General features: G+C 66.1%; 62 protein-coding genes (2 of these 62 running past the window's edge). 23 read left to right on the top strand and 39 right to left on the bottom strand.

The genetic code is table 11. The features are described from left to right. Positions 1 to 94 precede the first annotated feature (94 nt). Together VEA80_RS19550 and VEA80_RS19545 are read left to right on the top strand one after the other, a co-directional pair. The gene (locus VEA80_RS19550; protein ID WP_325062477.1) at positions 95 to 1,804 is read left to right on the top strand and encodes an MFS transporter; all 1,710 of its coding nucleotides are present in this window, start codon (positions 95 to 97) and stop codon (positions 1,802 to 1,804) included. Between the two features lie 46 nt (positions 1,805 to 1,850). Further along, entirely contained in the window at positions 1,851 to 2,192 is a 342-nt protein-coding gene (locus VEA80_RS19545) for a hypothetical protein (RefSeq protein WP_325062476.1), read from the top strand. On the opposite strand, the gene VEA80_RS19540 is transcribed toward VEA80_RS19545, so the two are convergent. After that, a complete protein-coding gene (locus tag VEA80_RS19540; RefSeq protein ID WP_325062475.1) occupies positions 2,180 to 2,989 on the bottom strand; it encodes a hypothetical protein in 810 nt (269 codons plus the stop codon). The two genes, VEA80_RS19545 and VEA80_RS19540, sit on opposite strands and share 13 nt — an antisense overlap. 158 nt (positions 2,990 to 3,147) lie before the next feature. On the opposite strand from VEA80_RS19540, the gene VEA80_RS19535 reads away from it, so the two are divergent. Genes VEA80_RS19535 through VEA80_RS19515 form a run of 5 tightly spaced genes read left to right on the top strand, consistent with a single transcriptional unit; the run spans position 3,148 to position 7,645 of the window. After that, entirely contained in the window at positions 3,148 to 3,957 is an 810-nt protein-coding gene (locus VEA80_RS19535; protein ID WP_325062474.1) for a TerC family protein, read from the top strand. 11 nt (positions 3,958 to 3,968) lie between these two features. Next, positions 3,969 to 4,508, top strand: a complete 540-nt coding sequence (locus VEA80_RS19530; RefSeq protein WP_325062473.1) for a hypothetical protein — start codon at positions 3,969 to 3,971, stop codon at positions 4,506 to 4,508. Between the two features lie 5 nt (positions 4,509 to 4,513). Next, entirely contained in the window at positions 4,514 to 4,813 is a 300-nt protein-coding gene (locus VEA80_RS19525) for a DUF1330 domain-containing protein (protein WP_325062472.1), read from the top strand. After that, positions 4,806 to 6,185 (top strand): MATE family efflux transporter, encoded by a 1,380-nt coding sequence (locus VEA80_RS19520; protein ID WP_325062471.1) that lies wholly within the window; start codon positions 4,806 to 4,808, stop codon positions 6,183 to 6,185. Before VEA80_RS19525 ends, VEA80_RS19520 begins: the two co-directional genes overlap by 8 nt. A gap of 47 nt (positions 6,186 to 6,232) precedes the next feature. Then, positions 6,233 to 7,645, top strand: coding sequence for a hypothetical protein (locus VEA80_RS19515; RefSeq protein WP_325062470.1), 1,413 nt, complete (start codon positions 6,233 to 6,235; stop codon positions 7,643 to 7,645). 16 nt (positions 7,646 to 7,661) lie between these two features. Here VEA80_RS19515 and VEA80_RS19510 read toward each other — a convergent pair whose 3' ends face one another. Both VEA80_RS19510 and VEA80_RS19505 read right to left on the bottom strand, forming a co-directional pair. Beyond that, positions 7,662 to 8,225 (bottom strand): hypothetical protein, encoded by a 564-nt coding sequence (locus tag VEA80_RS19510; RefSeq protein ID WP_325062469.1) that lies wholly within the window; start codon positions 8,223 to 8,225, stop codon positions 7,662 to 7,664. Next, positions 8,225 to 9,007 carry an SDR family NAD(P)-dependent oxidoreductase gene (locus VEA80_RS19505; RefSeq protein WP_325062468.1) on the bottom strand — a complete coding sequence of 261 codons (783 nt, stop codon included), beginning with the start codon at positions 9,005 to 9,007 and terminating at the stop codon, positions 8,225 to 8,227. Before VEA80_RS19505 ends, VEA80_RS19510 begins: the two co-directional genes overlap by 1 nt. Positions 9,008 to 9,071: 64 nt before the next feature. Here VEA80_RS19505 and VEA80_RS19500 point away from each other — a divergent pair, with 64 nt between their 5' ends. The 3 genes from VEA80_RS19500 to VEA80_RS19490 all read left to right on the top strand — a co-directional run bounded on the left by VEA80_RS19500 (position 9,072) and on the right by VEA80_RS19490 (position 10,448). After that, positions 9,072 to 9,701 (top strand): NAD(P)-dependent oxidoreductase, encoded by a 630-nt coding sequence (locus tag VEA80_RS19500; RefSeq protein ID WP_325062467.1) that lies wholly within the window; start codon positions 9,072 to 9,074, stop codon positions 9,699 to 9,701. Positions 9,702 to 9,865: 164 nt separating this feature from the next. Further along, positions 9,866 to 10,159, top strand: a complete 294-nt coding sequence (locus tag VEA80_RS19495) for a nucleotidyltransferase family protein (RefSeq protein WP_325062466.1) — start codon at positions 9,866 to 9,868, stop codon at positions 10,157 to 10,159. 28 nt (positions 10,160 to 10,187) lie between these two features. Continuing rightward, the gene (locus VEA80_RS19490; RefSeq protein ID WP_325062465.1) at positions 10,188 to 10,448 is read left to right on the top strand and encodes a DUF86 domain-containing protein; all 261 of its coding nucleotides are present in this window, start codon (positions 10,188 to 10,190) and stop codon (positions 10,446 to 10,448) included. Positions 10,449 to 10,670: 222 nt separating this feature from the next. On the opposite strand, the gene priA is transcribed toward VEA80_RS19490, so the two are convergent. Then, positions 10,671 to 13,082, bottom strand: a complete 2,412-nt coding sequence (gene priA, locus VEA80_RS19485; protein WP_325062464.1) for a replication restart helicase PriA — start codon at positions 13,080 to 13,082, stop codon at positions 10,671 to 10,673. A gap of 220 nt (positions 13,083 to 13,302) precedes the next feature. Here priA and VEA80_RS19480 point away from each other — a divergent pair, with 220 nt between their 5' ends. The 6 genes from VEA80_RS19480 to VEA80_RS19455 all read left to right on the top strand — a co-directional run bounded on the left by VEA80_RS19480 (position 13,303) and on the right by VEA80_RS19455 (position 16,865). After that, positions 13,303 to 14,217 carry a tyrosine recombinase XerC gene (locus VEA80_RS19480; protein ID WP_325062463.1) on the top strand — a complete coding sequence of 305 codons (915 nt, stop codon included), beginning with the start codon at positions 13,303 to 13,305 and terminating at the stop codon, positions 14,215 to 14,217. A gap of 221 nt (positions 14,218 to 14,438) precedes the next feature. After that, positions 14,439 to 14,696, top strand: coding sequence for a hypothetical protein (locus tag VEA80_RS19475; protein WP_325062462.1), 258 nt, complete (start codon positions 14,439 to 14,441; stop codon positions 14,694 to 14,696). Positions 14,697 to 15,082: 386 nt separating this feature from the next. After that, entirely contained in the window at positions 15,083 to 15,235 is a 153-nt protein-coding gene (locus tag VEA80_RS19470; RefSeq protein WP_325062461.1) for a hypothetical protein, read from the top strand. 82 nt (positions 15,236 to 15,317) lie between these two features. Next, the gene (locus tag VEA80_RS19465; protein ID WP_325062460.1) at positions 15,318 to 15,938 is read left to right on the top strand and encodes a hypothetical protein; all 621 of its coding nucleotides are present in this window, start codon (positions 15,318 to 15,320) and stop codon (positions 15,936 to 15,938) included. Further along, positions 15,935 to 16,237 (top strand): transcriptional regulator, encoded by a 303-nt coding sequence (locus tag VEA80_RS19460; protein ID WP_325062459.1) that lies wholly within the window; start codon positions 15,935 to 15,937, stop codon positions 16,235 to 16,237. Before VEA80_RS19465 ends, VEA80_RS19460 begins: the two co-directional genes overlap by 4 nt. A 319-nt stretch (positions 16,238 to 16,556) precedes the next feature. Then, complete coding sequence (locus VEA80_RS19455; protein WP_325062458.1) at positions 16,557 to 16,865, top strand: hypothetical protein; 309 nt, start codon at positions 16,557 to 16,559, stop codon at positions 16,863 to 16,865. Here VEA80_RS19455 and VEA80_RS19450 read toward each other — a convergent pair. The 7 genes from VEA80_RS19450 to VEA80_RS19420 form a co-directional block, all read right to left on the bottom strand. Next, positions 16,862 to 17,389, bottom strand: a complete 528-nt coding sequence (locus VEA80_RS19450) for a GNAT family N-acetyltransferase (RefSeq protein ID WP_325062457.1) — start codon at positions 17,387 to 17,389, stop codon at positions 16,862 to 16,864. The genes VEA80_RS19455 and VEA80_RS19450 overlap by 4 nt on opposite strands. 101 nt (positions 17,390 to 17,490) lie before the next feature. Further along, positions 17,491 to 18,117: a class I SAM-dependent methyltransferase gene (locus VEA80_RS19445; RefSeq protein WP_325062456.1), complete on the bottom strand. Its 627-nt coding sequence runs from the start codon at positions 18,115 to 18,117 to the stop codon at positions 17,491 to 17,493. Between the two features lie 41 nt (positions 18,118 to 18,158). Further along, positions 18,159 to 19,373 (bottom strand): sterol desaturase family protein, encoded by a 1,215-nt coding sequence (locus VEA80_RS19440; RefSeq protein WP_325062455.1) that lies wholly within the window; start codon positions 19,371 to 19,373, stop codon positions 18,159 to 18,161. A gap of 85 nt (positions 19,374 to 19,458) precedes the next feature. Further along, entirely contained in the window at positions 19,459 to 20,523 is a 1,065-nt protein-coding gene (locus tag VEA80_RS19435) for a helix-turn-helix domain-containing protein (RefSeq protein ID WP_325062454.1), read from the bottom strand. A gap of 702 nt (positions 20,524 to 21,225) precedes the next feature. Beyond that, positions 21,226 to 21,639 carry a hypothetical protein gene (locus VEA80_RS19430; protein WP_325062453.1) on the bottom strand — a complete coding sequence of 138 codons (414 nt, stop codon included), beginning with the start codon at positions 21,637 to 21,639 and terminating at the stop codon, positions 21,226 to 21,228. Beyond that, positions 21,636 to 23,036 (bottom strand): dihydrolipoyl dehydrogenase, encoded by a 1,401-nt coding sequence (gene lpdA / locus VEA80_RS19425; protein ID WP_325062452.1) that lies wholly within the window; start codon positions 23,034 to 23,036, stop codon positions 21,636 to 21,638. Before lpdA ends, VEA80_RS19430 begins: the two co-directional genes overlap by 4 nt. A gap of 117 nt (positions 23,037 to 23,153) precedes the next feature. Next, positions 23,154 to 23,657 carry a hypothetical protein gene (locus VEA80_RS19420; protein WP_325062451.1) on the bottom strand — a complete coding sequence of 168 codons (504 nt, stop codon included), beginning with the start codon at positions 23,655 to 23,657 and terminating at the stop codon, positions 23,154 to 23,156. 259 nt (positions 23,658 to 23,916) lie between these two features. Between VEA80_RS19420 and VEA80_RS19415 the strand changes: the two genes are divergently transcribed. Continuing rightward, positions 23,917 to 24,135 (top strand): hypothetical protein, encoded by a 219-nt coding sequence (locus VEA80_RS19415; protein ID WP_325062450.1) that lies wholly within the window; start codon positions 23,917 to 23,919, stop codon positions 24,133 to 24,135. A gap of 69 nt (positions 24,136 to 24,204) precedes the next feature. Further along, complete coding sequence (locus tag VEA80_RS19410; protein ID WP_325062449.1) at positions 24,205 to 24,543, top strand: hypothetical protein; 339 nt, start codon at positions 24,205 to 24,207, stop codon at positions 24,541 to 24,543. On the opposite strand, the gene odhB is transcribed toward VEA80_RS19410, so the two are convergent. The 4 genes from odhB to sucD all read right to left on the bottom strand — a co-directional run bounded on the left by odhB (position 24,540) and on the right by sucD (position 30,523). Then, a complete protein-coding gene (gene odhB, locus VEA80_RS19405) occupies positions 24,540 to 25,763 on the bottom strand; it encodes a 2-oxoglutarate dehydrogenase complex dihydrolipoyllysine-residue succinyltransferase (protein WP_325062448.1) in 1,224 nt (407 codons plus the stop codon). The two genes, VEA80_RS19410 and odhB, sit on opposite strands and share 4 nt — an antisense overlap. Before the next feature lie 105 nt (positions 25,764 to 25,868). After that, the gene (locus VEA80_RS19400) at positions 25,869 to 28,841 is read right to left on the bottom strand and encodes a 2-oxoglutarate dehydrogenase E1 component (protein WP_325062447.1); all 2,973 of its coding nucleotides are present in this window, start codon (positions 28,839 to 28,841) and stop codon (positions 25,869 to 25,871) included. Between the two features lie 151 nt (positions 28,842 to 28,992). Continuing rightward, positions 28,993 to 29,646 carry a hypothetical protein gene (locus VEA80_RS19395; RefSeq protein ID WP_325062446.1) on the bottom strand — a complete coding sequence of 218 codons (654 nt, stop codon included), beginning with the start codon at positions 29,644 to 29,646 and terminating at the stop codon, positions 28,993 to 28,995. After that, positions 29,639 to 30,523 carry a succinate--CoA ligase subunit alpha gene (sucD, locus tag VEA80_RS19390; RefSeq protein WP_325062445.1) on the bottom strand — a complete coding sequence of 295 codons (885 nt, stop codon included), beginning with the start codon at positions 30,521 to 30,523 and terminating at the stop codon, positions 29,639 to 29,641. Before sucD ends, VEA80_RS19395 begins: the two co-directional genes overlap by 8 nt. A 162-nt stretch (positions 30,524 to 30,685) precedes the next feature. On the opposite strand from sucD, the gene VEA80_RS19385 reads away from it, so the two are divergent. Continuing rightward, positions 30,686 to 31,390 (top strand): BON domain-containing protein, encoded by a 705-nt coding sequence (locus VEA80_RS19385; RefSeq protein WP_325062444.1) that lies wholly within the window; start codon positions 30,686 to 30,688, stop codon positions 31,388 to 31,390. Positions 31,391 to 31,396: 6 nt separating this feature from the next. Here VEA80_RS19385 and VEA80_RS19380 read toward each other — a convergent pair whose 3' ends face one another. Continuing rightward, positions 31,397 to 31,774: a VOC family protein gene (locus tag VEA80_RS19380; RefSeq protein WP_325062443.1), complete on the bottom strand. Its 378-nt coding sequence runs from the start codon at positions 31,772 to 31,774 to the stop codon at positions 31,397 to 31,399. 178 nt (positions 31,775 to 31,952) lie between these two features. Here VEA80_RS19380 and VEA80_RS19375 point away from each other — a divergent pair, with 178 nt between their 5' ends. Continuing rightward, the gene (locus tag VEA80_RS19375; protein ID WP_325062442.1) at positions 31,953 to 32,639 is read left to right on the top strand and encodes a BON domain-containing protein; all 687 of its coding nucleotides are present in this window, start codon (positions 31,953 to 31,955) and stop codon (positions 32,637 to 32,639) included. Between the two features lie 102 nt (positions 32,640 to 32,741). Here VEA80_RS19375 and VEA80_RS19370 read toward each other — a convergent pair whose 3' ends face one another. The 6 genes from VEA80_RS19370 to VEA80_RS19345 form a co-directional block, all read right to left on the bottom strand. Next, positions 32,742 to 33,026: a hypothetical protein gene (locus VEA80_RS19370; protein ID WP_325062441.1), complete on the bottom strand. Its 285-nt coding sequence runs from the start codon at positions 33,024 to 33,026 to the stop codon at positions 32,742 to 32,744. 65 nt (positions 33,027 to 33,091) lie between these two features. Further along, positions 33,092 to 34,285 carry an ADP-forming succinate--CoA ligase subunit beta gene (gene sucC / locus VEA80_RS19365; protein WP_325062440.1) on the bottom strand — a complete coding sequence of 398 codons (1,194 nt, stop codon included), beginning with the start codon at positions 34,283 to 34,285 and terminating at the stop codon, positions 33,092 to 33,094. A 28-nt stretch (positions 34,286 to 34,313) separates the two neighbouring features. Further along, positions 34,314 to 35,615 (bottom strand): chromate efflux transporter, encoded by a 1,302-nt coding sequence (gene chrA, locus VEA80_RS19360; protein WP_325062439.1) that lies wholly within the window; start codon positions 35,613 to 35,615, stop codon positions 34,314 to 34,316. Beyond that, positions 35,612 to 36,313: a glutathione S-transferase family protein gene (locus tag VEA80_RS19355; RefSeq protein WP_325062438.1), complete on the bottom strand. Its 702-nt coding sequence runs from the start codon at positions 36,311 to 36,313 to the stop codon at positions 35,612 to 35,614. Before VEA80_RS19355 ends, chrA begins: the two co-directional genes overlap by 4 nt. A 125-nt stretch (positions 36,314 to 36,438) precedes the next feature. Further along, positions 36,439 to 37,704 carry an MFS transporter gene (locus tag VEA80_RS19350; RefSeq protein WP_325062437.1) on the bottom strand — a complete coding sequence of 422 codons (1,266 nt, stop codon included), beginning with the start codon at positions 37,702 to 37,704 and terminating at the stop codon, positions 36,439 to 36,441. 88 nt (positions 37,705 to 37,792) lie between these two features. Beyond that, positions 37,793 to 38,320 carry a DUF2306 domain-containing protein gene (locus VEA80_RS19345; protein WP_325062436.1) on the bottom strand — a complete coding sequence of 176 codons (528 nt, stop codon included), beginning with the start codon at positions 38,318 to 38,320 and terminating at the stop codon, positions 37,793 to 37,795. 61 nt (positions 38,321 to 38,381) lie between these two features. Here VEA80_RS19345 and VEA80_RS19340 point away from each other — a divergent pair, with 61 nt between their 5' ends. Continuing rightward, complete coding sequence (locus VEA80_RS19340) at positions 38,382 to 39,200, top strand: LytTR family DNA-binding domain-containing protein (protein ID WP_325062435.1); 819 nt, start codon at positions 38,382 to 38,384, stop codon at positions 39,198 to 39,200. Here the strand turns inward: VEA80_RS19340 and VEA80_RS19335 are convergent. The 4 genes from VEA80_RS19335 to VEA80_RS19320 all read right to left on the bottom strand — a co-directional run bounded on the left by VEA80_RS19335 (position 39,178) and on the right by VEA80_RS19320 (position 42,327). Beyond that, a complete protein-coding gene (locus VEA80_RS19335) occupies positions 39,178 to 39,735 on the bottom strand; it encodes a GNAT family N-acetyltransferase (protein WP_325062434.1) in 558 nt (185 codons plus the stop codon). The genes VEA80_RS19340 and VEA80_RS19335 overlap by 23 nt on opposite strands. Further along, positions 39,732 to 40,208 (bottom strand): DUF6265 family protein, encoded by a 477-nt coding sequence (locus tag VEA80_RS19330; RefSeq protein WP_325062433.1) that lies wholly within the window; start codon positions 40,206 to 40,208, stop codon positions 39,732 to 39,734. The genes VEA80_RS19335 and VEA80_RS19330 overlap by 4 nt, the downstream gene beginning before the upstream one ends. 51 nt (positions 40,209 to 40,259) lie before the next feature. Continuing rightward, the gene (locus VEA80_RS19325; protein ID WP_325062432.1) at positions 40,260 to 41,699 is read right to left on the bottom strand and encodes a M20/M25/M40 family metallo-hydrolase; all 1,440 of its coding nucleotides are present in this window, start codon (positions 41,697 to 41,699) and stop codon (positions 40,260 to 40,262) included. A gap of 67 nt (positions 41,700 to 41,766) precedes the next feature. Continuing rightward, a complete protein-coding gene (locus tag VEA80_RS19320; RefSeq protein WP_325062431.1) occupies positions 41,767 to 42,327 on the bottom strand; it encodes a GNAT family N-acetyltransferase in 561 nt (186 codons plus the stop codon). An 877-nt stretch (positions 42,328 to 43,204) separates the two neighbouring features. Between VEA80_RS19320 and VEA80_RS19315 the strand changes: the two genes are divergently transcribed. Further along, positions 43,205 to 43,447, top strand: a complete 243-nt coding sequence (locus VEA80_RS19315; RefSeq protein ID WP_325062430.1) for a hypothetical protein — start codon at positions 43,205 to 43,207, stop codon at positions 43,445 to 43,447. Beyond that, complete coding sequence (locus VEA80_RS19310) at positions 43,411 to 43,770, top strand: type II toxin-antitoxin system PemK/MazF family toxin (protein WP_325062429.1); 360 nt, start codon at positions 43,411 to 43,413, stop codon at positions 43,768 to 43,770. The genes VEA80_RS19315 and VEA80_RS19310 overlap by 37 nt, the downstream gene beginning before the upstream one ends. On the opposite strand, the gene mdh is transcribed toward VEA80_RS19310, so the two are convergent. After that, complete coding sequence (mdh, locus tag VEA80_RS19305; RefSeq protein WP_325062428.1) at positions 43,767 to 44,729, bottom strand: malate dehydrogenase; 963 nt, start codon at positions 44,727 to 44,729, stop codon at positions 43,767 to 43,769. The genes VEA80_RS19310 and mdh overlap by 4 nt on opposite strands. Before the next feature lie 137 nt (positions 44,730 to 44,866). Continuing rightward, positions 44,867 to 45,538 carry a class I SAM-dependent methyltransferase gene (locus VEA80_RS19300; RefSeq protein WP_325062427.1) on the bottom strand — a complete coding sequence of 224 codons (672 nt, stop codon included), beginning with the start codon at positions 45,536 to 45,538 and terminating at the stop codon, positions 44,867 to 44,869. Between the two features lie 11 nt (positions 45,539 to 45,549). Beyond that, positions 45,550 to 46,770, bottom strand: a complete 1,221-nt coding sequence (gene metK / locus VEA80_RS19295) for a methionine adenosyltransferase (protein ID WP_325062426.1) — start codon at positions 46,768 to 46,770, stop codon at positions 45,550 to 45,552. Positions 46,771 to 46,861: 91 nt separating this feature from the next. After that, positions 46,862 to 47,269 (bottom strand): helix-turn-helix domain-containing protein, encoded by a 408-nt coding sequence (locus VEA80_RS19290; protein WP_325062425.1) that lies wholly within the window; start codon positions 47,267 to 47,269, stop codon positions 46,862 to 46,864. Then, positions 47,266 to 48,936, bottom strand: coding sequence for an apolipoprotein N-acyltransferase (gene lnt, locus VEA80_RS19285; RefSeq protein WP_325062424.1), 1,671 nt, complete (start codon positions 48,934 to 48,936; stop codon positions 47,266 to 47,268). The genes VEA80_RS19290 and lnt overlap by 4 nt, the downstream gene beginning before the upstream one ends. Positions 48,937 to 49,003: 67 nt before the next feature. Next, complete coding sequence (locus VEA80_RS19280) at positions 49,004 to 49,861, bottom strand: CBS domain-containing protein (protein WP_325062423.1); 858 nt, start codon at positions 49,859 to 49,861, stop codon at positions 49,004 to 49,006. 116 nt (positions 49,862 to 49,977) lie between these two features. Then, a complete protein-coding gene (gene ybeY / locus VEA80_RS19275; RefSeq protein WP_325062422.1) occupies positions 49,978 to 50,433 on the bottom strand; it encodes an rRNA maturation RNase YbeY in 456 nt (151 codons plus the stop codon). Then, complete coding sequence (locus tag VEA80_RS19270; RefSeq protein WP_325062421.1) at positions 50,423 to 51,433, bottom strand: PhoH family protein; 1,011 nt, start codon at positions 51,431 to 51,433, stop codon at positions 50,423 to 50,425. The genes ybeY and VEA80_RS19270 overlap by 11 nt, the downstream gene beginning before the upstream one ends. Then, entirely contained in the window at positions 51,430 to 52,797 is a 1,368-nt protein-coding gene (gene miaB / locus VEA80_RS19265) for a tRNA (N6-isopentenyl adenosine(37)-C2)-methylthiotransferase MiaB (protein WP_325062420.1), read from the bottom strand. The genes VEA80_RS19270 and miaB overlap by 4 nt, the downstream gene beginning before the upstream one ends. Positions 52,798 to 52,805: 8 nt before the next feature. Then, a complete protein-coding gene (locus VEA80_RS19260; protein ID WP_325062419.1) occupies positions 52,806 to 53,240 on the bottom strand; it encodes a Fur family transcriptional regulator in 435 nt (144 codons plus the stop codon). 48 nt (positions 53,241 to 53,288) lie between these two features. Continuing rightward, positions 53,289 to 53,738 carry a ribosomal protein S18-alanine N-acetyltransferase gene (rimI, locus tag VEA80_RS19255; protein ID WP_325062418.1) on the bottom strand — a complete coding sequence of 150 codons (450 nt, stop codon included), beginning with the start codon at positions 53,736 to 53,738 and terminating at the stop codon, positions 53,289 to 53,291. Beyond that, positions 53,735 to 54,397, bottom strand: partial view of a tRNA (adenosine(37)-N6)-threonylcarbamoyltransferase complex dimerization subunit type 1 TsaB gene (gene tsaB / locus VEA80_RS19250; protein ID WP_325062417.1) — the 3' portion only. It continues 6 nt past the right edge of the window; only the last 663 of its 669 coding nucleotides appear in the window; its start codon lies beyond the right edge, outside the window; it ends in the stop codon at positions 53,735 to 53,737. Before tsaB ends, rimI begins: the two co-directional genes overlap by 4 nt. Next, a protein-coding gene (locus tag VEA80_RS19245) for a DUF4160 domain-containing protein (protein WP_325062416.1) crosses the window boundary here: on the bottom strand, positions 54,337 to 54,397 show its 3' end. 230 nt of this gene lie beyond the right edge of the window; the window shows 61 of its 291 coding nt (coding positions 231-291); the start codon falls outside the window, past its right edge; its stop codon occupies positions 54,337 to 54,339. Before VEA80_RS19245 ends, tsaB begins: the two co-directional genes overlap by 67 nt.

The raw sequence follows: 54,397 nt of genomic DNA, 5'->3' as shown, positions 1-54,397 counted from the left end.
GCGAAGTACCATGGTGCGTTCCGGCTTGACAACCGGCCCCCGCCGCGTCGCATCAGCGACAAAAGCGCCGATTGAGGCGGGGGGAAACAAGCCGATGACCGACGCCAGCGCGCCCGCGCCGACCAGCCCTGATGTTCCGGCCTCGAAGATGCGCCAGGTGGTGGCCGCGTCCGCCGCCGGCACCGTGTTCGAGTGGTACGACTTCTTCGTCTACGCCGTCATCGCCGACGTCATCCGCGCCAACTTCTTCACCGGCCTGCCCGACGCGCAGGCCTTCGTTTTCACCCTGCTCACCTTCGCAGTCGGCTTCATCGTCCGTCCTGTCGGCGCTTTGGTGTTCGGCAAGATCGGCGACTCCACCGGGCGCAAGGGCGCCTTCCTCATCACCATCACCATCATGGGCCTCTCGACCTTCGCCATTGGTCTGTTGCCCACCTCCGAACAGATCGGCGTCTGGGCCCCGATTCTGCTCGTCACCATGCGCGTGCTGCAGGGCTTTGCGCTGGGCGGCGAGTACGGCGGCGCCGCGATTTATGTCGCCGAACACGCGCCGGCGAACCGCCGCGGCGGCGCCACCGGCTGGATCCAGGGCACCGCCTCGATCGGCCTCATCGGCGCGCTCGCCGTCGTGCTCGGCGCGCGCGCGGCGATGGGCGAGGAGGCGTTCCGGGAATGGGGCTGGCGCATTCCATTCCTGATCTCGATCGCCCTGCTCGGCATTTCGGTCTGGATTCGTCTGCAGCTTGAAGAAAGCCCCGCGTTCAAGAAGCTGCAGAACGAGGGCGGCGTCTCCAAGCGCGCCTACGCCGAGAGCTTCACCGAATGGCGCAATCTGAAAATCGTGCTGCTGGCGTTGTTCGGCGTGATGATGGCGCAGGGCGTCGTCTGGTACACGGCGCACTTCTATTCGCAGTTCTTCCTCGAACGCATCCTGAAGTTCGACAGCCAGACCGTGAACCTCATCATGATCACGGTCGTGCTGATCTCGGCGCCGCTCTACATCCTGTTCGCCCGCCTCTCCGACTCGATGGGCCGCAAGCCGGTGATGCTGTTCGGCATGCTGTTGATGCTGGCGCTCTATTTCCCCGGCTTCCACTACATCACCCGCGCCGGCAATCCGGCGCTGGCGGAAGCCTCGGCGGCGACGCCCGTCATCGTCTACGCCAACCCGGACGACTGCACCTTCCAGCTCGACCTCACCGGCGGCGCCGCGCAATTCGCCACCGCCTGCGACATCGCCAAGAGCGCGCTGTCGAACGCCGGCGTTTCCTACACCACCGTCAACGCGCCGATCGGACAGACGGCGCGCGTCATGATCGGCGATGACGTCGAGATCGAAAGCGTCAGCGCCGTCGGCCAGAGCGCGAGCGAAATCCGAGCCACCCGCACCGCCTTCGCGGCGCAGCTCCGTGAAGCGCTCGGCGAAGCCGGCTACCCGACTGCGGCGCCAGGGCCGATGCAGGATTGGAGCCTCGCCGAAATTCTCCGCGTGTTCGCCGAGAAGTGGGGCGTCATCGCCATGATGGCGCTCTTCATCGTCGCCGCCTGTGCCCTCTACGGCCCGCAAGCCGCCGCTTTGGTCGAGCTCTTCCCCACCCGCATCCGCTACACGGCGATGAGCTTTCCCTATCACGTCGGCACCGGCTGGTTCGGCGGCCTCTTGCCGGCGATCGTCTTCGCCATCAACACCGCCACCGGCTCCATCTATATGGGCCTCTGGTTCCCCGTGATCGTCACTGCCCTCGCCGCGATCGTCACCTTCTTCTTCTGGCCGGAAACGAAGGATCGGGACATCCAGACGTGAGGGAAATCGGCAAGTAGGCAAATAGGCAATAGGGACTCCGTCGCGGATGCCCATTGCCGATTTGCCTATTGCCTACTTGCCCCAACGTGGTTTTCACCCGTTCACCAGCTTTCTGAACAGAGCCTTAAGCGCGCTCTGCTACGTTGAGAACATGACGGCGATCCCCCACGCCGCCGTGGCCCTCACCAGCGCCCTTGACCGCTTCGGGCACGCCAGTGCGCGCGTGCTTGAAGCGGTCACTGGCGGTGATGACGGGGCGCTGGCGCAAGGCCTCGTCGAGATGACCGAGGCGAAAGCGCAGGCGAAAGCCGGCGTCGCGCTGATCCGCTTTTCCGACGAGATGTTCGACGCCCTGATCGAAATCGGCCGCGAGCCTCAGCCGCGATAAGTCGAGTTCGCGATCACCAGCGCGGCGTGCTGCAGCGTCGCAAACAAGATCTTCGACGCACGTTCGTAAGCGGGCTTCAGCGCCGGCTCCGGCGCGATATCGTTCCAGCTCCCCATCCCGCCGAACACCCAGGCGCGGCCCACCGCCTGCAATAGCCGCGTGGCGTCCGGCGCAAGCTGCGTGAAGCGCACGAAATTCGGCGCCGGGTCGGGATCTTGGCCATCGAGCGCCCGACGGCCGGCGACGAATTGATCCGCGAACGGCGCGCCAGGCATGCCGCGCGCAACCGTCTCGATCGAGATCAGCGCCTCGCGCAAGCCGCGGCTCACGCCGGCGACATCGACATCGAGGCGACCGGCCGGCTCGGCCTCGGCCACGAGTAGATAAGCGCTGTGCCAGATCTTCTGGTCCGGCGCGTTCTGATCGCCGACGCGGTCGAAGCCCTCCCACATCTCCGAATGTTCGCCGTACACCGGCTCGATCAGCCAGCGCGGCCCGCCGCCGACGAGGCCGACCAGCACGTGCGGGTCGATGTGCCCGAGCTTTTTGTTCTGTCGCATCCGCGCCGTCTGCAGCCGCAGTCCGACGCAGCCGCGCTTGCTCAACTTGTCGAACCAAGCGAGCGGATCGCCGGCGACCAGTTTCAGCGGGCCGGCGTCACGCGGCGTCAGGAACGTCAGCGAAGCGCTGTAGCGAAACAGCGGATCGTCCGGCCAGAACCCGCTGACATCGCGCCCGCTCAGCGCGGCGTTGCCCACCGCCACCAACGCCAGCGTCCGAAGGATAGGCAGTTGCACCGACTCGGTCCTCCTTGGCGCCGGCCCCCGAGAGGAAAATCGTTCCGGCCGCATTTGCGGCAAGCGGCGCGAGCTTCGCCCGCCGCCCCTCCTTCGAACACTCTTCACGCCTCCGCGGCAATCCCTTACATCGGTTCGCCAAAGAGGGATCCGAACGCATGGATTGGAATATCGCGCCGCTTCTGAGCGACCCGGCCGCATGGGCCGCGCTCGTCACTTTGATCGTCATGGAAGTCGTGCTCGGCATCGACAATCTGATCTTCATTTCGATCCTGACCAACAAGCTGCCCGCCGAGCAGCGCACGCGCGCCCGCCGGATCGGCATTGGCCTCGCGCTCGGCATGCGGTTGGTTCTGCTCTCCACCATCGCCTTCATCGTCGGCCTCACCGCGCCCGTGTTCGATCTCGGCTTCGCCGGCAGCCCCGACAGCCACGGCAATCCGACGTTCGAGACCGCCTTCTCCTGGCGCGACCTGATCTTGATTGCCGGGGGCCTCTTCCTGGTCTGGAAAGCCACCAAGGAGATCCACCACAACGTCGACCCGGTTCCGACACACGATGTCCTGGATAAGAAGGCGCCGGTCGCGATGAACTTCGGTGCGGCGATCTTTCAGATCATCCTGCTCGACCTCGTCTTCTCTATCGACTCGATCCTCACCGCCGTCGGCATGACCGATCACGTGCCGATCATGGTCGCTGCGGTCATCGTGGCGGTGACGGTGATGCTGCTCGCCGCCGACCCGGTCGCGAACTTCATTCACAAAAATCCCACTGTTGTGATGCTCGCGCTGGGCTTCCTCTTGATGATCGGCATGGTGCTGATCGCGGAAGGCTTCGGCGTGCACGTGCCGAAGGGCTACATCTACGCGGCGATGGCGTTCTCGGCGCTGGTCGAAGGGCTCAACATGATGTCCCGCAACGCGCAGAAGAAGAAAGCCGCACAGGCGCAGCCGCCGGCGGCGCATTGAAGGAGACGAAGATGCGTTCTTTCATCCTCGCGGCCGCAGCGGCGCTCGCGCTCAGCGCCTGCGCCGCAGCGGGCGGCGGCGTGACGACCAGGACGAGCCTCCTCGCCGCGGACGCATCCACCTCCCTCGCCGCCGGCGAGCGCATGACGGCGGACTTCACCACCTACCCGGCGCGCGAAGGCGCCGATCCCGTCGTGGTGCTCACGCTCCGCCACGCCGACGGGCGCACCATGCTGTTCCAGCAAGCCAACCACACCGCCAACGATCTCATCGCGCAGCGTCCGGGCGGGGCGCTGGCGCAGATCATGGGCCTGTTCGGCGAAGAGGCGCCGGCGCTCTATCGCGCGACGCCGGCGGAGAACAGCGGCGCGCCATTCATCTGCGGCGCCGAAGGCGCGGCGGCGCTCGGCTATTATGAAGACGCAAGCGGCGTGCGCATCGTCGGCTTGAAACAGGAAATCCAATTTGAAACCCGCCCGGACGGCCAGACTGAAACCGTCCCCTACTCGCCGGACCAGGTCTGCGCGCGCCTCTCATTCCGCCGAGGATAATCGCAATGACCGTTTACGCCCTCGCGCAGCTGCGCATCCACGACGCCGAACGCTACGGCCGCTATATGAGCCGCTTCATGCCGGTGCTCGAAAAGTACAACGGCAAGCTGCTCGCCGCAGACGAAACCCCGCGTGTGCTCGAAGGCCAATGGTGGGACCGCAACAAAATCGTGCTGATGGAGTTCGCCGACAAGGACGCGTTCCGCGCCTGGGCCACATCGCCCGAATACACAGAGATCGCCGAAGACCGTAAAGCCGGCGCCGACGCCGTCGTGCTGCTGATCAAGGGCTTTACGGGTGCGTGATCTCACCCAGGGCTCGATCACCGCGCACCTGATCGGCATGGCCGCTTTCATCGGCCTCGGCCTCATCTTCCAGACGCTCTATTTCATCGTCGATCTCTATTTCGTCTCCCGGCTCGGCAACGCCGCCATCGCCGGCGTCAGCGCCGCCGGCAACGTCTTCTTCCTCGCCCTCGCCGCAACGCAGATGATCAGCATCGGCGTGATGTCCACCGTGGCGCAGGCCGTCGGCCGCAAGGACGAAGCCGAAGCGAACCTCATGTCCGACCAGGCGATCTCGATGTCGCTCGCCGGCGCCGTGCTGATGCTCGTGTTCGGCTACGCCTTCGGCGGCGCCGGCGTCGACCTGATGACGGCGGACGCGGCCACCGCCGCCGAAGGCCGCGCCTATCTCTACGCTTTTATCCCCGCGCTGGCGCTGATGTTTCCGACCAACGCCATGGTCTCGGCGCTGCGCGGCGCCGGCGTCACCATGCAGACGATGGTGCTGCAGACGGCCACCGTCCTGCTCAACGCCGTTCTCGCCCCGGTGCTGATCGCGGGCGCCGGCACCGGCGTGGCGCTCGGCGCGGCCGGCGCCGGCTGGGCCAGCACCATCGCCTCGCTCGTCGGCACGATCGGCCTCGTGCTCATGTTTCCGCGCGTGCAGAAATATCTGCGCCTGCACGTCCGCACGCTCGCGCCGAAATTCGACGCCTGGAAGCGCATCATCTTCATCGGCCTGCCGACCTCGCTCGAATTCCTGCTGATGTTCGTGATTTTCGTGGTGATCTATTGGGTCATCCGCGATTTCGGCGCCGAGGCGCAGGCCGGATTCGGCATCGGCGGGCGGATCATGCAGTCGATCTTCCTGCCGGCGATGGCGATCGCTTTCGCCGCCGCGCCGATCGCCGGCCAGAATTTCGGCGCCAAACGCTACGACCGCGTGCGCGAGACATTCAAGCAGACCGCTTTGATCGGTTCAGCGATCATGCTGACGCTTTCGCTGCTCTGCCACGTCGCGCCGGAGCTGATGGCGCGCCCGTTCACGAACGACCCGGCGGTTCTGGCGATCACGGTCGAGTATCTACAGATCGTCTCGTGGAATTTCGTCTTCAGCGGCCTCGTCATGGCGGCGGGCAGCCTCTTCCAAGGCATAGGCGACACCCGCCCCTCCCTGCTCGCCAGCGCCACGCGCACCTTCACCTTCGTCGCGCCGGCGATCTGGCTCGCCTACCAGCCGTGGCACAAGCTCGAATACGTCTGGTATCTCTCGGTCGCGTCCGTGGTGTGTCAGTGCGCGCTGGCGATGTGGCTTCTGCTCAAAACCTTCAAACGCAAGCTCCCCTCGCCCGCCCTGGCCGAGACGCCGGCAGCCGCAGCGTGTCAGGGCTAGCGCAGACGCGTGTGTCTGAGCTAACGTTTCCTGGAGGGGGTCCGCACATGAAATCACATTTGTACGCAAGCGTCGTCGCGCTGGCTCTTTGTATCGCCGCGCCCGCGCACGCTCAGTTCGTGACGGCCACCGCGCCGGGGACGAATTCCCTGTTCGCGCCAGTCTCCGGCGTGACGTACTTCAATCGCGCCGGCGCGACGCTCGCCGACCAGCGGGCCGATCTCGAGGCGTGCCACGCCGCCGTGATCGCCATGGAGCAACCCTATCAAAGCTCGGGCGCCGGCGCAGCTTACGGACTCGTCGGCGTGTTGACGGAAGTGGCGATCGCGAGCAACGCGCAGCAGGTCGCGCAGCGGCGTGCGCTGCATCCCCACTATGAGAATTGCATGGTGATGCGCGGGTGGCGGATTGTTCGCTTGAACGAAGCGCGCGGCGCGGAATTGGATGCGCTCGATCAGCCCGCCCTCGCGGAACGTCTGGCGTCGCTGGTCGGCGCGGAGGCGCCGGAAGGCGAGATCGCGCGCGCGTTCCGCAACGAGATAGCGGACGGGTCAACGGCTCTGTTCGGCATGCCGCCGAATGTCGAAGCGCGCTCTCTCAGCCTCCAGGCTTTGCCGCCCGAGAGCAGCGCCTTCATATCGCCGCCGCCGAGCGCCGCCGAGCGCACCGCGCGCCGGCGCCGCCCCGGCAGCGGCCCGCAAACGCGCGAAGAATACGAGGCGCGCCGCGCCGCGATAGAAGCTGAGCAGTTTGGGGATCGCGGCGATGCGCAAACCCGGCGCGAGACGCGCGATCGCGCGCTGGCGCAGTTGGTTGGCCCCGGCGATGCGGCAAGGCCCACGCGCGCGCGCGACATCGCCGATCTGCCCGACAACTCCACCCTGCTCGTGGTGCGCGTCGCCGGCCTGGGCTACGGCTCAGGCGTGATGTTGATGCGCCCCGGCGCCGAGGCGGATACGGTCGACTTCGTCAGCGCCATTGTGCCGACGGCGTTCATTTCCGGGCCGAAGGAAGCCACGGTTGTCGCGCGCGTGCCGCCCGGCCGTTGGCGCTTGAGCGGCTTTGTCGGCCCGGCCGGCTACATCACCTCATTGTGCATGGGCGCGCCGACGTTCGACATCGCCGAGGGCGAGGTCGTGTTTGCCGGTTCGTTTGCGTTTGGGTCGGCTGCGCCGCGTCTCGACATGAATCTCGATCACGCCCGCACGGCGCTCGCCTCCGCGCCGAACCTCGCCGCGCGAGTGCGCGCCGCCGGCTATCAGAATGGCGACACCTTCGAGTGCGGCGCGGCGGCGAACTTCTACGGCTACGAAATCGCCGACGCGCCCTATCAGGACGCCTACCGCTTCGGTTCGCGTGTGAACGATGCGCCGCCTGCGGCTACGGCTGCGGATGCGTCAACCGAGGTTTCGACGCCGGCGGAAGCCGCAACGGAAGCTGCGCCAGCGCCCGCGAACTGAAGCGCAAACGGCGCTCTCATTCGAACGCGAACGTCAGCTCCGCTTCGTTGTGGCAGCGCCGCGCCGCGCGCGAGCCTTCCGGCGTGCAGACGCGCCGCGTCGTGAGGAGGCCCGCTTCCCGCCCCGGCGGGGTGACGATGTGCTCGGAATAGCTCTCGTAATCGGCCTGGAACGACACCTCCGCGCCGGCGGCGCGGAGCGCTTCCAAGAGATCGAGCGCATGGAAATCGTCGAACTCGAACGACAGCAGCGTCACGCTGTCATCATCGCCGAACACGGAGACGCCGACATTTGTCCCCTCTCCATCGATCCAGCCATTGCGGCGCACGATGGCGTCCGCCGGCCGATCGCGCCGGTCCGGCTCGTAGATGTGCCAGTGGACGAAGCGCGAAACGCGAATGCTGACCGCGCCCCAGCCATAGCCCCAGTCGCGATAGCGGCTCTCCGGCAGCGCTTCGACAATCACGTTCGCCGTCGCCCGCACGATCGGCAGATCGGGACGCGGCGCGTACTCCTCCTGCGCATGCGCGCACGCGGGCAAGAGCAGAAGCGCCAAGCCGGTGATCGCCGCGCGCAGCATCAGAACTTCGAAAACGCGCCGTCAATCAGGATCGAATCGCCGGTATGAAAGCTCGAGGCGTCGCTGGCGAGATAGACAGCGATGCCGCCGAATTCGTCCGGCCGGCCCCAGCGCCGGAAAGGCACGCGGGCAATGACGTTCTTCGTGAACACGTCATTGTGCTGCGCCGCGTCCGTCATCTCCGTCGCGATCCACCCTGGCAGGATCGAATTCGCCCGCACGCCGTAGCGCGCGAACTCCACCGCGATGCCGTTGGTCACCGCGATGATCGCCGCCTTGGTCGCCGTGTAATCCTGATTGCGCGCCGCGCCGAACAAAGCGCCAAGGCTCGCCACCGCCGCGATCGAGCCGCCCGGATCGCCCGCCTCCGCGCGCGCCTTCATGTGCCGGCACGCTTCGCGCATGGTCCAGATCATCCCGTCGAGGTTGATCGCCATCACGCGGCGATAATCCTCGCCGCCAATGTCGAGGAACGACTTCCAGCGATTGGACACGCCGGCATTGGCGAAGCACGCATCGACGCGCCCGAACGTGGAGAGCGTCTCGTTGAACCCGGCGACGACATTCGCTTCCGTCGACACATCGACAATCCGCGCATGCACCTTCGTCCCATGCGCCTTCAGCCGCTCGAGCGCCCGCCCGTTCTTCTCCGGGTTCGTCCCCCAAATCTCAACGCTCGCCCCCGCCTGCGCCAGCGCCTCGGCCATGCCCAAGCCAATCCCGCCATTGCCGCCTGTGACGAGGGCCACTTTCCCGGTGAGATTGAAGGGTGTGTAAGTCATGGCCCAGTTATGGAGCGCGAAATCCCCTCTTCGCAACCGTTCTGGGATCGCGAGGAGACGAATAGTGAAGCTGATCGTGTTTGGCGCAAATCGCGGTGTCGGACGGCGGGCAGTCGAGACGGCGCTGGCCGAAGGGCATGAAGTGACGGCGGCCGTGCGCGCGCCGGAGCGCATGATGTTGAAGCACGAGCGGCTTCGGGTGGCGCAATGCGATGTGGCGGACGGCGCGCGCGTCAGCGAAGTCATCGCAGGTCACGACGTAGCCATCGCCACGCTCGGCGAGCGCTCGCGCGGCCCGACCACTCTCTATTCGACTGCCGCCAAGACGATTTCCGCCGCCATGGCGGAGCGCGGCGTCAATCGGCTGGTGTTCCTCTCCAACTTCGGCGTGCTCGGCGAGCGCGGCCGCGGTGCGGCGCAAACGATGCTGCTCTTCATGGTCAAGCGCATGATCCGCCCGACCCTGGACGATCACCGCCGCGCCCTGGACACGCTGGCGGCTTCGCAAGTCGACTGGACTGCGGTGCGCGCAACGCCGCTGACCGACGGCCCCGCCACCGGCGCGTATCGCATCGCAGCCGACGGATTGCCGCCGCACGGTTCCAGCATTTCGCGCGGGGACGTCGCCGGCTTCATGCTCGCCGAAGCGATGCGGCGCGAATTCGTCCGGATGGCGCCGGCGATCGCGTATTAGGGACGTTCTCAGAGTTCGCCCTACTCGCGCGGTCGCTTGACCAAGCCAAACCGATTGCCGCCTGCGATCAGCATATTTGGCCGCCGGGTAAGCTTTGTCGCGCCGCAGCCGGCGCCCCCATCGCCCACCTTCAAAACCGTCCCTACCTGTGCGACACTCCTTTCATGGATCGAGAGCGTGTCCTGGACCAGCTGAACCAGCTCCGCCCCTGGCTCAAGTCACAGGGCGTGGCGCGTATCGCCCTGTTCGGCAGTCACGCGCGCGGCGAAGCGCGCGAAAACAGCGACATCGATTTGATCGTCGAGTTCGCAGCCGCTCGCACGCCCGACCTGTTCGCCTTCGCCGGGCTGAAGCTCGAACTGGAGCAGCGCTTGGGCGCGCCGGTCGACCTGTTCACGCCCTCATCGATCCATCCCGGCCTGCGCACGCGCATCGAAGCTGATTTGATCGATGCCTGATAAAGACTGGCGCATCCTGGTTGCCGACATGATCGAATACGCGCGGCACGCGCGTGATCATGCGGCGGGCCTGGACGAAACTGGTTTCTTTGCGGACCTGAAGACAATCCACGCCGTCACCCGCTGCGTCGAGATCATCGGCGAAGCCGCGCGCGCTGTTCCCCCGGACGTACGGGCGCGAGCGCCTGACGTGCCGTGGTCGCAGATCGTCGCGACAAGGCACATCCTCGCACACGCCTACGGCCGCGTTGACGCGCCATCCTCTGGCAGCTTTTGCAGGGCGGTTTGATGAAGCTGGAGGCCGACTTGGCGCCACTTCTCGTCGAAGATAACTGATGTCCGGACAACGAGGCAGATCAGCGGATTTCCGCTGGGAGCGTTACTATGCCTTGCTCGGGAAAAAGCAGAACCCAGACCATCAACATCGCCCCGAATAGCGACAGCGATCCAAAGACCACGTAGATCACCAGCAACCACATGCGGACGCGGCGTAGAGGCTGTTCGTCCGTCATCACAAGAACGAATACGGATCCACATCGATCTGCACGCGCACGGCGCTGTGCAGTTTCACGCGGCTCGACCACGCGGCCAAGAACGCGCTCACGTCCACGCCGCGATTAGCTCGGATCAAAAAGCGCCGTCGGTGCATGCCGCGGATGACGCTGAGCGGCGCAGGCGCCGGCCCCCAAAGATCAAGCCCGTCGACAACAGGCGCCTTCTCCCCCATCAGTTTCGCCGCATCGTTCGCAAGCAGCTCATCCGGCGCCGAGACGATGATCGCCGCCAAGCGTCCGTAAGGCGGCATGCCCGCCGCTTCGCGCTGGGCGATTTCGGCCGCGAAAAACGCGTCGCGGTCCTGCGCCAGCAGCGCCTGCATCACCGGCTCTTGCGGCGCGTAGGTCTGGATCAGCGCCCGCCCCTTCTTTTCGTGCCGCCCCGCACGGCCCGCGACCTGACTCACCAGCTGGAACGTCCGCTCGCCCGCGCGCAGATCGCCGCCTTTCAAGCCGAGATCGGCGTCGACAACGCCGACGAACGTCAGGTTCGGAAAGTTGTGGCCCTTGGCGACGATCTGCGTGCCGATCAGAATGTCGATCTCGTTCGCCTCCATCCGCGCCACCAGATCGCGCACCGCATCGCCGTTCGGCGTCGTGTCCGACGAGAAAATCTCGATCCGCGCCTCCGGGAAGAAGAAGCGCACCTCTTCCTCGATCCGCTCCACCCCCGGCCCGATCGAGGTGAAACTATCCGGCGCCAGGCATTCCGGACATTCCTTCGGCTTCGGCATCGAGAAGCCGGTCAGGTGACACACCAGCCGCCCTGAATAGCGATGCTCGACCAGCCATGAATCGCTATCCGGCGAGCGCATGCGATGGCCGCAGCCTTTGCACAAGGTCAGCGGCGCGTAGCCGCGGCGGTTCATATAGAACAACGCCTGCTCGCCGCGCAGCAAAGCCTCGGCCGCGCCCTTGATCAGCTTCGGCGATAGCCAGCGGCCTTTCTCCGGCGCATCGATCTTCAGATCGACCAGCTCCACATCCGGCAATTCCGCCGCGCCGTGGCGCGAAGGCAGCTTCACGTGCGCGTAGCGGCCCGATTGCGCGTTGACGAGCGTTTCCAAGGACGGCGTCGCGCTGGCGAGGATCACCATGCACTCGCCCAGCTTGGCGCGCGCCACGGCGAGATCGCGCGCCTGATAGATGACGCCCTCCTCCTGCTTGTAGGAAGGGTCGTGCTCTTCGTCGATGACGATGAGCTTCAGGTTTGGGTAAGGCAGAAACAGCGCCGAGCGCGCGCCGACGATGAGCCGCGCCCGTCCCGCGGCGATCTCGCGCCACGCCCGCCGCCGCGCCTTGTGCGGAATCGCCGAATGCCACTCCACCGGCGTGACGCCAAAGCGTGCGTTGAACCGGCTCATCGCCGCCTGCGTCAGCGCGATTTCCGGCAGCAGCACCAGAACCTGCGCGGTCGGATCGCGCCTCAGCGCCTCCGCCGCCGCTTCGAGATAGACCTCCGTCTTGCCCGAGCCGGTCACGCCATCGAGCAGCGCCACATGAAAGCCGCCCGCGCGCACCGAAGCGCACAGCGTATCGGCGGCGGCTTGCTGAATCTCGGAAAGCGTCTTGCGCACAACAGCTCCCCCGCGTGCGGGGGAGCTGTCAGCACGCATAGCGTGATGACTGAGGGGGCGGGCGCCGACGTCTGCCGGACTTTCCCCTTCCCCTCGCTCCGCTCGGACCTCCCCCGCATGCGGGGGAGGAGTTTCGTCGAGGATGGGCGGCGGAAACGGCGGGTCTTCGCTGATCTCGAGCTTCGCCAGCGCGCCGCAATCGACCAGCCCCTTAACGACCGCTGAAGACGTCTCCGCCCGCCGCGCCAGCTCTGCGGCGCTGACATGCTCCTTCGCCGCTTCCTCCATCACGCGCTTGCGCGCCTCGGTGAGCTTCGGCGGCGGCTCGCCGGTCGGCGCAATCACGATGTGCGTCGGCGGTGGAAATAACGCTTCGGGCGAACGCACCACCATGCGCACGAGATCGCCCGGCGGACGCACCAGATACTTCGCCGCCCAATCCACGAACGCGCGCGAGATCTCCGGCACGGGCGAGCCCGGCAGCACTTCTTCGATCGCCTTCAAATTCGCCGCGCCCGGATGGTTCGGCTCGACCCGCCACACCACGCCCCGCACCAGCCGCGGCCCGATCGGCGCGATCACGTGCATCCCGGGCTTGAGCCCCAGCGAAGACGGCGCCCGATAGTCGAACGGCTCCGGCAGCGGCAGCGGAAACAGCACCGCTATCTTGTCCAACGTGTCGTGGACGAAGTCCGCCCCCTCCTCCGCCACCGCAAACAGCGGCCCCGCCGGCGCGGGCGCCGGCTTTCGCTTCAGCGCATCCATGGCGCGGCGGCGGGCGGTGGAGGTCATGAGAGCAAGGTAAGAGGTCGAGGGATTCGGTGGAAGCGTGGGCGGCGCCCTCATCGCCCATCCGTCATCCTGGGGCTCGGCGAAGCCGAGAGCCCAGGATCCAGGGGCAACGGCACAGCTCTGTCACTGCTGGATCCTGGGCTCGCGCTGCGCGCGCCCCAGGATGACGGTGGGACTGCAACGGTGTGAGTTAGTTACGAATGCTCGTTAGCTTCTCCACATGACCGCCGCCACCGTCCTCCTCAGCGCCTGGATTGCGCACTTGCGCGACGAGCGCCGGTTCGCGGCGAACTCGGTCGAAGCCTACGAGCGCGACGTCGCCGCCTTCCTCGGCTTTCTTGCCCAGCACCTCGGCGGCGAGCCCGGCGCGCAAGATCTCGCCACGCTCGAACCGCGCGATTTACGCGCCTATCTGGCGTTTCGCCGCCAAGGCCCGGACGCGCTCGCCGACCGCTCCATCTCCCGCGCGCTCGCCGCGATCCGCAGCTTCTATCGCTATCTCGAGCGCCGCCACGGGCTCGCCAACGCGCGCCTTGCGCTGGTGCGCGGGCCGAAGCTGAAGCGCAGTCTGCCGCGCCCCGTCTCGGAAGCGGCGGCAGAGAACCTGATCGCCGAAGCAGGCGATATCGCCAGTCAGGACTGGATCGGCGCCCGCGACGCCGCCCTCATCACGCTCCTCTACGCCGCCGGCCTTCGCATCAGCGAAGCGCTCGCCCTCACCGGCGCCGATCTGCCGCTGCCGGAGATGCTGCGCGTCACCGGCAAGGGCGGCAAGCAGCGCATCGTCCCTCTCCTCGCCGTCGCCCGCGACGCCGTCGCGCGCTACGCCGAACTCTGCCCCTATGCGCTGACCAAAGACGCCCCGCTCTTCCGCGCCAGCCGTGGCGGCGCGCTCTCGCCGCGCATGGCGCAGGACCTGATGCAGCGCCTGCGCGGACGTTTGGGGCTGCCTTCGAGCGCCACGCCGCATGCTTTGCGCCACTCATTCGCGACGCATCTGCTCGCAAACGGCGGCGACCTGCGCGCAATTCAAGACCTGCTCGGACACGAATCGCTGTCGACGACGCAAGCGTATGCGAGCGTCGAAGCGAAAAAAATTTTGCAGCTGTATCGCCGCGCACACCCGCGCGCGTGACGTTTTTCGCATGCGCGCATCACGCTGCGAGCGTTGATAATCAAGGGCCGCAGAGTTTTCGCAGAGCGTTCGCGCAAACAAAAAATCGATCGTGCAGAAAAATTCGCGCGACTACTTGCGGAAACTACTTGCAAACCAAATTCAGCGAAAAAAATCCTCGGAGAGTCAAACAACTCCCATCCAACCCAGTACCAACACACAGTAATGATGAGGAAACGAAAATGGCTAAGAAGGTAAAGAAGGCTTCGGCCAAGAAGCCGGCTCGCAAGACCGCCCGCAAGACCGTCCGCAAGGCGGCCGCTCGCAAGACGGCCCGCAAGACGACGAAGAAGGCGGCCAAGAAGTCGACCCGCAAGGTCGCGAAGCGCAAGACCGCTCGCAAGGCCACGCGCAAGACGACGGCGAAGAAGACCGTCCGCAAGACCGCGAAGCGCAAGACCGCTCGCCGCGCGAAGAAGGTCATGGCGCCGACTGCCTAAGCACTCATGGCAAGGGGGATGCGCAAGCGTCCCCCTTCGCCGTTTCAGGACCATCGTAAGACCAAGGATCTCGATGCGCGCTCCGGTCATTCGTTGCCCCCGCTCCCGCTACGAACGCCGTCGATTGTCGCGCTATCAATTCAAACGCTGATCCTTCGCTCCGCGCGCCAACCGCGCGCACGCCCCTCCTCCAAGACAAAACTCGCGCAGCTCACGCCCCTCTCGCGCGTTTCTCTGCGCCCCACACATCGCTCGCGCGAATACTGCGCCCGGCGCACGTTTTCGCGCGCATTAGCTCTTCGCTAACCACGATTTCCAAGAATTAAGCGGAACGCGGCCGCCGCCTGCGTGTTGTGACGCGCATCGGGGAGCTGACATCCAAGCCCATGTCGGATGCGAACGAGCAACCGCAGAGTCCGCGCGAAGCGTTGAATCGCGTCGTCGAACTCGCGCGCCAGGCGCTGCGCGAACGCGGCTTCAGCGAGGCCGAGATCGACGCCCTGCTCTCGCGCCGCACCGCGCCTGAATTCGAACGCTGAACCTGAGCTGGCCCCGCACTCTTGACGCAACCAGCGCGCACGCGTACTTTGTTTTTCAAAGTACCCGCCTCGGGAGGCCGTCATGACGCGCGAAGAACTGCTCCAGGATCTCGCCTACGCCCGCAACCTCGCCGAGGAAGGCCGGAACGCGCCGCTGATCGGCGGCGCCTATTTCATCATGTTCGGCGTGTTGCTTGCGATTTGTTACGGTCTGCAATGGGCCGTGCTCGTGCAGGCGCTACCCTTCGACGGCCGCGGCATCGGCCTTGTCTGGATGGGATTCGGCGCCGCCGCGATGATCGGAAGCGCGCTGATCTCAAAGCGCGTGCGGGCGATGCCGGGAGGCGCCGCCATCCCCAACCGCGTTGATCGCAGCATTTGGCACGCGGTGACGATCGCCATTCTCACCGTCGTCGCCGGCACCGTGTTGCGGGCGATGCTGCTTTCCGATTTCACCGCGCCGGATTCCATTGTCGCGGCCGGCTTCGGCCTGTACGGCGTCGCCCTCTACGCGACAGCAACGATCGGCGGCCACACCTGGCTGCGCACTTTCGCCATCCTCGCCTGGAGCGTCAGCGGCACGCTCTGGTTCTTCCTGCACGAGCCTTGGACATATCTTTTCGCCGCGGTCGCGAGCCTCGTAGTTCTGTCCGTGCCCGGATTGATTATGGTGCGGCGGGAACCAACAGCCGCCGCCACGTGAGCCGCTTCGATCACACCGCCATCGACGACGTGATCCACGGCCGCTTGCGGCTGGGGATCATGGCCTATTTGTCGACCGTCTCCCCTGCCCCGTTCGTCGAGCTCAAGGCCAAGGTCAACGCCACCGACGGCAATCTCTCCACCCACCTCTCCAAGCTCGAAGAAGCCGGTTACGTCCGCATCGAGAAGACCTTCTCCGGCAAGAAGCCGCTGACGCTCATCCATCTCACCAAGCAAGGCCGCAGCGCCTGGATCGAATACCTGAACCGCATCCAATCTCTGCTCAGCGCGGCGGAGTAGCGCGACGTTTCCAAGGTGGCGCGCTAGCGCTGCGACTGAAGCGCGCCACCCATTCCCGGGGCGATGCGAAGCATCGAGCGCGGGACCCATAGACACGAATGTGTGCAATTCGAGCGACTTCGGTCAGCCTTCCGACCATACGTGTTTATAGGTCCCGGACTTGGCGCTGCGCGCCAAATCCGGGAATGGGTGTGTTGGTCACTTGTGTTCAACGTCGCCGGCGGCCATTAGCGGACCCATGCGATTCATCCCTGCTCTCGCCCTCCTGTTCGCGCTCGCAGCTTGCGATGCGGCTGATCTTGACCAAGCCAAAGAGGACATGGCCTCCATCGGCGGCCAAGCGCTCGAAGCCGCGACCGGCGCCGTCGACACCCGCACCGCCTGCGTGCTCGCCGGCCAGTCGGAAGCGTTCTGCGGCTGCGTGCAGGAGCGCCTCGGCTCTCGGATCACCCGCGAACATGTCGACGCCATCACCGGCGTCGCCCGCGATGCGCTGAGCGGCGAAGGCATGGAAGCGGCCGCGCGCACGGCGGAGAACATCGATCCCGCCACGCGCGATGCGCTGATCCAATGCGCAACGCAAACCGCCATCCAAGGCGCGCTCGGCGACGGCGCCGCCGAGAACTAAGCTCCCGCGCTCAGCGCCCAGCGCGCCACGCCCGGATACGGCCGCTCACCGATATCGGCGAAACCGTTGCGCGCCAGCGTGCGCGCCGCGTGCGCGTCTTCAGCGTCGAGATAGGCGATCACGCGTTTCGCGCCGTTCGCAAATCCCCACGCCGCCAGCGCGCGGATCGTCTCCCCGCCATAACCGCGGCCGCGGAACTCCGGCAGCAACCCGAACGCCAGTTCGACGTCGCCGTCGTCATCCGGCCGACCGATCAAAGCGGCGATGCCGACAATGCGCGGCGGCGCGCGCTCGCCTTCGTTCGCGAGCAGCGCCCAGCCGTACCAGCCTTGGCCCTCTGGATCGTGCGCGAGATGCCGCGCCGCCCACTCGAACGCGCCGGGCTCGAACGGCGCCGGCGGCCAGATCGCTTCGTGCGTCACGGCGATTGCATTGAAGAACGCCGTGCGGCTGCCCGCCTGCAGCGCCGCCAGTTCGCGGTCGAGCGCCAACAGCGCCAATCGTTCCGTCGTCAGTATCAGCAAGACGCGTCTCCCCTCGCTTGGCTCGCAACCATGAGGAGAACGCAAGCTTTCGCCGCTGCAAAGTTAGCGTTCGGCAATTTTCACAGGCTGCTGTTGCGCGCTCAGCTGCGGCGCTGGAACAGATGGTAGCGGAACGCCTGCTCCGCGCCCCAGGGCGTCACGTGAATCTCGCCATGCGTTTCGAGCAGCTTGAACCGCGGCCCCAGCAGCGCGCCGAGACTCTCGGCATCGTGCTGCACGACGTCGAGCCCGCTGCACTTGGCGGGACCGCCCGGCGCGAAGCCGCCGATGACCGCCCATCCGTCTTCCGCCACCGCCTCATGCAGCGCCTTCGCGTAAATCGCCTGGTGCGCCTCATCGGTGAGGAAGTGCAGCACGGCGCGGTCGTGCCAGAGCTGATACGAACGCTGCGGCCGCCACGCCGTCACATCGGCGACGATCCAATCCACTTTACCAGCGGCGCCGCCAAGCCGCGATTGCGCCTGCTTCAGCGATTCCTGCGAGAGGTCGAGCACCGAGACGTCGCCGAAGCCCTCGCCCAACAGGCAATCGACCAGCCTCGAGGCGCCGCCGCCGATATCGACGATCGCCCCCTTGCGCTTCGTCATCGTGCGCCGGATCAATTTCAGCGACACGTCGGGCGTCGGCTGGAACCAGCTCACCTCCTCCGCGCTTTTGGCGCCGTAGACGCCATCCCAATGCGCGCGGCGATCCGAGACCGTCATCATGCTTGGCTCTCCCTTGCTGCGCAGATGGGCGCGCGCGCCGGTCACCGCAATTCTCCGGGCCGCGGAATCGACGCGAGCCGCCGCCAGGCTTGGCTTTGGCAGAACGGCCCAGCGCAGCCGCGCAGCCGCAGCACTTCGCCGTCCAGCCGAATCGATCCGCTATAGGTGCGGCCGTCTTCCGGATTGAGCACGGCGCCGCCGCGCCAGGCTTCGCCGTCCCAGCGGAAGTCGCGCAGGATCAGCGCGCCAACCGCGCCGCGCCGCACTTCGGCCGGATCCCACACCCACAGGAGCCGCCCGCACAACAGTGAAGGATCGGCGGCGCAAGGGTGCAGGCGCACCACGCCGCCCAAGCCGCGCGTCGCCCAATCGCCGCCGACATCCGGCGCCGCCGCCGCACGCGCCGAGCCGGCGACGCCGCCCACGACCAGCAGCGCGAACAGCGTCGCCGCGAGCTTCGCCGGCGCGCGCTGGCGGATCGGGCACGTCTTGCGCGTGGCCGCTGCAAAGCGCGCGTAATAATCCGGGTGCTCGGTGCCCATCAGCCGGTCCCACCAAGTGAAGTAGAGCCCGTAATTCCAGCCCGCTTCGGCGTGGTGGATGTCGTGGTGCGTCGTCGTCGTCATGAAATCGAACAGCGGCCTGCCGTCGCGCCGCGCCGGATAAAGCTCGTAGCCGCTGTGCCCGAAAGTGTTGCGGGCGATCTGATGCAGCATGAAGAGGCCGACGATTTCCCACTGCGTCGGCACGGCGACCATCCATAGCGGCACGAAGCTCGCCTGCAGCGCCGCCTCGGCGAGATCGAAGCTGTAGGCGGTGAACGGCGAGGGATTGTTCGAGCGGTGATGCCGCAGGTGGAACAGCCGGAACAAGCGCGGATCGTGGATCGCCCGGTGGGTCCAATAGAAGTACGCATCGTGCGCGACGATCATCAGCAGCAGCGAAACCGCCGACCAGCCCAGCCCCCAGCTCGCGGCCAGCGCCGGCCCCGGCAGGTAGCCCGCCCGTTCCACCATGAACAGCAGCGCGCCGATGGTGGAGAAGATCGCCAGCGACCGCAGCGAGATCGCGAACTCGGTCCGGAGCTGGCGCGCCGGCGGGGTCGCCGTTCGGATCTTCCGCCCCGCCAGCACCTTGGCGAACACGACCCAGAGCGCCAGCCAGACGCTGACGGCGAAAATGACATAGCGGGAAAGGTCGGTGGCCATGCTTTCCAGCCACTGGCCCGCGAACGCATAGAGATCGGCGAACGTCATCTGCTCCTCCATTCGAGAAGCCGACTTCGCCGCCAGCCGCCGGCGCAGTCTCGCCGCGGCCGGAAAAGCCGCGCCGAAATCAAAATCAGCCAGGATTTTCCGGAATCGGCGAGGCCACGCTGAGGCTTTGCCGCCGCCATTCGCTTGGGGTTTGCCCGGTCGCGTCCTTGAAAGCCCGGTTGAACGGCCCGAGCGAGCCGAAGCCGAGCTCGAACGCGATCGCCGACACCGACTGGCGCGCTCGCGCCGGATCGGTGAGCGCCGCCTTCGCCGCTTCGATGCGGTGCGCGTTTACGAACGCGGCGAAGTTGCGGTGGCCGAGCCGATCGTTGATGAGCCGCCGCAGCTGATGTTCCGGCGCGCCGACCGCCTCGGCGAGCGCGCCGATCGTCAGCCCCTCGCGCCGCCAGGCCTCCTCTCGCTCCATGGCGGCCGTCAGCCGATCGAGCAGATGCCGCTCGCCGGCGTCGAGCGTGTCGCCTTCCCTCGCCTCCGCGTCCTTCACCGCCCCGAACAGCGCCGCGTCCGCGTGCAGGAACACCATGGCGCCGAGCGTGCAGAAGAAGGCGAGCGCCGCCGCTCCGGCCAGCGGGTACCAGGCCGCGCTGACGCCGAACACCTCGCCGATCTCGAGGCTCGTCAGCACCAGCACGAACAGCGTCACCACCGCCAGGAACGGCCCGCGCAGCCGCCGGCGCGCTTCGACCAGATCGCCGCGCCAACTGCGCGCCACGACGAGCAACGCATGCGCGGCGAGCCCGCCTTCGATCAGATTGTGCACCACCCAGATCGGCCCGTCCGTGGGCGGCGGCGTCAGCCAACCGACGAGCCCAAGCGCGGTCAGGAGAAGGAACGGCGCCAGCGTCCAAACGGTGAGCTGGCGGTCGCCAAACACAGTGACGACGAACAGCCAAAACAGCCCGCCGCCGCCGAGCGCCAGGAAATGCACGATTGGCGCGATCGGCCGGATCGCATCGTGCGCTGCGGGCGAGGATTGCAGCGCGTAAGCCGCGACGCCGAGCGCCAGCAGCACGCCGGCGATGCGCGCGGGCTGGCCGTGTCCGCCGCGCCAAAGTCCGACCGCCGTCGCCGCCAGCGCGCCGATCGCGATTCCGCGCAGCAACAGTTCGATCACCTCAGCGCCGGCCATGCCCGATGGTGTACGCTAGAGACCGTTCACGAGACAACGCGCGCGTTTCGCGCCGCCGCTTCGCGCCGAACGGGGATAGAAGCGACATCTATCCCCGCCTTTTCCGGCGCAAATCCGTTGCAAATCAAACGTCGCCGAAAAATCAATCCGACCGCGCGCCAGCTGAGGTATAATGCCTTTGCTCTCACACGGGAGGATTTCGAAGTGCACCGAACCTTTGGAATGTGAGCGCATCGACCGGCGCGGCAGACGTCGCTTCGATGAGGCGGAGAAATCCGGATCATCGTTGAGAAAGCCAGGTGGAGACAACCCCACCAAGCGAAGCGAACGATGTCTGCATTGCCTGCGGGGCATGAAACCGTGGGGTCCGGGATTCTTCGGGGAATCCTGACGCGTTGAACCGGCTCGTGGTCATAAGGAGCTAAGGTCGCTGGGTGCGAAACCATCCAGCTGAGCCAAAAACTCCTGGCTCGCCAATCCGGGAATAACGGCCGATCACGGGGCGCGTTCGACGCGCAGCGTTGGTCAGCGATGGCCGGCGCACTCGGCACTACCCCGGCGCGTCCGACGCGCCCCACCTCCCGCTTCGGCGGCGAGTCCGCTCTTTAGACAAACGCGGCGACGCTCGTCTCCGCGATCATATCGGTATGCTCGGAAGATGCTTCGTCGCGCCTTGGCGCGATTGCGCACATGGGCTCGCGATCATTCCGATCCCTTGGGCAGTTGTAAGCCTGATGACCAGGTTTCAATCGTCAGGTCATCGATCCGCGGCACGTCTACGGAATGGTGTGAGCGATCCAGCTTGTTGAAGCCAAGGGTTGGATCGCTGGCGGGCGCGAACGCACGATAGACCGGGATGTCCTTCTCGTACCCGGTCGCGAGCACGATCTCGTCGGCGAAGATGCCGCGCAGAATCCCTGCTGCCTCGTCGAGAGACTCGACCGGCTGCATGTGCGAATTGAAGAACACAGAAAAGCCGTCGGCCGCACTGCTGACGCCCGCCTGTCCGTGTTCGTTCTGCCAGTAGATCGACAAATCGAGCTGCGACTCGCCGGGGAATTGCGCGGCAAGCGCCTTCAGCTGAGTGAAGCGCGCGGCAGCGTCGCCGCCGCTCACGCCTGCATCGTCCAGCCGTCGACGCCCTTCGCCGCTTCGCGGATGGCTTCCGACATGGTCGGGTGCGCGTGGCAGGTGCGAGCGATGTCTTCTGCGCTGGCGCCGAATTCCATCGCGACGCACACTTCGCCGATCATCTCGCCGACGCCCGCGCCGACCATATGCACGCCGACGACTTTCTTGGTCGCCACTTCCTCCAGCACCTTCACCATGCCGTCGGTCTCGTGATTGGTGCGCGCGCGCGAGTTGGCCATGAACGGAAACTTGCCGACCTTGTACTCCACGCCCGCGGCTTTCAGCTCTTCTTCCGAGCGGCCGACGGTGGCGACTTCCGGATCGGTGTAGATCACGTTCGGGATCACGTCGTAATTCACGTGGCCCCATTGGCCGGCGATGATCTGCGCCGCGGCGATCCCCTCCTCTTCGGCCTTGTGCGCCAGCATCGGCCCGGTGGTGCAATCGCCGATCACGTAGACGCCCTCGGCCGTCGTCTTCAAATGCCCGTCGTGCGGAATGAAGCCGCGCTGATCGGTCTTCACGCCGACGCTGTCGAGCCCCAAGCCTTCGGTGAACGGCTTCCTGCCAATCGCGACCAGCACGACATCGGCTTCGAGCGTGCGCGCCTGCCCGCCTTTCGCCGGCTCGATCGAAACCAGCAGCCCATCGCGCGTCTTCTCCACGCCCGCGACCTTGTGACCGAGCTCGAACTTCATGCCCTGCTTCTTCAGCGTGCGCTGGAAGGCGGTCGAGATCTCGGTGTCGACGGTCGGCGTGATCTTGTCGAGAAATTCGACCACGGTGACGTCCGCGCCGAGCCGGCGCCAAACGCTGCCCAGCTCGAGCCCGATCACGCCGGCGCCGATGACGATCAGCTTCTCCGGCACTTTTTTCAACGACAGTGCGCCGGTCGACGTGACGATGCGCTCTTCATCGATATCGACGCCCGGCAGCGGCGTCGGCACGGAGCCGGTGGCGATGACGATGGCCTTGGTCTCGAGCGTCTGGCCGCCGCCATCGGCGAGCTTCACCTCGACTTTGCCCTTGCCGGCGATGCGGCCAAAGCCTTTGACGTAATCGACCTTGTGCTTGCGCATCAGGAACTCGACGCCCTTGGTCAGCCCCTCGACCGCGTCTTCCTTCTGCTTCAGCATCTGCGGCAGATCGAGCTCGAGCCCGCTCACCTTCACGCCCATCGACGGAAACGTCTTCGCCGCCGCTTCGAAATATTCGCTCGCGTGCAGCAGCGCCTTCGAGGGAATGCAGCCCACGTTGAGGCACGTCCCGCCCAGCTTGCCGCGGCTCTCGACGATCGCCGTCTTCAGCCCGAGCTGCCCGGCGCGGATCGCGCAATTATAGCCGCCAGGGCCGCCCCCGATAATGACGAGATCGTACGACATGAAAGCTCCGGTGATGGCGTGAGCGCGCGCTGCGGCGCGCGAAGAGATGGCCGGAACATAAGCCGCAGGCCACGGCGATCAATCGCCGTTTCTACCGCCCTGCTCTGCGCTGGAGCGTCAGGCGCCCTGCTTGTCCCAATAGGAGCGGTCCGCCGCGTCGACGATAAAGACGATGAGGCCGACGATCAGCACCAGCGCCAGGATCGCGAGCTGCCCTTCCGTGGTGGAGAGATCGGTCAGCAAGGTCTGCGGCTGGCTATAGGCGTTGATGTCGACGCTCTGCACCGTCGACATCAGCCCGCCGCTCTCCTGCTGCGCCCAGGCCCAGCGGCCGCCATAGGCGGCGAAGCCCAACAGCCAAGTCCAGAACCCTTGCGTCCGCCGCATCAAGCGGATCGACGAGATCAGGAAGAACACCGCCGCCGCAGCCAGCAGCCCGACATCGATCCAGGTCGCTTGCGCCGCGCCGCTCCGCGCCGCCGCCGCCTGGACGTCCTGCACTTGAGCGACCGGCGCCTCGAACCCGCTCAGAAAACCAGCCGCCGCCAGTGCGCCGACCGCGCTCAGCAGCACCAGCGCCAACAGCACCAGGATCGCCGGCACGCGCAGAATATGGCTCATGGGGTCCCCTCCCATCGCTCCACCGAGCGGTGGGTTAATCTATACGCCCGCCCCGCCCCCGCCAATGCCGGAAGAAAGCCTTGCGGTTCAACGCTCTTCTCTGAGGCGAAAGGATCACGCCGGGCTCGCGCCGATAGTCGCCGCCGGTTGCCGTCAATGCCTCGCGCGCGGCTTATCCACATCGATCCGCCCGCGAAACGCGCAACAAGGCTTCATTTACCATGTTGTTCCTTCGGGCGGGGCGATGAGGAGATCGCCAATGCGCGTAGAAAAGCTTCGCGATGCAGCCGACGACACCGGCCTCGTTCCAGCCGGGCATTACTTCGCCCGCCTCGCCCGCAACCTCCAACACGCCAACGCGCGCGAACACGCAAAGCGCTTAAAGCTCGACGCGGAGGACCGCCGGCTGGAGGCGAGCTACCGGCGCGCCTCCGCGGCGCGCGGCAACACCTTTGCGGATACGCGCGGCATGGTTTGAGCGCACGCCGCACTGAACGTGCGTGTGCCGCTCCCGCCGATGCCTTAGAGCTGGGGCGGGAGGATTCGGATGGCGAAGCTCAGCGCATGGTTGGCCGTGCTCGCAGCGGCGGCGATCGTGATTTCGTTGGCGATGCAAAGCGCCGCTTTGGAGTTCGGCGCTTTCGGGCCCGCCGCCGCAGCTGTGTTGCTCGGCATGGGCGCATACCGGACTTTGCGAGCCATGAGCGGCGGGCTCCGTTTGCTGTGCGGCGCTTGGGGCGTCTCGACGGGATTGGCTTGGTATGCGCCGTCCTACAATTTTCCCGACTTCGTTCCGGGCATGCTGGCGATCGGCGCACCGGTGCTGGTCAGCGCAATCGGGCTCGCGCTGGTGGTGCTGCACCGAGAGAAGAAGAGCGCCGCTTAGAGATCCAGCAGCATGCGCTCGGGATCTTCCAGGCCTTCCTTGACGCGCACCAGGAACGTGACCGCTTCCTTGCCGTCGACGATGCGGTGATCGTAACTCAAGGCCAGATACATCATCGGCCGCACCACGATCTGCTTGTCGACCACGACCGGGCGCTCCTGAATCTTGTGCATGCCGAGAATGCCGGACTGCGGCGCGTTGAGGATCGGCGTCGACATCAGCGAGCCGTAGACGCCGCCGTTCGAAATCGTGAACGTTGCGCCCTGCAGGTCTTCGAGCTTCAGATGCCCGTCGCGGGCTTTGACGCCAAGCTCACCGATCTCTTTCTCGATCTCGGCCATCGACTTGTGGTCGGCGTCGCGCACCACCGGCACGACGAGGCCGCGATCGGTGCCGACGGCGATGCCGATATCGTAGAAATTCTTGTAGATGATGTCGTCGCCGTCGATCTCGGCGTTGACGTTGGGGATTTCCTTCAGCGCCGCGATGCACGCCTTCACGAAGAAGCTCATGAAGCCGAGCTTCACGCCGTGCTTGCGCTCGAAGCCGTCCTTGTATTTCGTGCGCGCCGCCATGATGGCCGACATGTCGGCCTCGTTGAACGTCGTCAGCATCGCCGCCGTGTTCTGCGCTTCCTTGAGCCGGCGAGCGATCGTCTTGCGCAGGCGCGTCATCGGCACGCGCTCTTCCTGTTCGCCGACGACGCGCGCCTGCAGCGGCGGATGCGCGGGCGGCTCGGTGCGCTGCGCGCTGCGGTTCTCGATGATAGCGAGCGCGTCCGCTTTGGTGACGCGGCCGTCCTTGCCGGAGCCGCTCATGCCGCTCATGTCGACGCCGCTCTCGGCGGCGATGCGCTGCACCGAGGGCGGCGCTTGCTTGCGGGCGCCGTTGGCTTGCGGCTGCGGCGCGGGCGCAGCTTGCTTCGGCGCTTCCGGCGCGGGCTTCGGCGCTTCGGCTTTCGGCGCCGCTTGCGAAGCTGCCGCCCCTGCTCCGCCCATGCGGCCGAGCAGTGCGCCGATCGTGACGGTTGCGCCTTCGCCGGCGACGATCTCGCTCAGCACGCCCGCTTCCGGCGCGGAGACTTCGACCGAAACCTTGTCGGTCTCGAGTTCGACCAAAGTCTCGTCCTTCTTCACGGCGTCGCCGGCCTTCTTCATCCACTTGGCGACAGTCGCTTCGCTCACGCTCTCGCCCAAGGTCGGCACAACGATATCGGTCACGTCATCTTCTCCGTTGCGAAGCGCTTACACCGCTTTCGCACTAATCTCACCTCGTCATTCCGGGGCTCAGCAAAGCTAAAAACCCAGAACCATTGGTTGGCGGCATTACCCCAACGCCTCCTGGAGCAGCGCTTCGAGTTCCTTCAAATGCTTGCTCATCAGGCCTGCAGCGGTCGAGGCGCTGGCCGGGCGGCCGGCGTAGCGCGCGCGCTTGGCTTTCACGTCGAGCTTTTCGAGCGTGAGTTCGATCCACGCGTCGGCGAACGTCCAGCCGCCCATGTTCTTCGGCTCTTCCTGGCACCAGACCAGGTCGGCGTTCGGGAAGCGCGCGAGCTCGGTCATCACCGACTTCATCGGCCAGGGATAGAATTGCTCCAGCCGCAGGATGTAGACGTCGTCACGGCCGCGCTTCTCGCGCTCGTCGAGCAGGTCGTAATAGACCTTGCCCGAGCACATGATCACGCGACGGATCTCGCTGTCCGGCTTCAGCTTGATAGCCGTATTGCCATTGCCGAGCTGGGCGTCGTCCCACAGCACGCGGTGGAAAGACGAACCTTCAGCCATCTCGCTCAGCGCCGAAGTCGCTTTCTTGTGCCGGAGCAAAGATTTCGGCGTGAAGACGATCAGGGGCTTGCGGAAGTCGCGGTGCAGCTGGCGGCGCAGCACGTGGAAATAGTTGGCCGGCGTGGTGCAGTTGACGATTTGAAGGTTGTCTTCCGCGCATTGCTGCAGGAAACGCTCGATCCGCGCCGAGCTGTGCTCCGGCCCCTGCCCTTCGTAACCGTGCGGCAGCAGCATCACGAGGCCCGACATGCGCAGCCACTTGCGCTCGCCCGAACTGATGAACTGATCGATCACCACCTGGGCGCCGTTCACGAAATCGCCGAACTGCGCTTCCCATAGCGTCAGCGTCTTCGGATCGGCGAGCGTGTAGCCGTACTCGAAGCCGAGCACCGCTTCTTCGGAGAGCAGCGAGTCGATGACTTCGTAATGCGCCTGACCGGGGCGAATGTTGTTGAGCGGCGTGTAGCGCGCTTCGGTTTGCTGTTCGACGAAGTGCGAGTGGCGCTGGCTGAACGTGCCGCGGCAGGAATCCTGGCCGCTGAGGCGCACGTTGAAGCCCTCGTCGAGCAGCGTGGCGAAGGCGAGATGCTCGGCCAACGCCCAGTCGATGCCCTGGCCTTCGTCGATCGCCTTGCGGCGCGCTTCGATCACGCGTTGCACGGTCTTGTGCATCTCGAAGTCAGCCGGGATCTCGGTGATGCGGCGGCCGAGCTCCCGCAGCTTGTCGAGCGGCGCTTCGGTCTTGCCGCGGCGATCGTCGTCCGCCGGCAGCGCAAAGCCGGCCCAATCGCCGTCGAGCCAGTCGGCCTTGTTGACGCGATAGGCTTTGCCCGCGTCGAACTCGCGGTCGAGGAAGGCGTTGAAGTCATTCTGCCACTCGTCGAGTTCAGCTTGGCTGACTACGCCTTCGCTGAGCAGCCGGCGCGCGTAGATTTCCAGCGTCGTCTGCTGATCCTTTACGCGCCGATACATGATCGGCTGCGTCATGGTCGGATCGTCGCCTTCATTGTGGCCGAAGCGGCGATAGCAGAACATGTCGATGACGACGTCCTTGCCGAACGTCTGGCGATACTCGGTCGCCACCTTGGCCGCGAACACCACCGCCTCGGGATCGTCGCCGTTCACGTGGAAGATCGGCGCTTGCACCATCAAAGCGACGTCGGACGGATACGGCGACGAGCGCGAATAGTGCGGCGCGGTGGTGAAGCCGATCTGGTTGTTGATGATGAAGTGCATCGTGCCGCCGGTGCGATAACCGCGCAGACCGGACAGCGCGAAGCATTCGGCGACAACCCCCTGCCCCGCGAACGCGGCGTCGCCGTGGATCAAGAGCGGCATCACCCGCGCGCGGAGATCGTGCAGCGCTTGGCCTTCCTCGGACCACGTTGCGCGCTTGGCTTGTTTGGCGCGCGCCTTGCCGAGCACGACGGGGTTGACGATTTCGAGGTGCGACGGATTCGCGGTGAGCGAGAGATGGACGTTGTTGCCGTCGAAGCTGCGGTCGCTCGAAGCGCCCAGGTGATACTTTACATCGCCGGAGCCGAGCACATTGTCAGGCGTCGCCGAGCCGCCTTGGAACTCGTGGAAGATCGCCTGGTACGGCTTGCCCATCACGGCGGCGAGCACGTTGAGCCGGCCGCGGTGCGCCATGCCGAGCACGATCTCGTCGACGCCCATCGCGCCGCCCCGCTTGATGATCTGCTCGAGCGCCGGGAGCATCGCTTCGCCGCCGTCGACGCCGAACCGTTTGGTGCCCGGATGGCGCTTATGCACGAACTTCTCGAAGCCCTCGCCTTCGATCAGCTTCTTCAGGATTGCGCGCTTGCCCTCGGGCGTGAACGCGATCTCCTTGTCCGGCCCCTCGATGCGTTCCTGGATCCAGGCCTTCTCGGCCGGATCGGTGATGTGCATGAACTCGACGCCGACGGTGGAGCAATAGGTCCGCTTCAGGATCGCCAGCATCTCGTTGACGGTGGCGCTCTGCAGACCGAGCACGCCGTCGATGAAGATCGGCCGGTCGAGATCGCCGGGGCCGAAGCCGTGGCTGGCCGGATCGAGCTCCGGCGCGGCCGGGCGCACTTCGATGCCGAGCGGATCGAGATTGGCGTTCAAGTGCCCGCGCGTGCGGTAGGCGCGGATCATCATCAGCGCGCGGATGCTGTCGCGCGTCGCCTGCTGCACGTCCTGCGCCGAGGCGCTCGGCAGCCTCGCGGCGACCTTCCGCTCGAGCTTGTCGGCGAGGCCGCCCCAATTGCCGTCCATCAGCCGCGTGGTTTCGGTCGTCTGCGGCTGCGCCAGCTCCGGGCGGAACCAGGACGGTCCGCGCACGGATTTCTGCACCGCGCGCGGATCGTCGCGGACTTGGTCGAAGAACGCGCGCCAGGAGGGGTCTACCGAGCCCGGATCCTCCGCATACCGCGCCGCCATCTCCTCCACGAACGTGGCGTTCGCGCCGTAGAGAAAGCTGGTCTCCAGGAAGGTGATGTTCGACAAGCTGCGGGCGTCGTCCGCCATGGGGGCGCTGACCTCTCGGAAATCACGGGCGCGAGAGAGAAATATAGAGCCGCGCCCGCGGCGGCGCCCCTTCTAAAGCGCGTCGGTAAAGGAATGAAGGGATGCTCTGACGCAGGGCTGCAATACTTAGGATTTGCGCTGGGCCCCCGATTCAGGGACGGCGGCCCGCATAGACGCGAATGGCCCCGCCCCGGGCGGAGCCAATGTATGTTATCGTGGCGGGGTCTTGCTGGCGCGACCAAACGACGGTGCGAAAGCCCCGGCCCCAAAAGCGAGCTTCCTCGTCAGACAGCTCGTCCGTAGTGTCGATGAACGGATCGCCCAGCGGAGCAGCATCGACATTGAGGCCGCGGAGCGTCGCTATGTCGGCCTCGGTATTTGGAACACCAAAGCGCACTGCACAAACTGTGTTCTGCACGTGAGGCAGGAGGATTCCGACTCCTTCGATATTGGTGGCCAGCGGCGTCACCTCAGCCCCACTCTCTGCGTAGATCCGCATAGTGTCCGAGACATGCAGATACTCGCCGAAGATCACAGCAACCGGCGTCGAACCCGCTTCGACCATCCACCCGGCCATAGTGTGTGTGCCGTCAAAAGAGGGGTCGGCCCACTGCGCGAGTTCGCTCGCCGTCATGCCGCGCCAGCCCCTTTGTTGAGCAGCGGCGATGACAGTTGCGAGATCGCCGTCGGGAGCGACGCACACCTCGTTGGCTAGCGTCACTGGATCGGTCGCGGCGAACGCGGGCGACGCGCAAAGCGCAACAGAAATGAAAGAAAAGACGGCGTCGCGGAGGCACCTAGCCACGGAGCAGTTCCGCCATCGTCCGGCCGAGCGCGGCCGGGTGCGGCGCTACCGTGATCCCGGCGGCTTCCATCGCGGCGATCTTGGATTCCGCGTCGCCCTTGCCGCCTGCGATGATGGCGCCGGCGTGGCCCATGCGGCGGCCCGGCGGCGCAGTGCGGCCGGCGATGAAGCCGACGGTCGGCTTCCAGCGGCCTTTTTTCTTTTCATCAGCCAGGAACTGGGCGGCGTCTTCTTCCGCCGTGCCGCCAATTTCGCCGATCATGATGATGGCCTTGGTCTCATCGTCGGCCAGGAATAGCTCCAGCATGTCGATGAATTCGGTGCCCTTCACCGGATCGCCGCCGATGCCGACGGCGGTGGTTTGGCCGAGGCCTTCGTTGGTGGTCTGGAACACGGCTTCGTAAGTCAGCGTGCCGGAGCGCGAGAGCACGCCGATTTTGCCCTTGGAGAAGATCTGGCCCGGCATGATGCCGATCTTGCATTCGTTCGGCGTCAACACGCCGGGGCAATTCGGCCCGATCAGGCGCGACTTCGAGTTTTCGAGCCTCGCCTTCACCCGCACCATGTCGAGCACCGGGATGCCTTCGGTGATGCAGATGATGAGCGGGATCTCGGCGTCGATCGCTTCTTCGATCGCTGCGGCCGCATGCGGCGGCGGGACGTAAATCACGGTGGCGTCGGCGCCGGCGCGCTCCTTGGCTTCCGCCACGGTCTCGAATACCGGCAGCCCGAGATGCGTCTGGCCGCCCTTCCCCGGCGACACCCCGGCCGTCATCTTGGTGCCGTACGCGATCGCCTGCTCGGAGTGGAAGGTCCCGTTCTTGCCGGTGAAGCCCTGGCAGATGACGCGGGTGTTGGCGTTGACGAGAATGGACAATCTGGCCCCCGAGGCGCGGAAAATGGTGCGGCGAGCGTCCTAACCCCACCCGTTCGCACTTGCAAATCCGCGCCCCGGCGAGCCGCAGCCGCACCGCTCCTCCGGGACGGAACGCACCGCCGCGTGTGCCGGTTATGCCGACAGCATTCCCCGGAGGTTCACATGCAAGAGCGACACAATTGGTGGCAGCCCGACGACACGGCGCGGCGCGATTACGCCAAGAGCGGGCGCCGGGACTATTCGGCGCGGCATCGCGACGACCGCCCCTATTGGTGGAGCGAGAATGATCTGCCGCGGCGCGACGAGCGCATCCGGTACGACGCTGATCGCCAGCGCGATGATCGGCGCGGCTATGCGCGCGATCACGATGACGTGCGCCATGGCGGCCACGACGTCGACAGCGATTATCATGACGGCCGCTCGCGCCTCGCCGATCAGGTCAAGGCGTTCTTCGGCAGCGACCGCGCCGAGCGGCGCCTCGAGCACGACCGCCGCTATCACGACGACGATCGGCGCCACGCCCGCCGCTATGAGGACGATGCGCGGCGCGATTTTCGCGGCGTCGGGCCACGCACGCGCCACGACGAGGACGAAGAGCTGCGCGAACAGCTCAGCGACCGCTTCGCCGACGATCCGGAGCTCGACGCGTCGGAAATCCTCGTGCGCGTGATCGACAACGAAGCGATCCTCGACGGCACGGTGCGCAGCAAACGCGACGCCCAGCGCGCCTACGACATCGCCCACGACATTCCCGGCATTGTCTATGTGCGCGACCGGCTCGACGTCGTCAGCCGCCGCGGCCGCGACCGGGTGCGGCGCGCGACCGTCGGCATGGGCTATGAAGGCTCGACACGGCGTTGGAGCTGAGGCGGCTCAGCCGCCGGCGTCCATGATGAAGGCGTTGAGCTTGTTGCCGTCCGGATCGCGGAAATACGCGGCGTAGAAGGTCTCGCCGCGCGGCCCTGGCGGGCCCTCGCACGTGCCGCCATGGGCGAGCGCGATCTCGTGCAGGCGATGGACTTGCTCTTTGCTCTTGGCTTCCAGCGCGACCATGACGCCATTGCCGACGCTTGCGGCGTTGCCGTCGAACGGTTTGGTGAGGCCGATGCCGGCGCTGCCGCCGGGCGTGCCCCAGGCGATCGCGCCGGGCCATTCCATCATGCGGCCGGTGCCGAGTTCCTTGGCGATGGCGTCATAGAACGCCGCCCCACGTTGCAGGTCGTTCGTGCCTAGCGTGACGTAGCCGATCATCTCGTGAGCCTCCGAAAATGGTGCGGAGAGGTCCTCCCACAGGAAGGAGAACAAAACAAGATCATTTCGACGAGGCGCGTCGTCTCCAGGCCCTTGAGTGCGTTGCTGGGCCCCTGGGTCGGAACGATCATGGCGCTCGGCGGGTTGGCCGAGACCGAGCAAAATCAGGAGGCGACCGATGGCTCAACGTTGGAGCGCGCACAGTTATGATCGCGATTGGCGCGGCAGCCCTGGCTTCGATTATCGCAATGCGCAGCGCGAGAACTACGCCGATTATGGCGGCGACGAGAGCAGTCCGTACGACTACACTCGCGGGCCGACCTACGACTACGGCGCCTCGTACGACAGTTCGCGCTACAGCTCGCCCGATTACATGCGCCGCGGCGAAGGCTGGCGGCAGGAGATGGGCCGCGAGGTCGGCGAGTTCTTCGACGACGATTACGCCGAACGGCGCAGCGACCGGAACCAGCGGCGCCTGGGTGAGATCCGCCGCAGCATGCGCAGGCGCGGCCCCTCCCCCGTGATCGAAGACGACGAGCGCCTGCGCGGCAAGATCTGCCGCCGCATGCGCGAGGACGACGATCTCGATGCCTCAGACGTCCATGTCCGCGTGCGCGATGGCGAAGCAACGCTGGAGGGCGTCGTCGACGACCCGGACGAACGCCGCCACGCCGAACGCTGCGCTCACAGCGTCCGTGGCGTGCGCTTCGTGCGCAACCGTCTGCGCACGCGCGAAGACGAGCGCCGCCGCGGCGAATACGGCCGCCGCAGCTTCGGCAACCTGTTCGAACAGGATGCGGGCGCGATTCACGGATACGATTTGGAGGGACGGCAGCGGCGCGAGATGCGTCAGCGCGCTTGGTGAGCGACTTAAGCGCTTAGCGTTGCGCCTCGTTCCTCTCGACGCGACCGACCGCGACTCCTGCGCGAGACCAGACCTCGACAACGCCGGGGAAATAGATCTCCGTCATCGCGCGGGATGGTTTTCGACGCCGTGATCCTGCATGCGGATGACTTCGTTGAGGACGCGCTGCGACTGGTTCAGCATGCGGTTTTCCATCAACACCATCTCGGAACGGATTTCGCCGATGTCGCGCCTTATCTCGCCCATGTCGCGCTCGACACGCGCCAGGCGTTCGTCCTGCCGGACGACGATCTCCATCAACGTCGTCAGCCGCTCATCCACGCGCCGCAGTTGCAGCAACGTGAGATTCGCCACCTTCTCGGCGTCGAAGGGCTCTGGCTCGGCCATGCGTATAAATTAGCACTTGAGGACGCACAAAACAAGAACGCCTCGCGTTGCCGAGCCGAGGCGCCTTACCCCTTCACGGCCTTCACGATCTTCCGCGCCGCGTCTTCCAGGTCGTCCGCCGGGATCACGTTCAGCCCGCTGTCGCGGATGATTTGCTTGCCGAGTTCGACATTGGTGCCTTCCAGGCGCACCACCAGCGGCACTTGCAGGCCGACTTCCTTCACCGCGGCGATCACGCCTTCGGCGATGACGTCGCACTTCATGATGCCGCCGAAGATGTTGACCAGGATTCCCTTCACCTTCGGGTCGGCGGTGATGATTTTGAACGCGGCCGTCACCTTTTCTTTGCTGGCGCCGCCGCCGACATCGAGGAAGTTGGCCGGCTCGGCGCCGAACAGCTTGATGATGTCCATCGTCGCCATGGCCAGGCCCGCGCCGTTGACCATGCAGCCGATGTCGCCATCGAGCGCGATATAGGCGAGATCGAATTTCGAGGCCTCGATCTCCTTTTCATCTTCCTCCCCGAGGTCGCGCAGCTCGGCCCATTCCGGGTGGCGGAAGCCGGCGTTGGAATCGAAGCTCACTTTTGCGTCGGCGCAGACGAGCTTGTTATCTTCCGTCACGATCAGCGGATTGATCTCGAGCATCGACATGTCGCTTTTCACGAACGCGCCGTAGAGCTTGGTCACCAGCTCGCTGCACTGATTGGCGAGATCGCCGGAAAGGCCGAGCGCTTGCGCGATGTTGGCAGCGTCGGCGGCGGTCGGGCCAGTGGCCGGGTCGATCGCAACGGTCGTGATCTTCTCCGGCGTGTCGTGCGCGACTTCTTCGATGTTCATGCCGCCGGCTTCGCTCGCGACGAAGGCGACGCGGCCGGTTTCGCGATCGACCAGAGCGGAGAGGTAAAACTCCTTGGCGATCTTCATGCCTTCTTCGATGTAGAGACGCTTGACGACGCGGCCGTCCGGCCCGGTCTGCAGCGTGACCAGAGTGTTGTTCAGCATCTGCGAAGCGTAGAGGCCTACGTCTTCCGGCTTGAAGGCAATGCGTACGCCGCCCTTCTCGCCCGCGGCGGCTTCCTTGAACTTGCCCTTGCCGCGGCCGCCGGCGTGAATCTGGCTCTTCACCGCCCAAACCTGGCCGCCGAGCTTGGCCGCCGCATCCACCGCTTCCTCGGCCGTGAACGCCGGATAGCCCCGCGGCGTCGGAACGCCGAAGCTCTTGAGGACGGCTTTGCCTTGGTATTCGTGGATGTTCATCGGGGCCCCTTGGAGGATTCGGGCCGTCTTATAAGCCCGCAAGCCCCGCCGCCAACCCCGCCCCTGCGCAAATGGCGAGCACCAGGAGCAAATTCGCCTTGAAGCGGATCAGCGCCATGCCCGCCGCCAGGGCGAGAGCCACCATCCAGAGCTGTGCGGAAGCGAGGTCCGGGATTTCGGCCGGCCCAAGCGTCAACTGCCGCGCGAACAGCGCGTGTGCGGCGAAGAACAGCGCGAGCTTGGCGATGACGCCAAGCACAGCGGCGGTAATGGCGGCGAGCGCGCCGGCGGCGCGCGGATTGCGCTCCAGCCGCTCCGCGTATGGCGCGCCTGCGAAGATCCAGACGAAGCTCGGCGCAAACGTGCACCAGAGCGCGATAGCCGCGCCAGAGAGAGCGAGCGCGAGCCCGCCACTGGTCCAGCCCGCCAGGAAGCCGACGAACTCGTTGACCAGAATGAGCGGACCTGGCGTCGTTTCGGCGAGGCCGAGGCCATCGATCATCTGCTCTGGCGTCAGCCAACCCCGCGCTGCCGCTTCGGCGGTGAGATAGGCGAGCAGCGCGTACGCCCCGCCAAAGGTGACGCAAGCGAGGATCGAGAACACGAGCGCGACCTGGAAAAGCACGTGCTCAGTGCCGAGCGTCAGCGCGATGAGAAACGGCGGCGTGAGCCATAACACGAACCACAGCAGCGCGTGTACCCATGCTCGCCCGCGTGCGGAGGAGCTGTCGGGTCGCATAGCGGACTGATCGAGGGGATTGCTGTGCGTGTCTCCCTCCCCTCCGCTCGCTCGCGGGCGAGGATTAAGGACGCCAATCATCCCCGCCGCCGCAATCACCAGCGGAAACGGCGCGCCGAGCATCAGCGCAACGAAGGCGACGAACGCAATCCACACCGCGGCGGTTGTCTTCAGCGCTCGCTTGCCGACCTTCACCAAAGCTTCGGCCACCAGCGCAACAACTGCGCATTTAATGCCGTCGAACGCGGCGGCGACGAGCGGAATATCGCCGTAGTTGACGTAGAGCCACGACAGCGCAAGAACGACAGCGGCGCCAGGCAGCACAAACAGCCAGCCGGCGATTAACGCCCCGGCCCAGCCGCGCAGCTTCCAGCCGACATAGGTCGCCAGCTGCTGCGCTTCCGGCCCGGGCAGCAGCATGCAGAACGCCAGCATGTGCTGAAAGCGATCTTCGCCGACCCATTTGCGCTCATCGACATAGATGCGATGCATCAGCGCGATCTGCCCCGCCGGTCCACCGAAGCCGAGACAGCCGATCTTGAGCGACTCTCGAATGAGAACGCCAAAACTTGGCGCAGAAGCGCTGGTCATCGATAGTACGGCCGATGCGAGTTGACCCAGGTGCGCGCGTGCTCGACCGGCATGGCGACATGCGGCGCCACTTCCGCTCGGACATGAATGGCGGCCGGCAGCGCCTCCATGCGGCTGCGCCAGCGCATAATCAGGTTTCGGGACATCAGCATGTCAGCACCCTCGGGCGTCATGCTCAGCGTCGTCATGCACGGCAGCAGCGCATAGTCGGCCAAGGTGGGCTCGCTCGTAATCAGAAACTCCCGGCCGTGCTGAAGCTCGCGCTCCATGACGTCAAGCGCCGTGCGGATGCGCGGCAGCGCGGCGGCGACCACCTTTTCGTCCGGCGCGACGCCCAGGGCAGGATAGACGATCCGCTCGTGCCCGAGATGAAACGCAATGTACGGATAATAGTAGGCGCTGAGATTGCTGATCCACTGGTTCATCCGGGCGCGCAGTTTCAAATCCGAAGGCGTCAGCTTTGGCCCAGGGAATGCATCGTCCACATACGCGATGATCGCCGCCGTCTCGTAGAGCAGGAAATCGCCGTGTTCGAGAATCGGCACGCGGTTGAAGGGATGCAGCGCTAAATGGCGCGGACCGCCCATGTCCGGCTCTAGATCGTGAAAGTCGTATGGAACGCCTTTGTGCGTCAGCACCAAGCGTGCGACGTTGACGTAGGTGCTGAGCGGAAAGCCATAGAGACGAACTGCGGACATCGTCGTTCCCCTTCTCGCGGCGAGGAACGGACGCATGCGCCCGCCCTCGGATCGAGGACAGGGCAGCGCTTGGACGGAAATCGTCTTGGAAAGCCGGGCGTCTGCCGAAGCCCGACGCTCAAAAGTTACGCGCGGCTCTGCGCTTCGTCAATGCGGCTCGAATCTTCGCCGGGAGATTCATCGCCATAGACGATCTCGCCTGCGGCGACGCTGGTGCCGAGTTGGGGCGCGAACTCTTCGCGCATCGGCGCCGCCTCGCGCGTCGTGCGGCGCCAGAACATCGCCGCCGCCACCGCCACGGCGGCGGCGCCCGCAAACCAGAACATGCCGGCGACGTCGAACCGGTCGACCAGAGGGCCGAGAATGAGCGGGCCGATCACCGAACCGCCTGCCCACACGAACAAAAGGCCAGCCGCCGATTGCGCGAGCTTGCCGGGTTCGGCGCGGTCGGCCATGTGCGAAACGGCGATACCATAAAAGCTCAAGGCGCCCGCGCCCCAGGCGAAGAACAGCAGCACCGCCGACCAACTCTGCAGCCGCCCGCTCCAGATCGCCAACGCGAAAGCGGCGATCGCCGCCAGGGCGGCAAGGCCGGCGATGACGAGGCGCCGATCGACGCGATCAGACAACCGCCCCGCCGGCCATTGCAGCAACAGCGAGCCGATGAAGGCGGCGGCGTAGAACTCGGCGGCGGCATTGGAGCCGTAGTGCTCGGCGGCGTAGAGCGGCGCGAGCGCGAGCACGCCGCCATTGACGAGCCCTGCCCCGAAACTGCCGATCACCGCGGCGGGCGCGATGGCGAATTGTTCGACCAGCGCCAAGGGCTGCGCCTTCGGCGGGGCCGGCTGCTCGGCCGCGGTGAAGCAGATCGGCACCATCGACAAAGCGGCTATGGCGGCGGCGATCATCCACGGCTCCGCCTCGGCGGGCGCGTAGCCGAAGGCGAAGAACGGCCCGAACGCGAGCGCGCCTTTGGTGAGCACCATGTAGACGCTCATCACCTCGCCGCGCACGCGCGTGCTGATCGAAAAATTGAGCCAGCTTTCGATCGCCGCGAACATGAGCGCCACCGCCATCCCGGCGATCATGCGCGACAAGCCCCAAGCCCAGATCTGATCGCTGAAGTGCAGCGCGAGCGTCGTCACCGAGAAGATCGCGGCGCACGCGGCGTAAACGCGGATATGGCCGACGCGCGCCAAGAGCTGCGTGGCGATCATCGCCCCCATCATGAAGCCGGCCGAGTACGAGGCGGCGATCAGGCCGAGCGCGGTGCGCGAATGGCCCTCTTCCGTGAAGGCGAGCGGAATGCGCACGCCGAGCAGGCCGCTCGCAAGCTGCAGGATCGTGACAGCGATGATGAGCGCAGCGACGTTGCGCAGCAGGCTGGTCATGGCGGCGCCCGCTACATAGGCATAAACGCCGCGGCTGAGAACTCGCCAAAGCGGGCGCTTTGTCGCGTTCTCCTCAACAAACTGGCGGTTAGCCGAAGAACATCTGGAACATGACGCGGCCCGGGATGAAGCTGAGCGCGCCCGCGACGAGCAGACCGCCGACGAACATGCTGGTCATGGCGCGGCGGTGGATGTCGACCTTGCGGCTGCGGATAGCGTAGATCGCCATCGGAAGGGCGATGATGGTCCAGCCGCTCAACAGGTGGATGAACGACCAATAGCCGCCATTGAGGCCGGTGATGAACAGGCTCGACACGGCGGTGACGCCCATGGCGAGGACCCAGCTCCAGCCCAGCGCCTTGTGCAGGCCCCTGCCCTTCGGCCGGAGCAGGATAACCGTGCCGATGACCAGCGCGGTGACCGCAGCGTAGACGTGAAGCTGCACCATCCAGGGCAGGTCTCCCCAGAGCGCCAGATTCGGCGCGCGCAGGTTGATGCCGCTGACGCCAGCCGCGATCCGCGGCAGGAACGGCCACAGAGCAGCTGCGAGAATGGCGGCGACGACGGCGCTGGCGATCAATTGAGTCCGGGCGGGCTTGGCGCGAGCAGCAGGCATGTGGTCTCCGTTCGATCTCTGCTAGGAGGGTGGCGAACGGAGGTCCGGCGTGCAGCCGCAGATGCGTCAGACGACTGATCCAGCACGTGAATCGCCCCCTGCGGCGGTTGGCGCTTCGCCATTTGCGGACGATCCGCCGCCGAGTCTGCGCCAATGGCTGCGCAATCTCGCCATCGCCGCCGCGGCCGGCGCATTCATGGCGCTCGTCGGCGCGATGGACACCTCGCGCCTGCCGCTGTGGCATCGCCTGCTCTACTGGGTCCCGCTGACCATGGCGGGCGGCGTGCTCGGTCACGCGCTCGCGCTCTACGTGGCCAAGATTCCGCACGCCCGGCTAAATCCCTGGCTGTTTGGAACTATCCTCACCTTCGCGATCGCCGTTCCGGCGACGTTCGTGGTGTGGGGCTACACAGGCCTGGTGGTCGGCGATTGGATGCCGATCACCGGCCTGCCGATGTTGTTCATCCCCGTGCTGGTGATCACCGCGGCAATGACGGCGCTGATGACCGCCCTCAACTGGCCTGGCCGCGTGACGCACGCGCCGGCGCCGGGCGCGACCGCACAGCCGGTGCGGCTCATGGAGCGGCTGCCACCGAAACTCAAAGGCGCCGCCATCTATGCGGTCTCGGCCGAGGATCATTATTTGCGCCTGCATACGTCGAAAGGAACGGACCTGATCCTGATGCGGCTGGCGGATGCGATCGCGGAGCTGGAGGGCCTCGAAGGGGCGCAGACGCATCGATCCTGGTGGGTCGCCCGCGACGCTGTGGAGAGCGCGGGGCGCGAGGGCGACCGTGCGGTGCTCGTGCTCAAGGGCGGCGTCGAAGCGCCGGTGAGCCGGCCGAACGTGAAGCCGCTCAGAGACGCGGGTTGGTTCTGAACCAGTCGGCGCGTGTGATTTCCCATACCTCGTGCGGCATGCCGGCGTGAATCGTGCTCGCGCCGACGCGCATGCCCAGACGCTGCGCCAGTTTCTGCGAGTTCGAATTCTCGGCGTGGATCAGGCTGACGATGCGGTCGAGCGGAAACTGCGCGAACACCCAATCGCCTGCCGCCCGCGCCGCTTCGAACGCGTAGCCCCGGCTCCAGTATGGACGCGCCAGTCCCCAGCCGAGTTCGAAACCCACCCAACATTCCGGCTGCCAAGCGCCGACGCGGCCGACGAAGGCGCCGCTCACCTTCTCTTCCACTGCGAACAGCCCATAGCGGCGCAGCGCCCAGTGGCCGACGAACAGGGCGAGATCGCGCCACGCCTCGGCGCGCGCTTTCGGCCTTTGATCGCTGGTGAGGAAGCGCGCCACCTCGGCGTCGGCCATCATCGCCGCGAAGCCGTCGAGATCGCCTTCGCGCCAACCGCGCAGGACGAGACGCTCTGTCTCGATGCGCGGCACGGCGTTGGGATCGAACAATGTCACAGTGGCGCGCGCCGCATGGTGATGCGCTCTTCGCGCACGCCGTCAGGATAGCGGATCTGCAGGCTGATCTCGACATCGTTCTCACCGACGCGCCGGATAGAGAGGCCCTCGAACTCCAGCGCATCCTCGTTCGCCGCCACCGGCTCGAAGGCGTGCCAGCCGTCTCTTTCTTCCCAACCGACGAAATCGGGATTGAAGTGCTTGACCCGCATGCGCACGCCGCGGTCGGTCACCTCCATCAGCATGATCTCGTAAAAAGCCGGCGCGCCATCACGGATCAGCCGAAAGTGGCCGACCATCTGCCCGCCGGCCGGCGGCGCCCAGGTCTCCTCAAGCTGGCCGCCCAGCCCCTCCCCGACCCAGCGGCCAGCGAGCCACGCGGCGTCCTCGATCGTGGCGTCTTGCGCCTGCGCTGCGGCTGCGACGGCGGAAAAAGCGGCGGCGGCGACGATGGTCTTGATCAGCTTCAACATGGCCAATCCCTCCTTCGCCGCCATGACGCGCGATCGCGCCGCATTTCGACATCAGGGTTCGGCCGTGAACACCCCATCGCTGTCGGCGACCAGATAGGCGAACACGGCGTAGGCGGCGACGTTCTGGCGGAGCGCTTCGGGATCGATCTTGTCGAGCGTGTCGTTCGGCGTGTGGTGATAATCGAAATAGTCGAGGCCGTTCTGGGAAAGATCGACCACCGGCATGCCGGCCTGACGCATCGCCCCGATGTCGGCGCCGCCGCCGGCGGCGTTGTCGCCGGGAATGATGCCGAGCGGCGCGAGCTGGCGCTGGATCGCGCGGCCGTACGGCAGCGCGTGATCGGCGAAGCGGGTGCGGAAGCGCCAGATCGGACCAGCGCCGAAATCGCTTTCCGCGCCGACGATATGCGTCTCGTTCGCGTGCGCTTCGGCATAAGCGGCGCCGCCGTGGACGCCGTTCTCTTCCGCGCCCGCGAGCAGGATGCGGATGGTGCGACGAGGGCGGCGCGGCAGATCGCGGATCAGTTTCGCCGCGGCGGTGACGATGGCGACGCCGGCGCCGTCATCGACAGCGCCCTGCCCCATGTCCCAGGAATCGAGGTGCGCCGCGAGCAGCACGATCTCGTCCGGACGCTCACGGCCGCGGATCTCGGCGATGACATTTCCCGATGGCGCGTTCTCGCGGATGTCGGCCTGAATATCGAGACGGACGCGCGTCGCCCCGCGCGAGATGCGGCGCGCGAGCAGGTCGGCGTCGGCGGGCGAGATCGCGGCCGCCGGCAGCGATGCGCCTTGCGACTGCCGCGAAGAGCCGCCTTGGTGAGCGAAGCGGTGCGGGTCGGTGCCGACCGAGCGGATCAGGCAGGCGACGGCGCCCTTCGCTTGCGCCACCGGCGCGCAGCGGCCGCGCTTGGCGACAGCTGCGCCATAGCCCGAGCCATCCTGCGTGCGCTGCATGCGCTCGTCGATGAAGACGATGCGGCCGCGTACAGCGTCTTCCGGCGCCGCTTCGAGCGCGGCCATGTCGGCAAAGCGCACGACTTCGGCTTCCAGCCCGCCCTGGGGCGTCGACGGCGAGCCGCCGAGCGCAGCAATCACCATGGGCTGCGGCGCAGGCCCGACGATCGAGGCTTCCTCGCGCGTCGCATCCCAGTACGGGATCGTGAAGGGCTCGATGCGGACATTGCTGAAGCGCTGCTCGCGCAGCATGTTCACTGCCCAGTCGCGCGCGCGCGCCTCGGCTTCGGAGCCGGCCAGGCGCGGCCCGATCTCGGTGACGAGGTCTTCGACGATCTCCCAGGCGAGGTTGCTTTCGAGCGCGGCGGCGCGCAGGCGATCGACCGTGCGCTCCTGCTCGGGGCTGATCGGCGCCGCGGCCGGCGGCGCCTGCGGATTGACGGCGACTGAGGTCGCAGACGGTTGTTGCGTTTGCTGCGCGCTCGCGCCTGAGGCGAACGCAAGCGCAGCTAGTCCAAGTGCGAAATACCGCATGAGATGTCCCCCGACGTTTGCGGACAAAGTGGCGGCGCGCGCCCGCGATGCAAGTGCTTAGCGACGATCAGGCCGAACGCCGGCGCGCTTTCCAGTCCGCCTTCGACTGGCCGTAGATATCGACCTTGTGCATTTCGAACGGCGGCGCGAGTTCGACGTCCTCGCGCTCGCGCTTGGAGCCGAGGCGTTCGGCCAGCGCGATCGAAGGCGCATTCTGCTTGTCGATGCAGTGGATGACGTGCTTCCAACCCAGATGATCGAAGGCCCAGTCGATCGCCGCGGTCGCGCCTTCAGCGGCGAAACCCTGCCCCATCGCCGAGCGCTTCAGGCCCCAGCCGACCTCATCGCCCGGCCATGCGCCTTCCTTGCCGCCCGGCCGCCACGGACCCATGCGGCCGATCCACTCGCCGGTGTCGCGCCGCAGAACCGAGAACATGCCGTAGCCCAGCAGCGCCCAAGAACCCGCCAGCGACGCCATCCCGCGCCAAGCCGCATCGCGCGGCGCGACGCCGCCGATGAAGCGCATGGTGTCTTCTTCTTGCGCCATCGACGCGAAGCCGTCGAAGTCCTCGTGCTGTGGCGGACGCAGGATGAGACGCGCTGTGGTGAGGGTCGGGCCGATAGTCATGGTGCGAGGTTAGTGCGTTGCGATGCGGATGGGAATTCGGGATTGGCGCTCGGTTATCGGTTATCGGTTATCGGTTATCGGGGCGCGGGCGTGCATGTTTGGCGGCGCTGCGTCAACGCAAACGCCGTTGCCGATAACCGATACCCGAAACCCGATTCCCGAAAGAGAGGCGGGGCGCGTCGGACGCGCTGAGGTAGTCTCTAAGGTGCGTTGCGTATCGCTACGCAGCGCCGCGCGTCGAACGCGCCCCGTATCGGCCGTTTGTCCCGGATTGGCGACCAGGAGTTTGTGGCTCACCAGCGCACAGAGCACGCAGGGGCCTTGGCTCCTTATGGCCACGAGCCGGTTCAGCGCGTCGGGATTCTCCGATGAATCCCGGACCCTGCGGTTTCACGCCCCGCAGGCAATGCAGACCTCGTTCGCTTCGCCCTACGAACCTGGAAAGCGTCGTACCCTCTCTCAAGGGCCCTCTCGACATCCCACGTCCGCGGACTTCCTCAACGATGGCTTGGCTGGAGAGGCCTTGCGCCGCGTCGCGCTTCGACAAGCTCAGCGTGACGCTGTTGGTGCATTTCCATCTCCGCTCTTCCATCGAAGCGACGCCTGCCGCGCCGGTCGATGCGCTCACATTTCAAAGCTTCGGAGCTCTTCGAAATCCTCTCGTGTGAGAGCAAGGGCATTATACGCCGAGAGTCCGCCCGGTCGGATTGATTTTCTTTCGCGCGTTTGTTTTCAGCGCGTTACCCGCAAAAGGGCATGGATAGAGGGCGCCGCTATCCTCGTATTCGCGCGCCTCGGCGCATTCCTTCACGGCCTCTCGACGTTCACTAACACTGCGGGCTTGAATGCGATGTAATTACATTGTAAGCACATCACCATGAAAGTAGCCATTGTGCCAATTGGCAATTCGCGCGGGCTCCGGCTTCCGAAGGCCGTGATCGAGGAGTGCCAATTCACCGACGCGGCCGAGTTGACGGTCGAGGACGGGCGCGTCGTGCTGACGCCGATCCGAGCGCCGCGCGCGGGCTGGGCGGAGGCTTTCGCCGCCGATCCGCCCGGCGAGCTCAGCGAGGAGGAGCACGAATGGCTGGACGCGCCGCTGGCGGCGGACGAGGACTGACTGAGCCCAGCAGGTTCGAGGTCTGGATCGTCGAGCTCGAGCCCGTGCTCGGCGTCAAAATCGGCAAGGCGCGCCCCGCCGTCGTCATTTCGCCAGACGACGCAAACCGTGTGCTGAAGACCGTGATCGCCGCACCGCTGACCTCCGTGCGCCGCAAATGGCCCACGCGCGTGCCGGTGCGCGTCAACAAGGTCGCGGGCGACATCGCGCTCGATCAGATGCGCGCTGTCGGCAAACAACGCTTGACCAAGCGCGTGGGCGCGCTTTCAGCCGCCGAGAGGCAATCTCTGCTTGAACGCTTGGCGGAGATGTTTGCGCCTTAGCCCACGCTGGGATCGATGCCCTTGCAGGCGTCGACCAGGCCTTTCACGGCGCCGACGCTCTTGTCGAACATGGCGCGCTCTTCGGTGGTGAGCTCGATTTCGACCACCTTCTCCACGCCGTTCTTGCCGATGATGCACGGCACGCCGACATAGATGTCGCTCAAGCCGTACTCGCCCTTGAGGTTGGCGGCGCAGGGCAGCAGGCGGCGCTTGTCGCGCAGATAGCTCTTCGCCATCACCATCGCACTCTCGGCGGGCGCGTAGAACGCTGATCCCGTCTTCAACAGGTTCACGATCTCGGCGCCGCCGTCGCGGGTACGCTGGACGATCTGATCGAGCTTTTCCTGGCTGGTCCAGCCCATCTTCACGAGGTCGGGCAGCGGGATGCCGGCGACCGTGGAGTAACGCACCAGCGGCACCATGGTGTCGCCGTGGCCGCCGAGCACGAAGGCGGTGACGTCTTCAACGCTGACGTTGAACTCTTCGGCTAGGAAATAGCGGAAGCGCGCCGAGTCCAGCACGCCGGCCATGCCGACGACCTTGTTGTGCGGCAGCTTCGAGAATTGGCGCAGCGCCCACACCATGGCGTCGAGCGGATTGGTGACGACGATGACGAATGCATTGGGTGCGTGCTGAGCGATGCCCTCGCCCACCGCCTTCATGACTTTGAGATTGATGCCGAGCAGATCGTCGCGGCTCATGCCGGGCTTGCGCGGCACGCCGGCGGTGACGATGCAAACGTCGGCGCCGGCGATATCGGCGTAAGCGTTCGCGCCCTTGAGCGCCGCGTCCTTGCCGAACACCGGGGACGCTTCGGCGATGTCGAGGCCCTTGCCCTGAGGGACGCCTTCGACGACGTCGAACAGGATGACGTCGCCCAGCTCTTCGCGCGCGGCGATGTGGGCGAGCGTGCCGCCGATCATGCCGGAACCGATAAGGGCGATCTTCGCGCGGGCCATGGGGAGTGCTCCGAAGCTGTGGAATTGAAGGCGCGTGATTAGACCCGCCCGCGCGGGGGCGCAACGCGACGAAAAGCGACTTCTGCGGAGCTTCACCCCGCCCCCTGCCCCCTCCCCTCAAGGGGAGGGGGTTCGCGCTAGCGCTTCACGCAAATCAGCACGCCATCGCCGACAGCGGTCAGCACCGAGCGCACGCGGTCATCGCCCTTCGCTTTCTGCGCCAGCGCCCGGATGGCCGTGGTGTCGGCGCTGGTGTCAGCAGGATCGACGACGCGGCCGGACCACAGCATGTTGTCGAACAGCATGACCCCGCCCGGCCGCAGCAATTTGAGCCCCCGCTCGTAATAGGCGTCGTAGCCGGTCTTGTCGGCGTCGATGAAGCCTAGGTCGTAGCTCCCCTCCTCGCCGGCGGCGACGCGCTGGTCCAGCGTCTCCGCGGCTGGCGCCAGCACGAGGTCGATAATGTCGTCCACGCCGGCTTCGAGCCAATAGCCGCGCGCCAGCGTCGACCACTCGGCCGAGATGTCGCACGCGAGCAGGTGCGCGCCGATCGGATGCGCCGCCTTGAGCGCCAGCGCAGTGGCGAGCGCCGAATAGCCGGTGAAGACGCCGACTTCGAACGCGCGCTTGGCTGAGAGCATGTGCGCGATCGCGGCCATGAACGCGCCCTGCTCCGGGCTGATCTGCATCCGCGCCTCAGGCAAGCGCGCCGTCTCTTCCCGGCAGCGCGCCAGCGCCGGGTGTTCCGGCGGATTGGCGCCGGCGAGATAGCGGATGATTTCGGGCGAGAGGCCGAGGGAGGAGGACATGCTCGCCTAAGCTAGGCGAGACGCTTCAGTTCGCCCACCAGATCGTCGCGTTCCCAGGTGAAGCCGCCTTCATTGTCCGGGCGGCGGCCGAAATGGCCGTAGGCGGCCGTGCGGGCGTAAATCGGGCGGTTGAGCTTCAGGTGGGTGCGGATGGCGCGCGGCGTGCAGCCGTCCATCAGCTCGGGCAGCTTCGCTTCGAGGATCGCCGGATCGATGGTGTCGGCGCCGTGGAGGTCGACATAGAAGCTGGTCGGCTTGGCGACGCCGATAGCGTAGCTGATCTGGATGGTGCAGCGCTCAGCGAGGCCAGCCGCGACGACGTTCTTCGCCAGATAGCGGCAGGCGTAAGCGGCTGAACGATCGACCTTGGTCGGGTCCTTGCCGGAGAAGGCGCCGCCGCCGTGCGGGCTCGCGCCGCCATAGGTGTCGACGATGATCTTGCGGCCGGTGAGGCCGCTGTCGCCATCGGGGCCGCCGATCTCGAACTTGCCGGTCGGATTGATGTGCCACTTGGTCTTCTTGGTGAGCAGACCGTCCGGGAACACCGAAGCGGCGATCGGCTTCACGATGTCGGAAAAGCGCGACTGGCTGTAGCTCTTGTCGCCGAGCTTCTTCTTGTGCTGGTGGCTGACGACGACGGCGAGCACTTCGACGGGCTTGCCGTTCTCGTAGCGCAGCGTGACTTGGCTCTTCGCGTCCGGCTCGAGTTCGGGACGCTCGCCGCTGTGGCGCGCCGCAGCGAGCGCCTTCAGGATGTTGTGCGAGTATTGCAGCGTCGCCGGCATCATTTCCGGCGTTTCGCTGCAAGCGTAGCCGAACATGATGCCTTGGTCGCCGGCGCCTTCGTCCTTCTTGGCTGTCGCATCGACGCCTTGGGCGATGTGCGCGGACTGGCCGTGCAGGTAGCAGGCGTACTTCGCCTTCTCCCAGTGGAAGCCCTTCTGCTCGTAGCCGATGTCCTTCACCGCCGCGCGCACCTTCGGCTGCAGCGAAGCGATGATGTCTTTCGTGAACGCCTTGTTGGCGGCCTTGTCGCCGCCCGGCTTGCCGGCGCGAACCTCGCCGGCGAGGATGATGCGGTTGGTCGTCACCATCGTCTCGCAGGCGACGCGCGCTTCGGGGTCGGCCTCGATGAAGGCGTCGACGACGGTGTCGGAGATGCGGTCCGCCACCTTGTCGGGGTGACCCTCGGACACGCTTTCGCTGGTGAAGACGTAATTTGCTCTGGCCACGCGGATTCTCCGGCCCCTCAAGAAAACGAAGCGGCCCTCATAGGGAGAACCGCGCCTTTCCGCAAACCGGCGAACGCATCAAACGAACGGACTAGCTGCGCTTGCCCTCGGCGGCCTCTTCCGCCAGCGCCTTGACCAGCTCGATGACGCGGCGGCGGATTTTGAGGTTCTTGATCGAGGCGAACAGCTGCATCAGCTGCGCCCCCTCCGGCGTCGCCAGGACGTCCTCGACCAGTTCCTGGCGGCCTTCAGCGCCCCCTGCGGCGCCGCCCAGCCCCTCGAAGAAGCGGGCCACCGGCATATCGAGCGCGCCGGCGATATCGTGCAGGCGGCTCGCGGCGATCCGGTTGACGCCCTTTTCGTATTTCTGGACCTGCTGGAAGGTTACGCCAAGTAATTCCGCGAGCCGCTCCTGGCTCATACCGATTTCGAGGCGGCGAGTTCTGACGCGTTGGCCGATTTTCTTATCGATTGCATTCGCCGAACGCTCGTCATTCATGATTTACGGCCCCTCGCCAGTAGTCCGGCAGGCAAAAAACGCAATCCGGCAATGAATACAACGAGGAGCGGGAGCAAAATATTTCCCCAGCGGGCGAGTGTAGTTTCAACCAGCGCGGGTGGCAGCTGCGCCTCAATGGCGAGATCGCCGTCCCGGGTGGAGCGCACCTCGCGGCCGAAGGAATCGACGATCGCCGACACGCCGCCGGAGGCGGCGCGCGCCATCGGCAGCCCCTCCTCGATCGAGCGGTAGCGGGCCATCGCATAGTGCTGCCAGGGGCCGGTGAACCAGCGCAGGTCCCCAAACCAGGCGTCGTTGGTGACGCTGACGATCCAGCCCGGGCGCCCCTCGCCTCGCGGCGTCATGCGCGGGAAGATCGCTTCGTAACAAATCAGCACCACCGCCGGCGGCGCGTCCGGCACGATCAAGCGCGTCGGCGCCTCGCCGCGCTCGAAGCCAGCGCCGATCCGCTGCAGCGGCGCGATGTTCAATGCGCTGACCACGGACCAGAACGGGATGTACTCGCCGCCGGGCACGAGCTTGTGCTTGTCGTAAACCTGTTCGCTCACCCGCGCTTGGCCGCTCACGCCGTCGATGATCGCCGCCGAATTGAACAGCTGAAGTTGCGAAACGTCGGCGCGGCCTTGCCAGAACGCGTCGCACACGGGCTGCGGCTCACAGCGCGTGAGGCCTGTGATCAGGACCCGGTCGCCCATCGCGCGCCCGACCGCGGCAAGGTAATTTGCATTGTCGAGCTGGAAGAAGTTCACCGTTGGGATGGCGCCTTCAGGCCAGATGACGATCGACGCATCGCTCTCGTTGGGATCGCCGCTGGCGCGGACATAGCGCGCGAGCACGCGCCATTCCTGATCTGGCCTGCCTTCCCACTTCTCCGCTTGAGTGAGGCCGGAATCGGCGACGCGCACGACCGGCAGCGCGCCCGGCACTTCGATCGGCGCGCGCGACAAACGCTGCGCGCCCCAGCCCCAGCCCATGCCGACCAGCAGCGCGGCGACAATGGTCGGCGCGAACCGGCGCTGGGCGCTCGCGCCGCCGTCGGCGATCGCCGCCACCGCCGCCGCCATCAGCAAGGTCAGCAGCGAGAGCCCGTAAATGCCGACGATGGAGGCCAATTGCGAAACCGGCTCGCCCGGCGTCCAGACGTAGCCCGGCAAAAGCCAAGGAAAGCCGCCGAACACGAGATTGCCGCGCAGCCATTCGGACGCGAACAGGCATGCCGCGAACCACGGCAACCGGCGCAGATCGCGCGTCCAAAGCGACATCGCAAGCGCACAGCCGACGCCGTAAAAGAGGCCCAGCACCATTGCCAAAGCGAGCGTCGCCGGGATGCCCCAGATCGGGCCCCAGGTGGTTGAATCGACATTGAACGCCGAGGTGATCCAATAAAGCCCCGTCGTCATGTGACCCAGGCCGAACCACCAGCCCAAGGCGAAGCCGCGGCCGATGCGGTTCGGCTTTTCCGCCGCGCCGTCGAGCAGCCAGATCAGCACGACGATGGCGGCGACAAACAGCAGCACAAAAAAGAATGGCGCATGTCCCAGCGTCGCCGCCGCGCCGGCGGCGGCGGCGATGCCGCGGCGCTGCCAGGGCGTGCGCGCTGCGAGCCAAGCATGAATGCGCGATGCGTCCGTCCGTGACGCGGTCAACGGCCTACTCCTCGGGCTAGCGCGATAGGTGCGTGGTTGGAGCGCGCACCGGCGGACACGTCAACCGTCACGCGTTCTTTTGTCGGAGGTTGGGCGCTTGCGGCGGTTGAGCGGCGAGCGCATCTGACGCCGATCTCTTGACGCGTATGCGTTTGACCCGGCGCGGGTCGGCGTCGACGATCTCGACATCGAAACCGCCCGGGTGGTGCAGAATCTCGCCGCGCTGCGGCAATCTGCCCGCCAGCGCCACCGCCAAGCCCGCCGCGGTGTCGAACTCGTCCTCGTGGTCGGGCAACGCCAAGCTGGCCGAGAACTTGGCTTCCAACTGATCGATCGGCGCGCGCCCGTCGGCTTCGAAGGCGCCAGGCGGGCGCTCCAGCACCAGCGCCGTATCGACGTCGTGTTCGTCCTCGATCGCGCCGACGATCTGCTCGACCAGATCCTCCATCGAGACCAGACCGTCGGTGCCGCCGTACTCGTCGACCACGAGCGCGAGGTGGATGCGGCTGGACTGCATCTTCAGGAACAGCGTCGCCAAGGTCATCGACTGCGGCACGAACAGGATGTCGCGCCGAATCCGCGACAACGAGCGGTCCGAGAACTGCGCCTGCTGCACGCCCTCTTCGCCCGGCGTCACTAGGGCGAGCACGTCGCGGACGTGCACGAAGCCGTGCGGATCGTCGAGCGTTTCGCCATAAATCGGCAGACGCGAATGCTGGCTTTCCGAGAAGACTGCAGCCGCTTCGCCCAATGTCGCGGACGCTTCGATGGCGACGATCTCCGCCCGCGGCCGCATCACGTCGGCAACTCTCAGGCGATCGAACCGCGCGGCGCGCAGGATCATGTCCTTGTGCGCGCCCTCGAGCGTCACGCCGCTCTCTTCGCCGGCGCGCAGCGCTTCCTCCACAGCGGCGGCGGACCCCAACCTTTCGCGCGAGAACACTCGCGATAAACGTTGAATAAGGCCCGCGCGTCTTCGCGAAGGTTCGGCTTCGTCAGCAGTATCAACCATCTTAAGTGCGTCGCACTCCTCGAGCGGCTTTAGGCGTAGGGATCGTCGATTCCCAGAGACGCTAAGATAGTGCGCTCGCGCGCTTCCATCTTCTCGGCGTCGGCCGCGTTCATGTGATCATAGCCCAACAAGTGCAGAAATCCGTGCACGACGATGTGGGCGGCGTGGTGATCGAGCGATTTACCTTGAAATTCGGCTTCTGCGGCAATGGTTTCCGCCGCCATAGCGATGTCGCCGAGGAAGCCCTCCTCGCCGCCCGTTTCGGCCGGCGGAAACGACAGAACATTGGTCGGCCCGTCCTTGCCGCGGAATTCCTTGTTGAGCGCAGCGATCGAAGCGTCATCGCCCAGCAGCAGCGATACCGTTCCGCCTACGGCTTCAGCCGAGGCCGCCGCCGCCAGCGCCTTGGCGAGCGCCTCCTCCCTGCCCTTCCACAAGGGCGAGTTGGCGAGGATGTCCACCTCGAACGGGATCTCATCCGACACGGCCGCTCTCATCGCGATGATAAGCTTCGACGATGTGTGCGACGAGCCTGTGACGCACGACGTCCTGCGTGGCGAAGCGGATCACTTCGACGCCGGGGATGTGTTCGAGGATGGTGATGGCGTGCGCGAGGCCCGATTGATCGGGTCGCACCAGATCGATCTGCGAGGGATCGCCGGTCACCACCATGCGCGAGCCTTCGCCGAGACGGGTCAGCACCATCTTCATTTGCAGCACGGTCGAGTTCTGCGCTTCGTCGACGATGACGAAGGCGTTGGTCAGTGTGCGGCCGCGCATGAAGGCGAGCGGCGCCACTTCGATCTGCCGGCGCTCGCGGCGAGCCTTCAGATCGTTCTCGTTCATCTGGCTGCGGAACGCGTCCCAGATCGGCTGCAGATAGGGATCGACCTTTTCGGCGAGATCGCCCGGCAGATAGCCGAGCTTCTCCCCGGCCTCGACCGCCGGGCGCGTGACGATGATGCGATCGACGCGCTCCTGCTTCAAAGCTTCGACCGCGGCGGCGACGGCGAGGAAGGTCTTGCCCGTACCCGCCGGACCCACGCCGAAGATGAGATCGATGTTCTCGTCACGCAGCGCTTCAACGTAATGGACCTGCCGCGGCGTGCGCAGCGTGAGACCGCCCAGCTGCGGCAGACTCAGCGGCGTCGACGTGTCGCTCGCGCCTTCGGAGAACGAGATCGCCGCCAGCACGTCGCCCTCCCGGATCTTGCCTTTGCGACGGGCGAGATCGGCGAGCGCGTCGATGATGCGCTGCACGCGCTCGAGATCCGCGGCGGTGCGCGCGCGCACCGTGAGACGATCGCCTTGCGCATCGAGCGTGACGCTGTAGGCCGGCGCGCCGCGCGGCGCGTTGGGATCGCGGAACGCTTCTTGGATGTGCGCGAGATGGCGGTGCAGCGGGCCGAACACGGCTTGCGCGACGCCAGCCTCTGAAAGCGTAATAACGCGCGCCTGCTCGCCGCCGGAGGACGTTATCGTCACGCCGCCTCCGGCGCCATTTCGAGGCGCGCGCCCGTCAGCGAGTTCTGCGAAGCGGCGAGGATGCGCACCGGGACGATGTCGCCGTTCTGAGCTTTTGTGTCTTCGAAGTGCACCGCTTGCAGATATGGGGTGCGGCCGTGCTTCTGGCCAGCCTTGCGGCCGTCGCCGGTGACTAGCACCGGGAGCACGCGCTCCACTTGCGAGCCGTTGAAGGCGCGCTGCTGCTCGGCAAGCAGCGCCTGCAGGCGGGCCAGCCGCTCGGATTTCTCTTCTTCGCTCACCTGCCCCATCATCGCCGCGGCGGGCGTACCGGGGCGTGCCGAATACTTGAACGAGAACGCGGAGACGAAGTTGACGTCCCGCACCAACTGCATCGTTTCTTCGAACTCGCGCGCCTTCTCGCCGGGAAAGCCGACGATGAAATCGGTCGAGAGCGCAATGTCGGGCCGCGCGGCGCGCAGTCGTGCGACGATGTCGCGATAGAACGCGCCGTCGTGCTTGCGGTTCATGGCCTTGAGGATGCGATCGGAGCCTGACTGCACCGGCAGGTGCAGGTACGGCATCAGCTTGGGCTCCGCGCCGTGCAGAGCGATCAGCTCATCCGTCATCTCGATCGGGTGCGAAGTCGTGTAGCGCAGCCGCTCGACACCGTCGATCTGCGCCAGCACGTTCAGAAGCTCGGCGAAGCTCGCCACGCCGCCGCGGCTTTCGCCGTGATAGGCGTTCACGTTCTGGCCGAGCAAAGTGATCTCGCGCACGCCGCGATCGGCCAAGCCGCGCGCTTCGGCCACGACGTCGGCGAGCGGACGCGAGTACTCGGCGCCGCGCGTGTACGGCACGACACAGAACGTGCAGAACTTGTCGCAGCCTTCCTGGATCGAGAGGAACGCCGTCACGCCGTCCGGCGCGCGCGCGGGCAATGCATCGAACTTTTCCTGCGCGGTGAAATCGGCGGCCAGCCGCTCGCCGGTCTTGCGCGCGGCGCGCGCGATCAGCTCCGGCAGCTTGTGATAGGCTTGCGGGCCGACCACCAGATCCACCGCCGGCGCCCGCGCGATAATCTCCTCACCTTCCGCCTGCGCGACGCAGCCGGCGATGGCAATGGTCATGCCCTTGCCTTCCGATGCGCGGCGCTCCTTGTGCGCGCGCAGACGCCCGATCTCGGAATAGACCTTCTCGGTCGCCTTTTCGCGAATATGGCAGGTGTTGAGGATGACGAGATCGGCGTCGTCCGGCTTCTCGGTGATCGCATAGCCCAGCGGCGTCAGCACATCGCGCATGCGCTCGCTGTCATAGACGTTCATCTGGCAGCCATACGTCTCCATAAAGAGACGCTTCAGTTCTGGCCGCTGCTGGTCGGACATCAATCTTCTCAGTTGGCCTTCTTTGCGGCCTTGGCTTTGTCGTCGAGCGGCACGCCATACAACTCGAGCCGGTGATCGACCAGCTTGTAGCCCAGCCGTTTGGCGATCTCTTGTTGCAGCCGCTCGATCTCCGGGTCGCAGAATTCGACGACCTGGCCCGTCTTCATGTCGATCAGGTGATCGTGGTGGTGTTCCGGCACTTCCTCGTAACGCGAGCGCCCGTCGCGGAAGTCGTGCCGCTCGAGGATGCCGCTTTCTTCGAACAGGCGCACCGTGCGGTAGACAGTGGCGATGGAGATGCCCGGATCAATCGCCGCCGCGCGACGGTGAAGTTCTTCGACGTCCGGGTGATCATGGCTCTCCGAAACGACGCGCGCGATCACGCGGCGCTGCTCGGTCATGCGCATACCCTTCTCGACGCAGAGTTTTTCGATCCGGTCCATGGGCGAGACTTACCCTTTCCGCGCGTCCCCTGTCCACTGAGAGGCTCGTCAAACCGGCGGGCGGGGCAAATCCCGGCGCATGACGATGGCGTCCACCGACCCGCCCTCGCCGGCGTAGTAAGCGGCGCGCCGGCCCGCTTCCGCGTAGCCCAGCTTGGCGTAGAGCGCGCGCGCGGCGAGATTAGTCTCCGCCACTTCCAGATGCATGGAGGCGGCGCCCCGCACCAGAGCAGCCGCGCTCGCCGCCGAGACGAGCGCCGCGCCAACGCCTTGCCGCCGCATCTCGGGGACCACTGCCACCGTGAGAATCTCCCCATCGCCCGCCGCGGTCCAGGCCATGACAAAGCCGCGCGGCGACTGTTCGCGCTCGATCAGGGCGAACACGGCGGAATTGTCCAACAGCTTCGCCATCTCGGCTGCGGACCACGGCTTGTCGAACGCGCGCGCGTGCAGACCGGCGAGCAGTTCGCATGCTTCGGGACCTGCCGCTTCGATCATGCGCCGCCCGGCAAAGTGACATGCGGCGCGCGCAAATAGGCCGGCTCCGGTCGGTAGTGCGCCGGATCGAGCCGCGCCGCGCGCCGGGCGAGAACGGCGGCGTCAACGGTGACGCCCAGGCCTCTGAGGCTGAACCGCTTGCCGGCCGCAGCTTTGCGCAACAGCGCCTCGTGCTCGCCGCGCTCGACGCCGCTAGGCGGAATGACGGGAACGCCATCGAGGTAAAGCGCGACATAAGACGCGCCCGGCGTTTCGATCAGAGCGGCGCGAAAACCCTCATCGCCGTCTTCGAGCGCGAGCGCCTCCAGCGTGGAGACGCCGATGCACGGCTTGGCGAGCGCAAGCGCAAGCGCCCGCGCGAACGAGAGGCCGACGCGCACGCCGGTGAAGGAGCCCGGTCCGGTCGTGACGGCGACGCGATCGAGATCCGCAAAGGCGATTCCGGCCTGTTCGGCGGCGTCACGGGCCATCGGCGCCAAGCGTTCGGCTTGGCCTTTGCTCATGCGCTCGGAGAGCGAAGCCAAGACGTCGCCGTCGCGCACGATGGCGACGGAGCACGCGTCGAGCGCCGTGTCGATGCCGACAACGAGCAGCGGGGCTAACCCTTCGGGAGCGGCTTGAGCGCGTTCAGCACATCGCGAGACGAAGGCATCTTGCCT

Origin of the sequence: Vitreimonas sp. (assembly GCF_035627415.1) — a bacterium.
GTDB lineage: Bacteria > Pseudomonadota > Alphaproteobacteria > Caulobacterales > Aquidulcibacteraceae > Vitreimonas.
Note: the sequence above shows the minus strand (reverse complement) of the source record. Positions and strands in the feature narration are given on the sequence as shown.

Bases quoted from the DNA above. Each gene is read 5' to 3' on its own strand.
- VEA80_RS19550 (WP_325062477.1), top strand. From the start codon at position 95: ATGACCGACGCCAGCGCGCCCGCGCCGACCAGCCCTGATGTTCCGGCC.
- VEA80_RS19545 (WP_325062476.1), top strand. From the start codon at position 1,851: ATGCCCATTGCCGATTTGCCTATTGCCTACTTGCCCCAACGTGGTTTT.
- VEA80_RS19535 (WP_325062474.1), top strand. From the start codon at position 3,148: ATGGATTGGAATATCGCGCCGCTTCTGAGCGACCCGGCCGCATGGGCC.
- VEA80_RS19530 (WP_325062473.1), top strand. From the start codon at position 3,969: ATGCGTTCTTTCATCCTCGCGGCCGCAGCGGCGCTCGCGCTCAGCGCC.
- VEA80_RS19525 (WP_325062472.1), top strand. From the start codon at position 4,514: ATGACCGTTTACGCCCTCGCGCAGCTGCGCATCCACGACGCCGAACGC.
- VEA80_RS19515 (WP_325062470.1), top strand. From the start codon at position 6,233: ATGAAATCACATTTGTACGCAAGCGTCGTCGCGCTGGCTCTTTGTATC.
- VEA80_RS19510 (WP_325062469.1), bottom strand. From the start codon at position 8,225: ATGCTGCGCGCGGCGATCACCGGCTTGGCGCTTCTGCTCTTGCCCGCG.
- VEA80_RS19505 (WP_325062468.1), bottom strand. From the start codon at position 9,007: ATGACTTACACACCCTTCAATCTCACCGGGAAAGTGGCCCTCGTCACA.
- VEA80_RS19495 (WP_325062466.1), top strand. From the start codon at position 9,866: ATGGATCGAGAGCGTGTCCTGGACCAGCTGAACCAGCTCCGCCCCTGG.
- VEA80_RS19490 (WP_325062465.1), top strand. From the start codon at position 10,188: ATGATCGAATACGCGCGGCACGCGCGTGATCATGCGGCGGGCCTGGAC.
- priA (WP_325062464.1), bottom strand. From the start codon at position 13,082: ATGACCTCCACCGCCCGCCGCCGCGCCATGGATGCGCTGAAGCGAAAG.
- VEA80_RS19480 (WP_325062463.1), top strand. From the start codon at position 13,303: ATGACCGCCGCCACCGTCCTCCTCAGCGCCTGGATTGCGCACTTGCGC.
- VEA80_RS19475 (WP_325062462.1), top strand. From the start codon at position 14,439: ATGGCTAAGAAGGTAAAGAAGGCTTCGGCCAAGAAGCCGGCTCGCAAG.
- VEA80_RS19470 (WP_325062461.1), top strand. From the start codon at position 15,083: ATGTCGGATGCGAACGAGCAACCGCAGAGTCCGCGCGAAGCGTTGAAT.
- VEA80_RS19465 (WP_325062460.1), top strand. From the start codon at position 15,318: ATGACGCGCGAAGAACTGCTCCAGGATCTCGCCTACGCCCGCAACCTC.
- VEA80_RS19455 (WP_325062458.1), top strand. From the start codon at position 16,557: ATGGCCTCCATCGGCGGCCAAGCGCTCGAAGCCGCGACCGGCGCCGTC.
- VEA80_RS19445 (WP_325062456.1), bottom strand. From the start codon at position 18,117: ATGATGACGGTCTCGGATCGCCGCGCGCATTGGGATGGCGTCTACGGC.
- VEA80_RS19440 (WP_325062455.1), bottom strand. From the start codon at position 19,373: ATGACGTTCGCCGATCTCTATGCGTTCGCGGGCCAGTGGCTGGAAAGC.
- VEA80_RS19435 (WP_325062454.1), bottom strand. From the start codon at position 20,523: ATGGCCGGCGCTGAGGTGATCGAACTGTTGCTGCGCGGAATCGCGATC.
- lpdA (WP_325062452.1), bottom strand. From the start codon at position 23,036: ATGTCGTACGATCTCGTCATTATCGGGGGCGGCCCTGGCGGCTATAAT.
- VEA80_RS19420 (WP_325062451.1), bottom strand. From the start codon at position 23,657: ATGAGCCATATTCTGCGCGTGCCGGCGATCCTGGTGCTGTTGGCGCTG.
- VEA80_RS19415 (WP_325062450.1), top strand. From the start codon at position 23,917: ATGCGCGTAGAAAAGCTTCGCGATGCAGCCGACGACACCGGCCTCGTT.
- VEA80_RS19410 (WP_325062449.1), top strand. From the start codon at position 24,205: ATGGCGAAGCTCAGCGCATGGTTGGCCGTGCTCGCAGCGGCGGCGATC.
- VEA80_RS19400 (WP_325062447.1), bottom strand. From the start codon at position 28,841: ATGGCGGACGACGCCCGCAGCTTGTCGAACATCACCTTCCTGGAGACC.
- VEA80_RS19385 (WP_325062444.1), top strand. From the start codon at position 30,686: ATGCAAGAGCGACACAATTGGTGGCAGCCCGACGACACGGCGCGGCGC.
- VEA80_RS19380 (WP_325062443.1), bottom strand. From the start codon at position 31,774: ATGATCGGCTACGTCACGCTAGGCACGAACGACCTGCAACGTGGGGCG.
- VEA80_RS19375 (WP_325062442.1), top strand. From the start codon at position 31,953: ATGGCTCAACGTTGGAGCGCGCACAGTTATGATCGCGATTGGCGCGGC.
- VEA80_RS19370 (WP_325062441.1), bottom strand. From the start codon at position 33,026: ATGGCCGAGCCAGAGCCCTTCGACGCCGAGAAGGTGGCGAATCTCACG.
- sucC (WP_325062440.1), bottom strand. From the start codon at position 34,285: ATGAACATCCACGAATACCAAGGCAAAGCCGTCCTCAAGAGCTTCGGC.
- chrA (WP_325062439.1), bottom strand. From the start codon at position 35,615: ATGACCAGCGCTTCTGCGCCAAGTTTTGGCGTTCTCATTCGAGAGTCG.
- VEA80_RS19355 (WP_325062438.1), bottom strand. From the start codon at position 36,313: ATGTCCGCAGTTCGTCTCTATGGCTTTCCGCTCAGCACCTACGTCAAC.
- VEA80_RS19350 (WP_325062437.1), bottom strand. From the start codon at position 37,704: ATGACCAGCCTGCTGCGCAACGTCGCTGCGCTCATCATCGCTGTCACG.
- VEA80_RS19345 (WP_325062436.1), bottom strand. From the start codon at position 38,320: ATGCCTGCTGCTCGCGCCAAGCCCGCCCGGACTCAATTGATCGCCAGC.
- VEA80_RS19340 (WP_325062435.1), top strand. From the start codon at position 38,382: ATGCGTCAGACGACTGATCCAGCACGTGAATCGCCCCCTGCGGCGGTT.
- VEA80_RS19330 (WP_325062433.1), bottom strand. From the start codon at position 40,208: ATGTTGAAGCTGATCAAGACCATCGTCGCCGCCGCCGCTTTTTCCGCC.
- VEA80_RS19325 (WP_325062432.1), bottom strand. From the start codon at position 41,699: ATGCGGTATTTCGCACTTGGACTAGCTGCGCTTGCGTTCGCCTCAGGC.
- VEA80_RS19320 (WP_325062431.1), bottom strand. From the start codon at position 42,327: ATGACTATCGGCCCGACCCTCACCACAGCGCGTCTCATCCTGCGTCCG.
- VEA80_RS19315 (WP_325062430.1), top strand. From the start codon at position 43,205: ATGAAAGTAGCCATTGTGCCAATTGGCAATTCGCGCGGGCTCCGGCTT.
- VEA80_RS19310 (WP_325062429.1), top strand. From the start codon at position 43,411: ATGGCTGGACGCGCCGCTGGCGGCGGACGAGGACTGACTGAGCCCAGC.
- mdh (WP_325062428.1), bottom strand. From the start codon at position 44,729: ATGGCCCGCGCGAAGATCGCCCTTATCGGTTCCGGCATGATCGGCGGC.
- VEA80_RS19300 (WP_325062427.1), bottom strand. From the start codon at position 45,538: ATGTCCTCCTCCCTCGGCCTCTCGCCCGAAATCATCCGCTATCTCGCC.
- VEA80_RS19290 (WP_325062425.1), bottom strand. From the start codon at position 47,269: ATGAATGACGAGCGTTCGGCGAATGCAATCGATAAGAAAATCGGCCAA.
- miaB (WP_325062420.1), bottom strand. From the start codon at position 52,797: ATGTCCGACCAGCAGCGGCCAGAACTGAAGCGTCTCTTTATGGAGACG.
- VEA80_RS19260 (WP_325062419.1), bottom strand. From the start codon at position 53,240: ATGGACCGGATCGAAAAACTCTGCGTCGAGAAGGGTATGCGCATGACC.
- rimI (WP_325062418.1), bottom strand. From the start codon at position 53,738: ATGATCGAAGCGGCAGGTCCCGAAGCATGCGAACTGCTCGCCGGTCTG.